The sequence below is a fragment of the Streptomyces hundungensis genome (assembly GCF_003627815.1).
Lineage (GTDB): Bacteria > Actinomycetota > Actinomycetes > Streptomycetales > Streptomycetaceae > Streptomyces > Streptomyces hundungensis_A.
Genome location: NZ_CP032698.1, coordinates 6,913,982 through 6,970,107, shown reverse-complemented (window position 1 = coordinate 6,970,107; position 56,126 = coordinate 6,913,982). Strand labels below are relative to the sequence as shown.

Genomic DNA, 56,126 nt, shown 5'->3' with positions numbered 1-56,126 from the left:
CGACGGCGACCTGTTCCTCGTCCTGCCCGCCAATTCCCCGGCGGCGGGGGCGGCCGGGCGCGCCCAGGACGACGCGGTCCCGGCGGTCCTGGAGCTCACGGATGTGGCTCCGGTCTCCGTCCCCCACCGGATCCGCGGCCGGGCCTGGGTCTCCGGGCGGCTGACCCCGGTGCCCGGACAGGCGGGCCCCGGACAGGTCATGCTCCGCCTCGCGGTGGACGAGGCCTCCGTGGACGACCTGTGGGGCGCGGCCACGGTGGGCCGCGGGGACTTCGCGCGGGCCGCGCCCGATCCGCTGGTGCGATACGAGACCGAACTCCTCCAGCACCTCGCCTCCGCCCACGGGGAGCAACTCGGGCTGCTGTGCGGGCTCGTGGAGCGGGAGGGGGTGGCGCGGGTCACCCCACTGGCGCTCGACCGCTTCGGTCTTCGGGTGCGTTTCGGCCGGAGCGACGGCCACACCTTCGACGCCCGCTTCGACTTCCCCGAGCCGGTGGCCGACATCACGGCTCTGCGCCGAGCGATGCGCCGGCTCTTCGAGGCCGCGGACGGCTAGGCAGCGCCGCCCGGATCCCCGCAGAGAGGCCCGCATCCCCGCAGAGGGGTCAGTCCCCCTCCCGGCTCAGGCGCTCGCGCACCTTCTCCACCACGTCCGCGTACCGGGCCTCCGCGCCGTACCGGGTCGGCTCGTAGTAGCGCTTGTCCGCCACGGCGTCCGGCGCGTACTGCTGGGAGGCGATCGCGCCCGGCACGTCGTGCGGGTAGACATAGCCCTGCGCGTGGCCCAGCTTGGCCGCGCCCTTGTAGTGGCCGTCGCGCAGATGGGGCGGGACCGGGCCGGCCAGGCCCGCCCGGACGTCCGCCATCGCGGCGCCGATCGCGGTCGTCGCCGAGTTGGACTTCGGGGCCAGCGCCAGCGCGATCGTGGCGTGGCTCAGCGTCAGCGCCGCTTCCGGGAATCCGATGAGGGCGACGGCCTGCGCGGCCGCGACCGCCGTGGGCAGCGCCGTCGGGTCGGCCAGGCCGATGTCCTCGCTCGCGGAGATGATCAGGCGCCGGGCGATGAAACGCGGGTCCTCGCCCGCTTCGATCATGCGGGCCAGATAGTGCAGGGCCGCGTCCACGTCCGAGCCGCGGATCGACTTGATCAGCGCGCTCGCCACGTCGTAGTGCTGGTCGCCACCCTTGTCGTACGTCACCGCCGCCCGGTCGACGGTCTCCTCCAGGGTCTGGAGCGTGATCTCCTGCTCGGACTTGGCGAGCGCCGAACCGGCCGCCGCCTCCAGGGCGGTCAGGGCGCGCCGCGCGTCGCCGCCCGCGATGCGCAGCAGATGCGCCTCGGCGTCCTCGGGCAGGGTGACGGCGGATCCGAGACCCCGCTCCTCGGTGAGCGCCCGCCGGACCAGGGCCCGCAGGTCGTCGTCGGTGAGCGGTTCGAGGGTGAGCAGGAGGGAGCGCGAGAGCAGGGGGGAGATCACCGAGAAGTACGGGTTCTCGGTGGTCGCCGCGATCAGGGTGACCCAGCGGTTCTCGACGGCGGGAAGCAGCGAGTCCTGCTGGGCCTTGGAGAAGCGGTGGATCTCGTCCAGGAAGAGGACGGTCTCCTTGCCGAAGCCGCCGATGGCGCGGCGCGCTCCGTCGATGACCGCGCGGACCTCCTTGACGCCCGCGGTGATCGCCGAGAGCTCGACGAACCGCTTGTTGGTGGCCTTGGACACCACATAGGCGAGCGTCGTCTTGCCCGTGCCCGGCGGGCCCCACAGGATCACCGAGGACGGGCCGGCCGGCCCGCCGGCCCCCTCCCCCACCAGGCGCCGCAGGGGCGAGCCCTGCTTCAGGAGGTGCTGCTGGCCGACCACCTCGTCGAGGACGCGCGGGCGCATCCGTACGGCCAGAGGGCTGCCCGCCGGGTCTTTCTCCTGGCGGTCCTCTGCGGCTGCGGTAAACAGGTCGGGTTCCACGTCGTCGAGCCTAGGGCACGCCACTGACAACACGGCCCGGCCTGCGAGAACGCGGGCCGGGCCGGGCGGAGAAGGAGGGGTGCAGGGGACCGGTCAGCTGGTCCAGAAGTCCCACCAGCGGGTCAGGATCAGCATGCCGATGACCCCGATGTGCAGCACCGGCAGCACCCAGGTGAACTCGGACAGCAGGTTCTTGGCCCAGCGCGGCGCGGGCAGCAGCCCCTTGCGGAGGTTGAACGACGTCACGTACCAGAACATGAGGATGGTGGCGACCCACGCCAGGCAGCACCACAGACACAGCGAGTTGATCCGGTACAGCGACTCGAACTGGAGCCAGCTGACGAAGCCGACGCCGAACAGCGTGCCCGCGTTGAACGTCAGCCAGTACCAGCGGCGGAAGCGGGCGCCCGCCAGGATGCTCATGCCGACGCAGACGACGATGCCGTAGGCGACCAGACCGAGCATCGGGTTGGGGAAGCCGAAGGCCGCCGCCTGATCGCTCTTCATGATGTTGCCGCAGGACACCACGGGGTTGAGGCTGCACCCGGGCACGAAGTTCGGGTTTTCGAGCAGCTTGAACTTGTCGAGCGTGATGACCCACGCCGCCACCACACCGGCCGCCCCGGTGATCACGAGCAGCCAGGCGAAGGCGCGGCTGCCGCCGATGGCTCCCTTGCCGCTCACCTCGCGGTGGCCGGAGTCGGAGGAGACGTCGTCAAGTGTTGTGGTCATAGCTCCGGTCCGTCATCCCGTCATCGTGATCGACTGTGCTGCCGCCGCCTCATTCTGCCGCACGGGGAGCACTGTCCACCGTTCGATGGACATAAGGAGGTACGCACGGGGGTCCCCGAAGCGTCGGCTCCGCGCGAAGCTCTTGGCCATGACAGCACTGGCGGTTGATGTACGCGGGCTTCGCAAGCGGTACGGCGGGGTCACCGCGGTCGACGGAGTGGACCTCCGGATCCGGCACGGAGAGGTCTTCGGCATCCTCGGCCCGAACGGGGCCGGCAAGAGCACCACCGTGGAGATCCTCCAGGGCCATCGCGACCGGGACGGCGGCGAGGTGACCGTCCTCGGCGCCGACCCGGCGACCGCGGGGCGCGCCTGGCGCTCCCGGGTCGGCATCGTGTGGCAGGACGAGTCGGCCCCCGCCGAGCTCACGGTCCGCGAGACCGTGGACCACTTCGCCCGCTACTACCCGAACCCGCGCGACCCCGAAGAGGTCATCGCGCTCGTCGGCCTCGAAGGCAAGGCCTCGGCCCGGATCAAGGGGCTCTCGGGCGGCCAGCGGCGGCGCCTGGACGTGGCGCTCGGCGTGATCGGCGGCCCCGAACTGCTGCTCCTGGACGAGCCGACGACCGGCTTCGACCCGGCGGCCCGCCGCCAGTTCTGGGAGCTGATCCGGCGGCTCGCGACGGAGGGCACCACCATCGTGCTGACCACGCACTATCTGGAGGAGGCGGAGGCGCTGGCCGACCGGCTCGCGGTGATCGCGGGCGGCCGGGTCGTCGCCGAGGGCGAGCCCGCGGCGCTGCGCCAGAGCCTCGGCACCGGCGCCACCGTCGAGTGGGTCGAGCCCGACGGTGCGCCGCGCAGCGTACGCACCGAGACGCCGACCCGTACCGTCGCCGAGCTGATGCACCGCTTCGACGGCGAGATACCCGGCCTCAGGATCGGCCGCCCCACCCTCGAGGACGTCTATCTGCGGCTCACCGGCCGGCTGGACCCGCAGCAGGAGGAAGCACGATGACCACCGCCGACACCCTTGCCCCCACCCGCGCCGGCGGGCCCGAACTGCCCGGCGCCTGGTCCCTGGGGCTGCGGCGCGGAGCCCTGGAGATCCGGCAGTTCGTCCGTCAGCGGGACCAGGTGATCTTCACCTTCGCCTTCCCGGTCGTCTTCCTCGCCCTGTTCGCGTCGATCTTCAGCGGCCAGGTGGAGAACGCCGGGATCACCGCATCCCAGCTCTACGCCGCCGGCATGATCGCGGCGGGCATCATGTCGGTCAGCTTCCAGTCGCTCGGCATCTCCATCGCCATCGAACGGGACGAGAAGGTGCTGCGCCGGCTGCGCGGCACGCCGATGCCGCCGGCCGCGTACTTCCTCGGCAAGGTCTGGCTCGTGCTCGCCACCGGCGTCGCCGAGACGGGCGTACTGCTCCTGTTCGGCTCCACCCTGTTCGATCTCGACCTGCCGACCACCGCGGCCAAGTGGTTCGACTTCTCCTGGATCTTCGTTCTGGGCATCACCGGCTGCGCGCTGCTCGGGATCGCGATCAGCAGTCTGCCCAGGTCGGGCAAGAGCGCGAGCTCGGTGGTCGTGCTGCCGTTCCTGGTGCTCCAGTTCATCTCCGGCGTCTACATTCCCGTGGGCACCGTGCCCGACTGGCTGCTGAACATCAGCGCGTTCTTCCCGCTGAAGTGGATGTGCCAGGGCTTTCGCGGGGTGTTCCTGCCGGAGTCCGCCTCCGTGCTCGAACAGGCGGGGAGCTGGGAGTTCGGACGGATCGCGCTGGTGCTCGGCGCCTGGTGCATCGGAGGATTGGTGCTGTGTCTGGTGACCTTCAGGTGGAAGAGCCGTCGCGACGGCTGACCGAGTTCGCGGCCGCGGCGGGAGCGCGCGACACCCATGTGTGGGACCGCTCGTTCCTGCCGTGGGACGCCTACTTCGCGGTGGTGTGGCTGGCGACGGCGGTGTTCGTGCTCGGCGCCGACCTTCCCGCGCTGCGGTACCGGATCACGGCGGTGGCGCTGATGTCGCTGCTCATCCCCTGGTACCTGCGGGCCGGGCGGCCTGCCATGCTCGACGACGGCGCGGACGAGCGGCGCTCCCTGCGCTATGTGGTGGCCTCGGTGGTGATCTTCCTGCCGCCCGCGTTCCTGGTCGGCGAGACCCGGCTGATCACCTTCGCGCTCGCGCCGCCCTGCTTCATGCTGCTGCCGCTGCGCAGGGCGATGGTCACCATGGCGATCGTGAACGTGGTGCCCGTGGCGGGCTGGGCGCTGATCTGGCGCCCGCCGGCCCAGGCGGTCTTCTTCAACGCGGTCTTCGCGGTGGCCACCCTCGCCTTCTCCGGATTCTTCGGCGCGTGGGTCATCCGGATCATCGAGCAGAGCAAGGAACGGGCCTGTCTGATCGATGAGTTGGAGCGGAGCCGGGAGGAGGTGGCGCGGCTCTCGGCGGAGCGCGGCGCGCTCACCGAGCGGGAGCGGATGTCGAGGGAGATCCACGACACCCTCGCGCAGGGCTTCACCAGCGTGCTGATGCTGGTGCAGGCCGTCCAGTCGGAGCTGGACCACGATGTCGCGCTGGCCCGCCGCCATCTCGACCTCATGGAGTCCACCGCCCGCCAGAACCTCGCGGAGGCCCGGGCCCTGGTCGCCGGGGGCGCCCCCGCCGACCTGGACGGCGGCTCCCTGCCCGATGCGGTACGCCGCCTCGCCGCCCGGCACGAGCCGCCCGCCCGGCTCGAAGTGACGGGCCCCGTAAGGGAGTTGCCCGCTCCGCTCGAAGTGGTCGCGCTGCGCTCCTGCCAGGAGGCGCTGTCCAACGCACGCAAGCACGCGGGCCCCGGGGCGCCGGTGCGGCTCTCGCTCGCATACGGTGAGGCCGGGCTGACCGTGTCGATACGGGACGAGGGCGCCGGGTTCGACCTCTCGGCGCCGCGTACCGGCTACGGCCTGGCCGGCCTGCGGGCCCGGGCCGCCGAGGTGGGCGGCACCGCCGAGGTCCTGAGCGCGCCGGGCGCGGGCACCACGGTCGGCGTCCATCTGCCCGTCCCCGCCCCGCCCTTGAGGAGCCCTTCGTGATCCGCATCCTGCTCGCCGACGACCACCCGGTGGTACGGGAGGGCCTGCGCGGGATGCTCGCGGCCGAGCCCGACCTGGAGGTGGTGGCCGACGCCTCCAACGGCCCGCAGGCCGAGGCCCTGTGCGCGGAACTGGAACCGGACATCGTGCTGATGGACCTGCGGATGCCGGGCGGCGACGGGGTGGAGTCGATCGGGCGCCTCACCGCCTCGGGACTTCCGTGCCGGGTGATCGTCCTGACGACGTACGAAACGGACCGGGACATCCTGCGGGCCGTGGAGGCGGGGGCGGCGGGCTATCTGCTCAAGGACCTGGCCCGGGGCGAGCTCGCCCAGGCGGTGCGGGCCGCCGCGCGGGGCGAGACGGTCCTGGCGCCCTCGGTCGCGGCCCGGCTCGTCGACCAGCTCCGCGCCCGCCCGGAGCGGCCTCGCCTCTCCGACCGCGAGGTGTCGGTGCTGCGGCTGGTGGCCGAGGGGTGCACGAATGCCGAGATCGGGCGGCGGTTGTTCGTGGCGGAGTCGACGGTGAAGACGCATGTGGTGCGGATCTTCGGCAAACTGGGGGTGGACGACCGCACGGCCGCGGTGACCCGCGCGATGTCCCTGGGCCTGCTGTAGCCCTGGCCCCCCGGCGGGGGCTCCGCCCCCGCGCCGGGCGTTTCAGGGGCGCGGGGAACTGCGCGACCAGCCACGCACGGCCCGCAGACGAAGGCGGGGCCGCCTGGGGCTCCGCCCCAGACCCCGATCCGCGCCCGAAAGGCGCTCGTCCTCAAACGCCGGACGGGCTGGGTATGCCTGCGCTGGCCCGCACCGGGCGTTTAGGGGGCGCGAGGAACTGCGCGCCCAGCCACGCACGGCCCGCAGACGAAACCGGAGCGCCCTGGGGCTCCGCCCCAGACCCCGATCGCGCCCGAAAGGCGCTCGTCCTCAAACGCCGGACGGGCTGGGTATGCCTGCGCTGGCCCGCACCGAGCACTTAAGGGGCGCGAGGAACTGCGCGAGAAGCGACCACGGCCCGCAGGATCGAGACGGGTTAAGGGGCGCGGGGAACTGCGCAAAAGGCATCGGCCGCGCCCGGCCGAGGGGGCGGGGCCGCGGGGGCCGACCCCGCGGCCCCGGCCGTCAGGCCAGACGTTCGCGGACCGCGTCCACAACCCCGTCAAGACCCACCGGCACCTGCTCCCCGGACTCCATGTCCTTGAGCTGAGCCACCCCCTCCGCAAGATCCCGCTCGCCCGCGACCAGCGTGAACCGCGCCCCCGAACGGTTCGCGTTCTTCATCGCGCCCTTCAACCCCTTCGCCCCGAAGCCGAAGTCCGCCGCGATGCCGGCCCGGCGCAGCTCCATCACCTTGGCGAAGAGCACGCGCCGCGCCTCCTCGCCGAGCGGAACCGCGAACACGCTGGTCCTGGCGGGCAGTTCGAGCGTGACGCCTTCGGCCTCGAGCGCCAGGACCGTACGGTCGACGCCGAGGGCCCAGCCCACCGACGGCAGCGCGGGGCCGCCGATCATCTCGGAGAGGCCGTCGTAGCGGCCGCCGCCGCCGACCGCGGACTGCGAGCCCAGACCGTCGTGGACGAACTCGAACGTCGTGCGCGTGTAGTAGTCCAGGCCGCGCACGAGCCGCCCGTCGTCCTCGAAGGCCACGCCCTGCGCGGTCAGGAGGTCCCGGACCTCCTCGTGGTACGCCTTGCACGCGTCGCACAGGTAGTCGCGCAGCAGCGGCGCGCCCGCGAGCTGCTTCTGGACCGCCTCCCGCTTGTCGTCGAGCACCCGCAGCGGGTTGATCTCGGCCCGGCGCAGGGTGTCCTCGTCGAGGTCGAGCCCGCGCAGGAAGTCCTGGAGCGCGGCACGGTAGACCGGCCGGCACTCCTTGTCGCCCAGCGAGTTCAGCAGGATGCGGAAGTTCCGCAGGCCCAGCGAGCGGTACGCGTCGTTCGCCAGGACGATCAGCTCGGCGTCGAGCGCCGGGTCCTCCGCGCCGATCGCCTCGGCACCCACCTGCGAGAAGTGCCGGTAACGGCCCTTCTGGGGGCGCTCGTAGCGGTAGTACGAGCCGGAGTACCAGAGCTTGACGGGGAGGTTGCCCGCCTTGTGCAGGTTGGCCTCGAGGGCCGCGCGCAGCACGGAGGCGGTGCCCTCGGGGCGCAGCGCGAGCCTGTCGCCGCCCTTGGTCTCGAAGGCGTACATCTCCTTCGTCACGATGTCGGTGGACTCGCCGACTCCGCGCGCGAACAGCTCGACGTTCTCGAAGCCCGGGGTCTCGATGTAGCCGTAACCCGACCGCTTCAGCGGCGCCGCGATGGCCTCGCGCACGGCGAGGAAGCGGGCCGAATCCGGCGGGATCAGGTCGTAGGTGCCCTTGGGGGCCTGGAAGGTACTCATGGAAAGGCTTCTCGTCACATTCCTCGTCGGGGAGAGGCGGTGTGCTCTCCCTGGCCGGCGGCCACCTGCCGCAGATACGGGTTGGTGGCGCGCTCCTGGCCGATGGTCGTCTGGGAGCCGTGGCCGGACAGCACCACGGTCGAGTCGTCGAGCGGCAGGCACACACGGCCCAGCGACTCGAGGAGCTCGGCGTGGCTGCCGCCGGGCAGGTCGGTGCGTCCGACGGAGCCGGCGAAGAGCAGGTCGCCCGAGAACAGGATCGGAGGAATGTCCTCCGCCTCGGGCAGCCCGAACGTCACCGACCCCCTGGTATGGCCGGGCGCGTGCGACACGATGAGCTCCATGCCCGCGAGCGTCAGCTTGGCGCCGTCGGTCAGCTCCTTGACGTCGTCCGGCTCCCCCACCGTCAGGTCGCCCATGAGCTGGGCGCCGAAGGCGCGGCCGATGGCCTTCTCCGGGTCGCTCATCATGTAGCGGTCCTCGGGGTGGACCCAGGCGGGTACGTCGTGGGCTCCGCAGACCGGGACGACCGAGGCGCAGTGGTCGATGTGGCCGTGGGTGAGGACGACGGCGACGGGCTTGAGCCGATGCTTCTTCAGCGTTTCCTCGACGCCCTGGGTGGCCTGGTGGCCGGGGTCGATGATCACGCATTCCTCGCCTGCGGCGGGGGCGACCAAGTAGCAGTTGGTCCCCCAGGCCCCGGCGGGGAACCCGGCAATCAGCACGATCGTCCTCGATTTCTTGCGCAGCGGGTGATGACGGCTGTTCAGAGCCTACCGGCGCCGCTCCGGTCACAGCGAACCCATATACGGTACGGGTCACAGTCAGCTCGCAGGCACATACCAGCACCCCTCGAGCCCGTACAAGGAGACGACCGGTGGTCAGCAGCGAACAGCGTCGGCGCCAGCTCGCGCGCGAGAAGTTCGAGCGGCAGCAGCAGCGCCGGGAGGCAGCCCGGCGCAAGGCCAGGCGCCGCAACACGATCATCGCGGCCACCCTCGCGGTGGTCGTGGCGGCGGGCGGGGTGGCGTTCGCGACGGGCGCCTTCTCGGGTGACGGCAAGAAGTCGGACAGCGCCGCCGACCCCTCGTCCGAGCCGAAGATGACGGTGGACGCGAAGGCCAAGTACGCCATGGCCCTCAAGACCAACGCCGGTGACATCAAGATCACGATGGACGCCGCGAAGACGCCGCACACCGTGAACTCGTTCAAGTACCTCGCCGACAAGAAGTACTTCGACAACACCAAGTGCCACCGGCTGACCACGCAGAACATCTATGTGCTCCAGTGCGGCGACCCCAAGGGCACCGGTTCGGGCGGCCCGGGCTACACGATCCCGGACGAGGATCTGACCAGCCTCGGCAAGGCGGGCGCGGACAGCACGGTGACCTATCGGGCCGGCACCGTCGCGATGGCCAATACCGGCCAGCCGCACACCGGCGGCAGCCAGTTCTTCCTGGTCTACAAGGACACCAAGCTGCCGCCCAGCTACACGCCGTTCGGCACGATGGACGCGGCCGGCCTCAAGGCCGTGCAGGACGTCGCCAAGGAGGGCGTCGAGGGCGGTGCCACGGACGGGGCGCCCAAGAAGGCCGTCACCATCCAGAAGGCCGCCGTCACCAAAGAGTGACGCCACCGGGCGCCCGGCACCGAACGTGAAGCGCTGAATTCGGCCGCGCTGAGTGCGGACAGCCGGGCGGCCGGTCGCCTAGATTGGCGTTGTGCAGCGCGGGTTCGAACCGCGCTGTGGAGGGCGGGCGAGGCCCGCCGGGAAACTGTGGACGATGCCCCGGGGGACGAACCCCCCGCGCAGGCATCATGTGGAGGAGGCGCTGTGAGCAGCGACCCGTGGGGCCGCGTCGACGAGACGGGCACCGTGTATGTGCGGACAGCCGAGGGCGAAGTCGTCGTCGGATCGTGGCAGGCGGGCTCTCCCGAGGAGGCCCTGGCCTACTTCGAGCGCAAGTACGAGGGCCTGGTCGTCGAGATCGGCCTCCTCGAACGACGGGTGAGGACCACCGACCTGTCGGCGAAGGACGCGCAGGCCGCGATCGACCATCTGCGGGCGCAGGTGGACGAGCACCACGCGGTCGGCGACCTCGACGCGTTGCGGGGGCGCCTCGACAAGCTGGTCGCGACCGTCGAGTCGCGCCGCGAGGAGCGCAAGGTCCAGAAGGCCAAGCAGACCGACGAGGCCAAGCACGCCAAGGAGGCGCTGGTCGCCGAGGCCGAGGAGCTGGCGCAGAGCGAGCAGTGGCGCTCGGCGGGCGAGCGGCTGCGGGCCCTGGTGGACACCTGGAAGGGGCTGCCGCGTCTGGACCGCAAGTCCGACGACGAGCTGTGGCACCGCTTCTCGCACGCCCGCTCGGCGTTCTCCAAGCGCCGCCAGGCGCACTTCGCCTCGCTCGACGCGCAGCGCGAGGACGCCCGCAAGGTCAAGGAGAAGCTGGTCGTCGAGGCCGAGGCCCTGTCCGGGTCCACGGACTGGGGTACGACGGCGGCGCGCTACCGGGACCTGATGGCGGAGTGGAAGGCGGCGGGCCGCGCCCAGCGCGAGGCCGAGGACGAGCTGTGGAACCGCTTCCGCGGCGCCCAGGACGTCTTCTTCGCGGCGCGCAGCGAGGTCTTCGCGGAGCGCGACGCCGAGCAGACCGAGAACCTGAAGCTGAAGGAGGAGCTGGCCGTCGAGGCCGAGAAGATCCTCCCGGTGACCGATCTGAAGGCGGCCCGGGCCGCGTTCCGCGCGGTCAACGAGCGCTGGGAGGCCATCGGTCACGTACCGCGGGACGCCCGCCCCAAGGTCGAGGGCCGGATGCACGCCGTGGAGCGGGCGATCCAGGAGGCCGAGGAGACCGAGTGGCGTCGTACGAACCCGGAGGCGCGGGCCCGTGCGGCCGGCCTCACGGGGCAGCTCCAGGACGCCGTCGACAAGCTGCACCGGCAGATCGACGCGGCGCGGGCGGCGGGCAATGACAGCAAGGCGGACAAGCTGGCGCGTGAGCTGGAAGGCCGCCAGGCCCTCCTCGACCAGGCCCTCAAGGGCCTGGAGGAGTTCGGCGGCTGACCCCGCCCCCACCCCACGGCGAGGCCCCCGGCACCTTCCGGGACGCTGTTGGTTAATTCGGGGGTTGGTCCTACTTCGCCCCGCCGAGCATGAGCTCGGCGGGGCGAAGTGCTGCGAAGTAGCTGGTGCGGGTGCGGGCCCGGGGTGTGTCGGTGAGGTGGGCGTCGATGCGGGCGAGGTTGATCGCGGCGCCGGTGAGCTGGTGCTGGAGGCTGGTTTTCGCGAGGCCGCGGTAGCGGGATCTGCGCAGGCCGCAGCGCTGGACGGCCTGGGAGATGGTGCCCTCGACTCCGGCGCGGGTCTTGTAGCGGTCCTTCCAGGTGTCGGTGTCCTGCTCGGCGCGGGCCTGGCGGAGCGCTTGGTGTTCTTCGCGGGGCCGCAGGGTCAGGCGGCGGCCGGCGCTGGAGGTGGTGCACTGCTCACGGACCGGGCAGGGACGGCACTGGCCGCCGTTGAAACGGACCCGGATCACGGGGGTGCCTTCGGGCGAGCGGTCGGGATTCCAGCGGGTGGTGGTCTCCCCGCCGGGGCAGGTGACCTGCTCGTGGTCCCAGTCGATGGTGAAGTCGTCGCCGGTGAAGCCGCTGTTCGCGGTGGTCTGGTGGCTGACGACGCCAGCGACCGGCCCGGTGAGCGTGATGCCGTACTCGCGGCGGGCCTGCACGAGCAGATGTGCGTCGACGTATCCGGCGTCGACCAGATGCTCGCCGGGCAGGCGCCCGTCCTGGGCGAACTGGGCGTGCACGATATCGGTCATCGAGATGTCGGGAACCGTCGCCACGGTGGTGGCCACGTTCGTGATCAGGTTCGGGATGTCCGGCTCGCAGGTCTCGGTGAGGTGGACCTTGTATCCGTCCCACATGGTGTCGCGTTTGACGCTGCCGCGTGCTTCGGTGTCATAGGGCGTGACCAGGCGTGTCGCGCCCGGCGGCCGGTCTTTTGGGTCCCGCCGCCTCACCTCGCCCTCCACCTGCTGGAAGTGCTGGACCCAGACCTGGCGCAGGGTTTCCACCTGCTCCAGCGCGCGCGGCTCTCCGGGTGCCCCGGGTGAGAAGACGGCTTCGAGCAGTCGTGTCCCGTCCCGCCCGATTCGCAGGCCCAGCTCGTCTCGTTTGGCGCGGGACTTGGGGAAACGGGAGTCCTCGGCCCTGGTGGCGTAGTGCTTGAACCAGTCCGGTTCCGCCACGGTCAGCAGCCAGTCGGGGGCGGCCTGGGCAATCTCGTTGAGCGCCGCCCGCAGGGTCTCGGCGACCTGCTCCAGCCAGCACAGCTGACGGGCCGCGGACTGCACATGGGTGGAGTCGGTCCGTGCCCGGCCGGCGGTCTTCAGCAGCCCGCTTTCCCCGGCCGCGGCCAGGATGCTATCCAGTACCCGCCGCCCGGCCTCCGCTTTCACCAGGCGGTCCCGGAACTCCGACAGTACCGAGAAGTCGAACCCAGGATCGCTCAGTTCCAGCGCGAGCGCGTACTTGAAGTCGATCCGCGCCCTCACCGCCTCCGCTGCCTGCCGGTCGGTGAGTCCCTCCACGAACTGCAACACCAGCACGAGCGCCAACCGGCCTGGTGACCAGGCGGGCTTCCCCCGCGCAGGGAACAGATCCGCGAACTCCTCGTCACGAAACAGCGGCCCCAGCTCGTCCCGGACCCGGATCGCCAAACTCCCCTTCGGGAACGCGGCCCACGCCACCCGCACCGTTTCCGCCGGAATCTCCCCCGACTCCATCGGCTGCATCGACATCGACATCCACCCCACACAACAACGTCGGCCTTCAAGACCACAACCGGGTCTTGAAGGCCGACGTCACGCGAACCCCCGAATTAACCAACAGCGTCCCCAACGGTTCCGGGGGCCCTCGTCCTCAATCGCCGGACGGGCTGAGGTGCTGGCCAGCACCGAGCACTTAAGGGGCGCGAGGAACTGCGCGCCCAGCCACCCACGACCCGCAGCCGAAACCGGAGCCGCCTGGGGCTCCGCCCCAGACCCCGTTCGCGCCCGAAAGGCACTCGTCCTCAATCGCCGGCCAGGCTGAAGATGCCCCCGCACCGGGCAGGCAAGGGGCGCGGGGAACTGCGCGCCCAGCCACGCACAGCCCGCAGACGAAACCGGGGGGCGCCTGGGGCTCCGCCCCAGACCCCGATCGCGCCTAAAGGGCGCTCGTCCTCAAACGCCGGACAGGCTGAGGTGCTGGCCAGCACCGAGCACTTAAGGGCGCGAGGAACTGCGCGACCGGCCACGCGCGGCCCGCACCCGGGGAACGACGCCCCCGGCGCAGGCCACTAGGGCCGCCGCGCCGAAGTCACCCGGTACACGTCGTACACGCCCTCCACGCCACGGACGGCCTTCAGGACGTGCCCCAGATGCTTGGGATCGCCCATCTCGAAGGTGAACCGCGACGTCGCGACCCGGTCGCGGGACGTCTGCACCGCCGCCGACAGGATGTTGACGTGCTGGTCGGACAGGACGCGCGTCACGTCGGACAGGAGGCGCGAGCGGTCCAGCGCCTCGACCTGGATGGCGACCAGGAAGACCGAGGACTGGGTCGGCGCCCACTCGACCTCCAGGATCCGCTCGGGCTGCTGGGACAGCGAGTCCACGTTGACGCAGTCCGCGCGGTGCACGGAGACGCCGCTGCCGCGCGTGACGAAGCCGATGATCGGGTCGCCCGGCACCGGCGTACAGCAGCGGGCGAGCTTGACCCATACGTCGTCGACGCCCTTGACGACCACGCCCGGGTCGGCGTTCTTGCGGCGCTTGCTGCGGCCCCGCGAGGGCGGCGCCGACTCGGCGATGTCCTCGTTGGCGGCCTCCTCGCCGCCGAGCGCCTGCACCAGCTTCTGCACGACGCCCTGGGCGGCGACATGGCCCTCGCCGATCGCCGCGTACAGCGAGGAGATGTCGGGGTAGCGCATCTCGTGGGCGAGGGTGACCAGCGAGTCGCCGGTCAGGATCCGCTGGATCGGCAGGTTCTGCTTGCGCATGGCGCGCGCGATCGCGTCCTTGCCCTGCTCGATCGCCTCGTCGCGGCGCTCCTTGGAGAACCAGCCGCGGATCTTGTTGCGGGCGCGCGGTGACTTGACGAAGCCCAGCCAGTCCCGCGAGGGTCCGGCGCCGGCCGCCTTGGAGGTGAAGACCTCCACCAAGTCGCCGTTGTCCAGGGTGGATTCGAGCGGTACGAGCCGCCCGTTGACCCGCGCCCCTATCGTGCGGTGGCCGACCTCGGTGTGTACGGCGTACGAGAAGTCGACGGGCGTCGAGCCCGCCGGGAGCGCGATGACGTCTCCCTTGGGCGTGAAGACGAAGACCTCGTTGCGCGAGAGGTCGAAGCGCAGCGACTCCAGGAACTCGCTGGGGTCCTCGGTCTCCTTCTGCCAGTCGAGCAACTGGCGCAGCCACGCCATGTCGTTGAGGTGGTCGTCCTTGCCGGTCTTGCGCGGCACGTCGGTACGCACCTTGGAGGCGCCGGCGACGGCCTCCTGCTTGTACTTCCAGTGCGCGGCGATGCCGTACTCGGCGCGGCGGTGCATGTCGAAGGTGCGGATCTGGAGCTCGACCGGCTTGCCGTTGGGGCCGATCACCGTCGTGTGCAGCGACTGGTACATGTTGAACTTGGGCATCGCGATGTAGTCCTTGAACCGGCCGGGGACCGGGTTCCATCGCGCGTGGACGGTGCCGAGCGCCGCGTAGCAGTCGCGGACCGTGTCGACCAGGACGCGGATGCCCACCAGGTCGTAGATCTCCGCGAAGTCACGGCCGCGGACGATCATCTTCTGGTAGACGCTGTAGTAGTGCTTGGGCCGGCCGGTGACGGTCGCCTTGATGCGGGCCGCGCGCAGATCGGACTGGACCTCGTCGGTCACTATGGCCAGGTACTCGTCGCGCTTGGGGGCGCGCTCGGCGACCAGCCGCACGATCTCGTCGTACATCTTGGGGTAGAGGATCGCGAAGGCGAGGTCCTCCAGCTCCCACTTGATGGTGTTCATGCCCAGGCGGTGGGCGAGCGGCGCGTAGATCTCCAGGGTCTCGCGCGCCTTCTTCTCCTGCTTCTCGCGCTTGAGGTACCGCATGGTGCGCATGTTGTGCAGGCGGTCGGCGAGCTTGATGACCAGGACCCGGGGGTCCTTGGCCATGGCGACGACCATCTTGCGTACGGTCTCGGCCTGCGCGGCGTCGCCGAACTGCACCCGGTCGAGCTTGGTGACGCCGTCGACGAGCAGCGCCACCTGGTCGCCGAAGTCGCGGCGCAGGGTGTCCAGGCCGTACTCGGTGTCCTCGACGGTGTCGTGCAGCAGGCCCGCCATCAGCGTGGCCGGGTCCATGCCGAGCTCGGCGAGGATCGTCGTCACGGCCAGCGGGTGCGTGATGTACGGGTCGCCGCTCTTGCGCTTCTGGCCGCGGTGCCAGCGCTCGGCGACCTGATAGGCACGCTCGACCTGGCGCAGCGTGGCGGTCTCGATCTTGGGGTCGTTGCTGCGCACGATCCGCAGCAACGGCTCGAGCACCGGGTTGTACGCGGAGGAGCGCTGCACACCGAGACGGGCGAGGCGGGCGCGCACGCGGTTGGAGGAGCCGCCGGAACGGGACACCGAGCCGGCCGGCACCACCGGCTTGGCGACGGGCGCCGGAGCGGGCGCCTTGGCCGGGGTCTGACCGGACTCGGGCGCCGCGGGCTTCGGCTCGGGCGACGGCTCGGAGGGCGTGGCCGGGGGCTCGGAGGGCGTGGCCGGGGCCGCCGCGGCCTCTGCGGCCTGGGGGTCGGGCTGCGCGGCGGAGAGTGGCTGGGCCTCGTCTGGCAAGAGCGCTCCTCTGGGTCCCCCCGGACGGAGTCCGGGGGAGGGTCCGGGTTCCCCGGGCAGGCCCGGAAGTCCCCATGATATCGAGCCGGACGCCCCGGCTCTCCCCCGGCCGGTGTGACGCTCTGCCAGGAGAAACACCCGAGGCGGGCACCGGATTCCTCCGGGCCCGCCTCGGTGCTGTCGCGACCGCTCGGTCAGACGGTGATCAGGGCGTCCAGCGGGGCGCCCCGCAGGGCCGGCTCCAGGCGCTCCCGGCCGCCGAGGAAGCCGAGCTCCATCAGGACCGCGACTCCGGCGACCTCGGCCCCGGCCCGGCGGATCAGTTCGAGGCAGGCCCCGGCGGTGCCGCCGGTGGCCAGCACGTCGTCGATGACCAGGACGCGGTCGCCCGCGCCGAGGTCCTCGGCGTGCACCTCGATCTCCGCGGTGCCGTACTCCAGCTCGTACGCCTGCTTGAGCGTGGCTCCGGGGAGCTTGCCCGCCTTGCGTACGGGGATGAAGCCGATCCCGGCGCGCACCGACACGGGGGCCGCCAGGATGAAGCCGCGCGCCTCCAGGCCGACGATCTTCGTCGCCCCGTGCTGGACGCACAGCGCGGCGAGCGCGTCGGTGAGGGCCGTGAACGCCCGCGGGTCCGCGAGCAGCGGGGTGATGTCCTTGAACAGCACGCCCGGCTTCGGATAGTCCGGCACGTCACGGATGCGGCTGAGCAACAGCCCCACGGTCTCGGTGGAGACGCTGGTCATCGGCGCTTCCCCCGGTTGTTGCGGCTCGGCTGGCGGCGCTGGCCGACGACCGCGCCCGCGGTCTGCGGGTCGTCGTCCTCGTCGAGCGGGGAGTCGTCCTGCGGCTCCTCGGTCTCGCCCTTGGCGGCGGCCGCCGCGCGCTTGGCGAGCACCCGCTTCTTGAGGGCCTTCATCTCCGGCATGGTCTCCTTCAGGTCGGCGACCAGCGGAGTGGCGATGAAGATCGAGGAGTACGCGCCGGCGGCGAGGCCGACGAACAGCGAGAGCGAGATGTCGTTCAGCATGCCGGCGCCGAGGACGCCACCACCGATGAACAGCAGACCCGCGACCGGGAGCAGCGCCACGACCGTGGTGTTGATGGAGCGGACCAGGGTGCCGTTGAGGCTCTTGTTCGCCATCTCGCTGTAGGTGACCCGGGTCTGCTTGGTGATCCCCTTCTGGCCCTCCTTGAGTCCGTCGAAGACGACGACGGTGTCGTAGAGGGAGTAACCGAGGATGGTGAGCAGACCGATCACGGTGCCCGGGGTGACCTCGAAACCGACCAGGGCGTAGATGCCGACCGTGATCGTGAGGTCGTGGATCAGGGCGACCAGGGCCGCGAGCGCCATCCGCCACTCGAAGGCGATGGCCAGGTAGATCACCACGAGGATCATGAAGACGATCAGGCCCGTCCAGGCCTTCTTGGCGATCGTCTCGCCCCAACTCGGGCCCACCAGATCGGCGTTGATGGTGTTCGCGTCGACCTTGAGGTCCTTCGCGAGCTCCTTCTTGATCTGGTCGGACTTGCCGGTGTCGATGCCGCCGATGGTGATGCGGATCGTGCCGTCGCCGAGCTTCTGGGCGATCGCGTCGTGACCGGAGGCCGCTTCGGCCGCGCTCTCCGCCTGCGCGGCGGACATCGAGGTCTTGGGGGTGGTGAAGGCCGCGCCGCCCTCGAACTCGATGCCCATCGTCAGGCCGCGCACCGCCAGGCCCACGATGGCCGTGATGGTGATCAGGATCGAGATGCCGTACCAGATCTTCCGCTTGCCGACGAAGTCGTAACCGACCTCACCGCGGTACAGCCTGGCGCCGAGAGTGCCGAGCTTCGACATCTCACGCCTCCTTCGGGTTGTCGACGGGGGCGGAGGTGGTGCGGCGGGCCCGGCGCAGCGGCGGCTTGGCGCCGAGCCGCTTGGGGTCGAGGCCGGACCACGGGTGGCCGTTCGCGAAGAAGGGGCGGCGGGCCAGCAGGGTCATCACCGGCTTCGTGAAGAGGAAGACGACGACGACGTCGAGCAGGGTGGTCAGACCCAGCGTGAACGCGAAGCCCTGGACCTTGCCGACGGTCACCACGAAGAGCACGGCGGCGGCGAGGAACGACACGAAGTCGGAGACCAGGATGGTACGCCGGGCGCGCGGCCAGGCCCGCTCCACGGCGGGACGCAGGGTGCGGCCCTCGCGGATCTCGTCACGGATGCGTTCGAAGTACACGATGAACGAGTCCGCGGTGATGCCGATGGCGACGATGGCGCCGCAGACCGCGGGCAGGTTCAGCGCGAAGCTGATGGTGGGGCCGAGCAGCGTCATGATCGCGTAGGTCAGGATCGCCGAGACGACGAGGCTGAGGATGGCGATCGTGGCGAGGCCGCGGTAGTAGGCCACCAGGTAGATGATGACCAGCGCGAGGCCGATGGCGCCCGCGATCAGACCGGCGTGCAGCTGGTCGGCGCCGAGCGCCGCGGTCACGGTGGTGACGCCCTGCTCCTGGAAGGAGAGCGGCAGCGCACCGTAGGAGAGCACGTTGGCCAGGTCCTGGGCGGACGCCTGGGTGAAGTTGCCGGAGATCTCGGCGGAGCCGCTGAGCGTGGAGCTCACGGTGGGGGCCGAGACGACCTGGTTGTCCAGCGCGATGGCGAAGCGGTTGTTCGGGTACTGCTGCTGGGAGAGCTTGCCGGTGATCGCCGCGAACTTCTTCGAGCCGCCGCCGGTGAAGTCCATCTGAACGATCCACTGACCGTTCTGCTGGTTGATCACGGCCTGCGCCTTGGAGACGTCGGTGCCGTCGACCTCGGCCGGACCGAGGATGTACTTCTCCTGGCCGTCCTTGTCGCACGCCACGGTCGGCTCGGAGGACTTGGCGCCCTCGGCGGCCTTGGAGCGCGCTTCCTTGGTGGAGCAGTCGAGCGCCGCGAACTGGGCCTGGAGCTTGGCCGCGGCCGCCGAGTCGCCGGAGGCCGACGGGTTCGGCGCGGGCGTGCTCGGCTTGCTCGCGCCGGGCGTGGGCGTACCGGGGGCCTTGAGGGCGTCGGTGAGGGCGCGGCCCTGGGGCGTGCCGGCGGAGCTCGGCTTGCCCGCGCTCGGCGTGGCCTTGCCCGAGGCGTTCGGGCTCGCCTTGCCGGAGGGCGTGGGCGTGGCCTCGCCGGAGGGGCTCGGGGAAGCGCTCGGGGTGGGCGGGGCCGCCGTCGGCTGGGCGGTCAGGACCGGCCGGAAGTACAGCTTGGCGGTCTGGCCGACCTGCTGGCGGGCCTGCTCCGAGTTCGTACCCTTGGGGATGTTGACAATGATGTTGTCACTGCCCTGGGTCTGGACCTCGGCCTCGCTGACGCCAAGACCATTGACGCGGCGGTTCATGATCTGGACCGCGGTGTCCATGTTCTTCTTGTTGATCGCCGACTCCTGGCCGGGCTCCGCCTTGGCCTTGAGCGTGATGCTCGTGCCGCCGGCGAGGTCGATGCCCAGCCTCGGTGTGGTGGTGTGGGATAGGAACATCCCACCGGTGAGCGCGACCATGGCGATGAGGATGAAGGCCAGGGCACGGCCCGGCTTGCTCTGACCCCCCGCCGCCGGCCTTCGGCCCTTGTTCGGTGCTGCCACCTTGTCGTTTCTCCCTGTCCAACCGCCCTGCGCCGGGTGTGCGCGTGGGCGGCCACGAAGTGTTGTGGGGACGTCCCCCGGGGAAGTGGGCGCGCTCGGGGACCGCACGCGCCGGTCGGGCGCCGCGGTCCCGGTGCGTGACTACTTCGTGTCGGCCCCGCCGTCGGCCTTGCCGTCCTTGCCGTCCTTGGGCGCGGCGGCGTCCTCCGCCTCGTCCTTCTTGCCCAAATCGATCTTGGCGTCCTCGGCGACCGCGGCGTCGGCCTCGGCGGCCTCGGTGCTCTCCGTCAGCGAGGAGGCGTCGTCCGGCACCGCCGGGAGCTGCTCCTCGGTGTCACCGTGGACGATCCGGTTGTACTCCTCGTCGCTCAGGACCGCGCCGATGGCGTTCTTGGCGTAGACGGCGTGGACGCCGGGCGCCACCTCCAGGAGGACCGTCTCGTCGCCGATCTCCTTGACGGTGGCGTACATGCCCCCGATGGTGCGGACACCGGTGCCGGGCTGCATCTCGTTGCGCATGGCGGCAGCCGCCTGCTGCTTCTTCTTGGCGGACCGGGTCATCAGGAACATGGCCCCGATAAGCACAATGAAGGGGAGGAGAGTGATAGGGCTCACGGGACGGAACTTCCTTCGCATGACCGCACCGGGGGCGCGGCCTGATCTGGGGGTGGGTACGCCGGCCTGGAAGGGCGGCATCGGCGGAGTCTAAGCGAGTCCGCACAGATGGAACAACGCCCAGCATCCCACCGGGGTTCCTCGCCGTGCGACCCTCCGCGCCGTCACGCCCCGAACAGCCCCTGTTGTCCGCTTCCTGCCGCGCCACCGCCCTGCTGCGGCGGTACGAGGCCGAGGTGGGCCCAGGCGGCGGGCGTGGCCACCCGGCCGCGCGGGGTGCGGGCGAGCAGCCCCTCCCGGACCAGGAAGGGCTCGGCCACTTCCTCCACCGTCTCGCGCTCCTCCCCCACCGCGACCGCGAGCGTCGACAGGCCCACCGGGCCGCCGCCGAACAGTTTCAGGAGGGCTTGCAGGACGGCCCGGTCCAGCCGGTCGAGACCGCGGGCGTCCACCTCGTACACCCCGAGCGCGAGGGAGGCGATCTCGAGGGTGATGACGCCGTCCGCCTTGACCTGGGCGTAGTCGCGCACCCGGCGCAGGAGCCGGTTGGCGATGCGCGGGGTGCCCCGGGAGCGGCCCGCGATCTCGGCGGCGCCCGCCGGCTCGATCTCCACGTCGAGCAGCCGGGCCGAGCGGTGGATGACCCGCTCCAGCTCGGCGGGCTCGTAGAACTCCATGTGTCCGGTGAACCCGAACCGGTCGCGCAGCGGGGGCGGCAGCAGGCCGGCCCGGGTGGTGGCGCCGACCAGGGTGAAGGGCGGCAGCTCCAGCGGGATGGCGGTGGCGCCGGGGCCCTTGCCGACGATGACGTCGACCCGGAAGTCCTCCATCGCCATGTAGAGCATCTCCTCGGCGGGCCGCGACATCCGGTGGATCTCGTCGAGGAAGAGGACCTCGCCCTCCTGGAGGGAGGACAGGATCGCGGCGAGGTCGCCCGCGTGCTGGATGGCCGGGCCGCTGGTGATGCGGATCGGGGCGCCCATCTCGGCGGCAATGATCATCGAGAGGGTGGTCTTGCCGAGGCCCGGGGCGCCGGAGAGCAGGACGTGGTCGGCGGTGGCGCCACGGGCCCGGGCCGCGCGCAGGACCAGGTCGAGCTGCTCGCGGACCTTCTCCTGGCCGACGAACTCCTCCAGGTCCTTGGGGCGCAGGGCGGCCTCGACGGCGGTGTCCTCCCCGTCGGCGTCGGCCCCGACGAGGCGGTCGCCGGCCGTCGCGGACAGGTCCGCCGTGTCGGAGCCGTCTTCCCAGTTCATGACGTGTGCCTCGGATCGTGGTCGCGGTGGGCGGTGCGGGCGGTCGCGTTCAGCGGGCGCGGTTCAGGGTTTGCAGGGCGGCCTTGAGGAGGGCTCCGACGTTCGGCTTCTCCGAGGCCTCGGCCTGGGGCGCCACCGCCGAGACCGCCTCGTCCGCCTCGCGGGGCGCGTAGCCGAGCCCGACGAGGGCCGCGTGCAGCTGGTCGCGCCAGCCGGAGGCGGCCGGGGCGCCGGCCGACGGTGCGTTACCGACGGGCGCGCCGAGCCGGTCCTTCAACTCGATGAGCAGCTTCTGGGCGCCCTTCTTGCCGATGCCCGGGACCGCGGTGAGCGCCTTCTCGTCGCCACTGGCGAAGGCGCGGCGCAGCGCGTCCGGGGTGTGCACCGACAGGACCGCCTGGGCGAGCCGGGGGCCGACGCCGTTGGCGGTCTGGAGCAGTTCGAAGACCTGCTTCTCGTCGTCGTCGGCGAAGCCGTACAGGGTCAGCGAGTCCTCCCGCACGACCAGGGAGGTGGCGAGCTTGGCGTGCTGGCCGATGCGCAGTTCGGCCAGGGTGTTGGGCGTGCACTGGAGGGCCATGCCGATGCCGCCGACCTCGACCACCGCGGTGTCGGGTGCGAGGGCGGCGACCGGGCCGCTGACGAAGGCGATCATCGGGTGACCTTCCGTACGGAGTGCTGGGCGTGGGCCTGTTGGAGCCGGTTGAGCGCGGGGGCGCGCCAGATGTGGCAGATGGCGAGGGCCAGCGCGTCCGCCGCGTCGGCCGGTTTGGGCGGGGCGTCGAGCCGCAGCAGCCGGGTCACCATCGCGCCGACCTGTGCCTTGTCGGCCCGGCCGCTGCCGGTGACGGCGGCCTTGACCTCGCTGGGGGTGTGCAGGGCGACGGGGATGCCGCGCCGGGACGCGCACAGCATGGCGACCGCGCTCGCCTGGGCGGTGCCCATCACGGTGCGCACGTTGTGCTGGCTGAACACCCGCTCCACGGCGACGAATTCGGGCCGGTGGGCATCGAGCCACTCCTCGATGCCGCGCTCGATGGCGACGAGGCGATGGCCCAACTCCGCGTCCGCCGGGGTCCGTACGACGCCGACGCCGAGCATCGTCAGGGGCCGGCCCGCGAGCCCCTCGACCACGCCGACGCCACATCGCGTCAGACCCGGGTCCACCCCCAGTACGCGCACGGCGCCTCCCCTTGACGATCTCGGACCCTTGACGATCTTCGACTTCCTGCCAGGCTATCCGCTGCCACTGACAACGGCGGCGGGCCGATGGGACGTGTCCCATCGGCCCGCCGAAAACGCTCAGCCCGCGGCAGCGCTACGCGTCGACCTTCGCCATGACCTCGTCGGAGATGTCGAAGTTGGCGAAGACGTTCTGGACGTCGTCGCTGTCCTCCAGCGCGTCGATCAGCTTGAAGATCTTCCGCGCGCCCTCCTCGTCCAGCTCGACCTGCATGGTCGGGACGAAGTTGGAGTCGGCGGAGTCGTAGTCGAAGCCGGCCTCCTGGAGCGCGGTGCGCACCGCGACCAGGTCGGTCGCCTCGGAGATGATCTCGAAGGACTCACCGAGGTCGTTGACTTCCTCCGCGCCGGCGTCCAGAACCGCGTTCAGGACGTCGTCCTCGGAGAGTTCACCCTTGGGCAGCACGATGACGCCCTTGCGGTTGAACAGGTACGAGACGGACCCCGGGTCGGCCATCGAGCCGCCGTTGCGGGTCATCGCGACACGTACGTCGGAGGCGGCACGGTTGCGGTTGTCGGTGAGGCACTCGATGAGCACCGCGACACCGTTCGGGCCGTAACCCTCGTACATGATCGTCTCGTAGTCGGCACCGCCCGCCTCGAGACCGGCGCCGCGCTTGAGCGCGGAGTCGATGTTCTTGTTGGGCACCGACTGCTTCTTCGCCTTCTGTACGGCGTCGAAGAGGGTCGGGTTGCCGTCGATGTCGGCGCCCCCGGTGCGGGCCGCGACCTCGATGTTCTTGATCAGCTTCGCGAAGAGCTTGCCGCGCTTGGCATCGATCACGGCCTTCTTGTGCTTCGTCGTAGCCCATTTAGAGTGGCCGGACATCTGCCTGTCTCCTTCGCGTAACCCATTCTGCGTCGTTCGGCAGAGATCCTACCGGGACCCTGTCACCGGGCGGCGCGCACCATGTCCACGAACAGCTCGTGCATGCGGTGGTCGCCCGTGAGCTCGGGGTGGAACGAGGTCGCCAGCGCGTTCCCCTGGCGCACGGCCACGATGTGGCCGCCGTGCTCGGCCAGCACCTGGGTCGCGGCGCCCACGGACTCGACCCAGGGGGCGCGGATGAACACGCCTTCCACGGGGCCGACGCCCGCGACCTCGACGGTCGCCTCGAACGACTCGTTCTGGCGGCCGAAGGCGTTGCGGCGAACGATCATCTCGATGCCGCCGATGGTCTCCTGGCCCGAACGCGGGTCGAGGATCTTGTCGGCAAGCATGATCAGCCCGGCGCAGGTGCCGTACACGGGCATGCCCGCCCGCACCCGCTCGCGCAGCGGCTCCAGCATGCCGAACAGCGCGGCGAGCTTGGAGATGGTGGTGGACTCGCCGCCGGGGATGACCAGGCCGTCCACCTCGGCGAGCTCCTCGGGACGCCTGACCGGCCTGGCCACGGCGTCCGCCGAGGCCAGGGCGATGAGGTGCTCCCGTACGTCGCCCTGGAGGGCCAGGACACCGATCACGGGGGTGTTCGTCATGGTGGTGACTACCAACCGCGGTTGGCGTAGCGCTCGGTCTCGGGCAGCGTGTCGCAGTTGATGCCGACCATGGCCTCGCCCAGGTTGCGGGAGGCATCCGCGATGATCTTCGGGTCGTCGTAGAAGGTGGTGGCCTTCACGATAGCGGCGGCGCGCTTGGCCGGGTTGCCCGACTTGAAGATGCCGGAGCCGACGAAGACGCCCTCGGCGCCGAGCTGACGCATCAGGGCCGCGTCGGCCGGGGTGGCGACGCCACCGGCGGAGAACAGCACCACGGGGAGCTTGCCGAGCTCGGAGACTTCCTTGACCAGCTCGTACGGGGCGCGCAGCTCCTTGGCGGCGGCGTACAGCTCGTTGTTGTCGAAGCCGCGCAGCTTGGCGATCTCGTTCTTGATCTGGCGCAGGTGGCGGACGGCCTCGACGACGTTGCCGGTGCCGGCCTCGCCCTTGGAGCGGATCATGGCCGCGCCCTCGGCGATGCGGCGCAGGGCCTCGCCCAGGTTGGTGGCGCCACAGACGAACGGCGTGGTGAAGGCGAACTTGTCGCTGTGGTTGACCTCGTCGGCCGGGGTGAGGACCTCGGACTCGTCGATGTAGTCGACGCCGAGGGACTGGAGGACCTGGGCCTCGACGAAGTGGCCGATGCGGGACTTGGCCATCACCGGGATGGAGACCGCGGCGATGATCTCCTCGATCATGTTCGGGTCGGACATCCGGGCCACGCCGCCGTCCTTGCGGATGTCGGCCGGAACCCGCTCCAGGGCCATGACGGCGACGGCGCCCGCGTCCTCGGCGATCTTCGCCTGCTCGGCGTTGACCACGTCCATGATCACACCGCCCTTGAGCTGCTCGGCCATGCCGCGCTTGACGCGGGCGGTGCCGAGGGCGGGGCCGTCGGAGTGGGGGGTGCTGGAAGGGGTGCTGGACACGGAGCGCCTCACTGAGTGAAGAAGGGGATTCTGCTTCCCCGAGCCAACCCCGGCCGAGCAGTCCACATCAAGGGCCAATGCTCAGCCGGTGGATCGTTTTCGCCGGTGGGCCGGGGTGGCTTCAGGTGCCCGGGCGGTCGGCCAGTGCCGTCGGCGGCGCGTCGTCCATCTCGAACGCGAGCGGGAACGGCGCGTGTCCGGCGAGCCGCAGCCAGCGCACCGTGCGGTGCCTGCGCAGGGCGCGCGCCGCGCGCACCGCGTCATTGTGGAAGCGCCGGGCCATCGGCACCCTGCGCACCGCCTGCGCCAGTTCCTCGGCGGCCTCCACCCCGCCGGGCGCCTCGCGTACGGCGTCGACCTGCGCGGGCTCCCCGAAGACGGCGCGCAGCGCCTGGCTGAGCTCGCTCTCGGCGACCTCCCGGTGCTCCTCCTCCGCCTGGCGCGCGGCGTGCGCGGCCTCGTACAGCACGATGGAGGCGGCCGGGTCGAGCACCCCGCTGGTGGCGAGTTCCTGGGTGACCGAGGCGCGGCGCAGCAGTTGGGCGTCGAGGGAGGCGCGGGCCAGGTCGATGCGGGCGTGCAGCCGGTCGAGCCGGCCGGCGGTCCAGCTGAGGTAGAGGCCGATCGCGGCGAGGGCGACGACGATCCAGATGAGGGTTACGGTCACGGACCGCAAGGCTACCGGGCCGCCCGGGCCCGCCAGCCCGCTCGACTGCCCAGCGCTGGCCCACGCGGGCCCCCTCGGCACGCTCCGCTCTGCGCCGGCCCACGCGGGCCACCTCAACCCGCTCGGCCGCTCAGCCCTGGCCCATGCTGGCCCTCGCCCGCTCGGCTACTCAGTGCTGGCCCATGCGGGCAACCCCCGCCCGCTCAGCCCCGGCCCACGCGGGCAATCCCAGCCCGTCCGGCGTTTGAGGACGAGGGCCGTTCAGGCCCGAAACAGGGGCCGGGGCCAACCCCGGCACACCCCGCTTTCGGCTGCGGACCGTGCCCGCGTCTCGCGCAGTTCCCCGCGCCCCTGGCAGGACCGGCCCTCGGCAGGGCGACCTGGCGAGCCCCGCTCGGCCGCTCAACCCTGGCCCATGCTGGCCCTCGCCCGCTCGGCCGCTCAGTCCCGGCCCATGCGGGCAACCCCCGCCCGCTCAACCCCGGCCCACGCGGGCAAACCCAGCCCGTCCGGCGTTTGAGGACGAGGGCCGTTCAGGGCCGAGACGGGGGCCGGGCGGGGTTGGGAGGGGGACCGGCGCCCGGGGTCAGTCGCGCGCCAAGCCGAACCGCGCCCGGAACCCCGTGCGTTCGTCCGCCGCGACCACCGCGGCCCCGTGCGTCACCGTCTCGTACACCGCCAGGATGTCCGCCCCGACCGTCGCCCAGTCGAAGCGCCGCACATGGGCCGTGCCTCGCTCGCTGAGGCCCGCGCGGCGGGCCGGGTCGCCGAGCAGGCGTACCGCGGCCGAGGCCAGCGCGTCCGCGTCCTCGTTGGCGAAGAGGTCCCCGGCCGCGCCCTGGTCCAGGACCTGCGCGAAGGCGTCCAGATCGCTGGCGAGGACCGCGGCGCCCGCCGACAGCGCCTCGACCAGGATGATGCCGAAGCTCTCGCCCCCGGTGTTGGGGGCGACGTAGACGTCCACGCTGCGCAGCAGCCGCGCCTTGTCCTCGTCGCTCACCATGCCCAGGAACTCGACCCGGGAGCGCATCTCGGCCGGAAGCGAGGCCACCGCCTCCTCCTCGTCGCCGCGGCCCGCGACCAGCAGCCGCGTCTCGGGGCGCTCGGCGAGGATCTTGGGCAGCGCCCTCATCAGGACCGGCAGGCCCTTGCGGGGCTCGTCGATGCGGCCGATGAAGCCGAGGGTCCCGCCCTGCCACTCCTTCTTGGGCTCGGCCTTGGCGAAGAAGTCGACGTCGACGCCGTTGGGGATCACCACGGCGTCACCGCCCAGGTGTTCCACCAGCGTGCGCCGTGCGTACTCGCTGACCGCGATGCGCGCACTGATCTTCTCCAGGGCGGGCTGGAGGATCGGGTACGCCGCGATCATCGCGCGGGAGCGGGGGTTGGAGGTGTGGAAGGTCGCCACGATGGGCCCCTGCGCGGCCCAGCAGGACAGCAGGCCGAGCGAGGGCGAGGCCGGCTCGTGGATGTGGATGACGTCGAAGGTGCCGTCGTGCAGCCAGCGCCGCACCCGGGCGGCCGACAGGAACCCGAAGTTGAGCCGCGCCACCGAGCCGTTGTACGGCACCGGGACGGCCCGGCCGGCCGACACGACGTACGGGGGCAGCGGAGTCTCGTCGTCGGCCGGGGCCAGGACGGACACGTCGTGGCCCAGGCGGATCAGGTGGTCCGCCAGGTCCCTGATGTGGAACTGGACGCCACCGGGGACGTCCCACGAGTACGGACAGACGATGCCGATCTTCACGGCCGTCGCTCCTCCAGGTCCGCGAGCCACAGGCGTTGCAGCATGTGCCAGTCCTCGGGGTGGTCGGCGATTCCGGTGGCGAAGGCGTCTGCCATCGCCTGTGTCATGGAGGACGTCCTGGAGGCCCGGTCACCTGTCTCGGGCACCTCGATGGGCGCGTGCACCCGGCCCTTCATGACGGGCGTCTCGTCGTACCAGAGCGTCACCGGCAGGAGCACCGCGCCGGTCTGCTGGGCCAGCATGGCGGGCCCGGCCGGCATCCGGGCCGTCTCGCCGAAGAACTTGACCTCGACGCCGGAGGCCGACAGGTCGCGGTCGGCGACCAGGCAGACCAGGCCGCCCGCGCGCAGCCGGCGGGCGAGTATGCCGAAGGCGGCGCCGCCGGTGTGCGGCAGCACCTCCATGCCGAGGCCCTCGCGGTAGGCGACGAAGCGGTCGAAGAGGGTCTCGGGCTTGAGGCGCTCGGCGACCGTGGTGAAGGCGATGTCCAGCTTGGTGGTGACCCAGGCGCCGGCGAGGTCGTAGTTGCCCATGTGGGGCAGCGCGGCGACGACACCGCGCCCGGAGGCCAGCGCGTCGTTCAGGTGGTGGACGTCCTCGGGCACGAAGCCGTTCCTCATCCGGTCCCTGCTCCACGCGGGCAGCCGGAAGGACTCCATCCAGTACCGCATGTACGAGCGCATCCCGGCCCGGGAGAGTTCGGCGAGCCGGGCCGGGGCGGCGTCGGGCACGACGCGCGCCAGGTTGGACTCCAGGCGCAGCACGCTCGTGCCGCGCCGCTTCCACACCTGGTCCGCGATGCGCCGTCCCAACCCGTTGGCAACGGGTTCCGGCAGCTTCTTCACGGTGGCCCAGCCCAGGCCGTAGAGCGCGTCGGTCAGTTGGTCCTTCACGCGTCCGCCCCGTCGGCCGTCCGGGCCGCGGCCGCGTCGGCCTCCTCGGATTCCCGGCGCACGGTCACCACGCGCTGGATCAGCGTGATCAGGCTGCCCACGGCGACGATCCACAGCGCGATGGGGAGCAGCACCTGGATGCCCGGCACCCCGAACGCGTGGAGTCCGGCGAGGCCCGCGGCGACCAGCGAGATGACGAGCCGTTCGGCGCGCTCGACCAGGCCGTTGACCGCGACCGGCAGGCCGATCGCCTCGCCGCGCGCCTTGGTGTACGACACCACCTGGCCGCTGGCCAGGCAGAAGATGGCCACCGCGCACAGGACGTCGTTGTCGCCCCGCCCGGCGTACCAGAGGGCGAAGCCGCCGAAGATCGCGCCGTCGGCGACCCGGTCGAGCGTGGAGTCGAGGAAGGCCCCCCAGCGGCTGGAGATCCCGGCCTGGCGGGCCATGTTGCCGTCGACCAGGTCGGAGAAGACGAAGAGGGTGATGACGATCGTGCCCCAGAAGAGCTCTCCGCGGGGGAAGAAGACCAGCGCACCCGCCATCACTCCGGCCGTGCCGATGAGGGTCACCGCGTCGGGGCTGACTCCGCGGCGGAGCAGAAATGCGGCGAACGGCGTGAGGACACGCGTGAAGAATGCACGCGCGTACTTGTTCAGCATGGCCTTCCCGAGGGGTCGGTGTGGCCGCGCGGCCCCTGCTGGCCACCGGCCGACCCATCGTAGCCACGACTGCGCTGCCGTACCGCCGGGCACCCGCCGGGGGCCCCTCGACCCGCCGACGTGGCGCGATCGCGTACGACGTATGGACGCACCGTGAGCGGAGTGGAAAGCTCGAATTATCGCGGGCGTCGCAGATGCCGCCTCCGCACGCGGAGTCCGCGTGTCCGCGCCCCTCACGACCTCACCGCGCACGAAACCGGGAGGAACGGACATGGGCGACAGGGCGAACGCACACCCCGGGGCCGCCGGCAGGGCCCCAACGGCCGACCACCCCGCATTTCTGCGGAATGTGGTGCTGGTCGGCCACAGCGGATCCGGCAAGACCACACTGGTGGAGGCGCTCGCGCTGGCGGCGGGGGCCGTCACCCGCGCGGGCCGGGTCGAGGACGGCGCCACCGTCTCCGACTACGACGAGATCGAGCACCGGCAGCAGCGTTCCGTACAGCTGTCGCTGGTGCCGGTCGAATGGGGCGGCTTCAAGATCAACCTCTTGGACACCCCCGGATACGCCGACTTCGTCGGGGAGCTCAGGGCCGGTCTGCGCGCGGCGGACGCGGCCCTCTTCGTGGTCTCGGCCGCGGACGGCGTGGACGGTTCGACCCGGATGGTCTGGGACGAGTGCGCGGCCGTCGGGATGCCACGGGCCATCGTGATCACGCATCTGGAGGCGGCCCGCGCCGACTTCGACGCCATGACCGCGATCTGCGCCGAGGCGTTCGGCGGCGACGACCCCGACGCGGTGCTCCCGCTGTACCTGCCCGTGCACGGCGCGCCGGGCTCGGACGGTCACGCCCCGGTGACCGGTCTGATCGGGCTGCTCTCGCAGCGGGTCTTCGACTACGAGTCCGGCGAACGCAAGGAGACCCAGCCCGACGCGGCCCAGCTCCCCCTGATCGAGGAGGCCCGCAACCGGCTCATCGAGGGGATCATCGCGGAGAGCGAGGACGAGACGCTGATGGACCGCTATCTGGGCGGCGGGGAGATCGACTTCTCGTCCCTCGTGGCGGACCTGGAGCGAGCGGTCGCACGCGGCACCTTCCATCCCGTGCTCGCCGCCGCTCCGGCCGCCGAGGGCGCCCGGCAGGGCATCGGCACGGTCGAACTGCTCGAACTCGTCACCGGCGGCTTCCCCTCTCCCCTGGAGCGGGTGGCGCCCGAGCTCACCACCCCCGAGGGCAAGCCGCGCCCGGCCCCCGCCTGCGCGGTCGACGGGCCCCTGGTGGCCGAGGTGATCAAGACGTCCTCCGACCCGTATGTGGGCCGGATCAGCCTGGTGCGGGTCTTCTCCGGCACGCTGCGTCCGGACGAGACGGTGCACGTGTCCGGCCACGGCATGGCGGACCGGGGTCACCAGGACCACGACGTGGACGAACGCGTCGGCTCCCTGTCGTCGCCGTTCGGCAAACAGCAGCGCCCGCTCACCCGGTGCGTCGCGGGAGACCTGGCGTGCGTGGCGAAGCTGTCCAGGGCCGAGACCGGCGACACCCTGTCCGCGAAGGACGACCCGCTCCTGATGTCCCCCTGGGACATGCCCGACCCGCTGCTGCCGCTGGCCATCGAGGCCCACAGCAAGGCCGACGAGGACAAGCTCTCCCAGGGGCTGGCCCGACTGGTGGCCGAGGACCCCACGATGCGGCTCGAACAGAACCCGGCCACCCACCAGCTGGTCCTGTGGTGCCTGGGCGAGGCCCACAAGGAGGTGGCCCTGGAGCGGCTGCGCGGCCGGTACGGCGTCCAGGTCGACGTCGTCCCGCACAAGGTGTCGCTGCGCGAGACCTTCGGAGCGAAGGCGGCCGGGCGCGGCCGGCACGTCAAACAGTCGGGCGGGCACGGGCAGTTCGCGATCTGTGAGATCGACGTGGAGCCGCTGCCGCCGGGCAGCGGCATCGAGTTCGTGGACAAGGTGGTGGGCGGCTCCGTGCCGCGCCAGTTCATCCCCTCGGTCGAGAAGGGCGTACGGTCCCAGGCGGCCAAGGGGGTGGCAGCGGGCCATCCGCTCGTCGACGTGCGCGTCACCCTGGTGGACGGCAAGGCCCACTCGGTGGACTCCTCCGACGCCGCGTTCCAGACCGCGGGCGCGCTGGCGCTGCGCGAGGCGGCCGCCGAGGCCCGCATCGACCTGCTGGAACCGGTCGCCGAGGTCCAGGTGCTGGTCGCCGACGACTACGTGGGCCCCGTGATGAGCGATCTGTCCGGGCGCCGGGGCCGGGTGGTCGGCACCGAGCAGGCCGGCGGGGGGCGCACTCTGGTGCGCGCCGAGGTGCCGGAGATCGAGATCGGCCGGTACGCCCTCGACCTCAGGTCGCTCTCGCACGGCACCGGCCGCTTCGGCCGCCGGTACGTGCGGCACGAGGCGATGCCGCCCCAGCTCGCCGACAAAATGCGCGAACAGGCCGAAGAGGGGCGGTAATTGACAGGTCCTCAGAAATCCGTCCGCCGCGCGTGCCGTGCGGCGGACGGCATTGCGATGTCCCCTGACGGGCGAGCCCCGTCCCCGATACGCTGTGGTGCCGGTTCAGCAGGTGTGCGGGGCACGGTAGTCGGGAACAGGCCGCAGAGCGACGGTGTGCGGCGATGGGGGCGGCAGTGACGACGGAAGAGCCATTCTTCGACTTCTTGCCCAGGCCGCAGGTGCCGCTCCAGGGCGGCGCGGGCCAGACGGCGGCGACCCAGGCGCTCGCCTCGGCCGCGTACCGGGACAGCCCGGTGCAGGACATACTCAAGGCCAACAGCGAGTGGCACGAGTCCACGGTCACCAAGGGCAGGCTCTCGCTGCTCGAACCCAACCTCGGCGAGGCGTTCGCACGCGCCGTGCAGTCCCGGATGCTCGGCGCCACCCGCAAGGGCATCATCCAGTCCTTCGGCACCGAGCCGGGCACCATCGTCGAGCACTGCCTGGCCTCGATCCGCATCCGTAAGGAGCGGGACACCAAACTCACCCTGGTGATGGCCGTGTTCGGGCTGCTCTTCCTGCCGGGGATGCTGCTGTGGCTCGCGGTGTTCCAGTTGCGCCGCACCCTGGCGGGGGCCAAGGACCGGCGGGCCGGCGCGCTCGGCACGGTCCTGCTCGGCGCGGCCGGGGTGCTCGCCGTGCTCTTCCTGATCAAGCTGCCCTTCACCGGCCTTCTCGGGCTCTATCTGCGCGCCATGATCGTGGCCCCGATCATCGGCTGGTACTGGGCGAAGGTCATCTGCGAGAAGACCGCGCGCGATCTGCGCTCCCGCTGGGACAGCCTGCTCGGCGGCGGGGGCGTCGGCGCCAAGATCCCTGAGGCGGTGCCCAAGAGCGCGGCGGCCGGATCCGCGGAACAACTGCGCCAGTCGCTGGTCAAGCTGGCCGCGGAGGACCAGAGCAACATCGTCTTCTACGCGGGCCCCAAGGGCATACTCGGCATGGGCACCCGCTGGGGAAGCTGGCAGCTCGCGGAGGAGCTGGAGCCCAAGGAGGCCGGCAAGGAGATCCACGGCTTCCGCAGCTGGGACGTCATACGCGCCATCCAGGACCGCCTCCAGCTCCTGGAGCGCGGCCCCCTGCACACCGGCGGCTTCCCCACCCCCTCAATCAGGAATTGGGTGGTCTCGCCGATCGGCGAGGGCGCCAAGGAGGTGTCACGGCCCAGCGGCCAGGACATCGACAACTTCCAGGTGCGCCAGCACGAGATACAGCGCATCTGCAACGAGCAGCAGTTCTCCAGCGGCAACCGCCACTACCTCGGCGTCCAATTCACGCTCTGGGACGGCCAGTTGGTCATCACCATGATGGTCACCGTCACCGTGCTGCACGAGACGCTGAGGATCGAGGTGACCGGGCACGCCCTCGGCCCGGTGCACGCCCTGTTCACCACCAAGCCCGCGCCCAAGACGAAGGAGGTCGACAAGGCCTTCAAGTTCTGGGAGAAGAAGACGGTCCAGTTGCCCCTGGTGGACGCCTCCGAGGTGGTGCGCCTGGCCGCACGCGCCCCGCTGACCTGGTTTCCGCCCGTGCTCGACCACCTGGGCGGCCGGATAGCGCTGCCCGAGCCGTTCGGGCTGCGGCACGCCTGGGCGGACAAGCCCTGGCGTCACCGCTTCATGGCCGACGACGCGATGCGCGCCGCGACGCCGGTGCTGCGGGTGGTGCACTCCGCCGCCATGAAGGTGCTGGACGAGCACGGAGTGAACACCGACCGCTTCACCAACCGCTCGATGATCCTCAGCGGCATGGTGCAGGACCCGGCGCCGCGGAAGGCGGACGTGTACGACGCGTGAGGGCTAGCGCGGCCAGGCGTCGGCCAGCATCGCGCGGGTGTCCGCGAGGAGTTGGGGCAGCACCTTGGTGTGGCCGACGACCGGCATGAAGTTGGTGTCGCCGCCCCAGCGCGGCACGATGTGCTGGTGCAGATGGGCGGCGATCCCGGCGCCGGCCACCGAGCCCTGGTTCATCCCGATGTTGAACCCGTGCGCCCCGGAGGCGGCCCGCAGCGCGGTCATCGCCTGCTTGGTGAGCTCGGCGAGCTCCAGCGTCTCGGCCGCGTCCAGCTCCGTGTAGTCGGCGACGTGGCGGTAGGGCACGACCATCAGGTGCCCGCCGTTGTACGGGTAGAGGTTGAGCACCGCGTACACGTGCTCGCCCCGCTTGATGATCAGCCCGTCCTCGTCCGACTTCGCGGGAAGCGAGCAGAACGGACATCCGTCGCCGGACTCCGGCCCCGTCGGCTTGTTCTCGCCCTGGATGTAGGCCATCCGGTGGGGCGTCCACAGGCGCTGGAACGCGTCCTGCGTCCCCACTCCGATCTGCTGCTCCGGCTCAGTCGTCATGATGTGCAGCATATGACTTCGACCGCCCCGGGCGTCGCCCGGGTGGCCGATGCCGCGACGCACGAGGTCCCCGGGAAGACGGGCTTCCCGGGGACCTCAAAGCTCGCGCGGGCGGGGAGGGCTCAGACCTGCACGCGACGCTCCACCACGTCCACGAGCTTGGCCAGCGCCTCGTCGCGCGGGATGCCGTTCTCCTGCGAGCCGTCGCGGTAGCGGAAGGAGACGGTGCCCGCGGCCATGTCCTCGTCACCGACGATGATCATGAAGGGGACCTTCTGCTTCTGCTGGTTGCGGATCTTCTTCTGCATCCGGTCCGAGGACGCGTCCACGTCGACCCGCAGCCCCTTCTTCTTCGCCTCGGCGGCGAACTCCCGCAGGTAGGGGATGTGGGCGTCGCCGATCGGGATGCCGACCGCCTGGACCGGGGCCAGCCACGCCGGGAAGGCGCCCGCGTAGTGCTCCAGGAGCACCGCGAAGAACCGCTCGATGGAACCGAACAGGGCGCGGTGGATCATGACCGGCTGCTGCTTGGTGCCGTCCGAACCGGTGTATTCGAGGCCGAAGCGCTCGGGCTGGTTGAAGTCGACCTGGATGGTCGACATCTGCCAGGACCGCCCGATGGCGTCCTTGGCCTGCACCGAGATCTTCGGCCCGTAGAACGCGGCGCCGCCCGGGTCCGGGACGAGCGGCAGGTTCTGCTTCTCGGCCGCCAGGCGCAGCGCCTCGGTGGCCTCCTCCCAGGCCTCGTCGGTGCCGATGAACTTGTCCGACTCCGGGTCGCGGGTGGACAGTTCGAGCTCGAAGTCGTTCAGGCCGTAGTCGCGCAGCAGGTCGAGCACGAAGGTCAGGAGCGAGTCGAGCTCCTGCGGCATCTGCTCCTTGGTGCAGTAGATGTGCGAGTCGTCCTGGGTGAAGCCGCGCGCGCGGGTCAGGCCGTGCACCACGCCGGACTTCTCGTAGCGGTAGACCGTGCCGAACTCGAAGAGCCGCAGCGGGAGTTCGCGGTAGGAGCGGCCGCGCGCCTTGAAGATCAGGTTGTGCATGGGGCAGTTCATCGCCTTGAGGCGGTAGTTCTGCCCGTCGAACTCGACCGGCGGGAACATGCCGTCGCCGTAGTGCGGCAGGTGCCCCGAGGTGACGAAGAGCTCTTCCTTGGAGATGTGCGGGGTGTTCACGAACTCGTAGTCGGCGTCCTCGTGCTTCTGGCGCGAGTACGCCTCCATCTCCCGCCGGACGATGCCGCCCTTGGGGTGGAAGACCGCGAGGCCGGAGCCCAGCTCCTCGGGGATGGAGAAGAGGTCGAGCTCGGCGCCGAGCTTGCGGTGGTCGCGCTTCTCGGCCTCGGCGAGGAACTCCAGGTGCGCCTTGAGCTCTTCCTTGGTCGGCCAGGCGGTGCCGTAGATGCGCTGGAGCATCGGGTTCTTCTCGCTGCCGCGCCAGTAGGCGCCGCCCGAGCGCATCAGCTTGAACGCCGGGATGTTCCGGGTGGTCGGCAGGTGGGGGCCGCGGCAGAGGTCCTTCCAGCACAGCTCGCCGGTCTTGGCGTCGAGGTTGTCGTAGATGGTGAGCTCGCCGGAGCCGACCTCCGCGTCCGCGCCGTCGGCGGCCTGGGCCGCGTTGCCCTTCAGGCCGATGAGCTCCAGCTTGTACGGCTCGTCGGCGAGCTCGACGCGGGCCGCCTCGTCGGTGGTGACGCGGCGCGAGAAGCGCTGGCCGCGCTTCTGGATCTCCTGCATCTTCTTCTCGATGGCCTTGAGGTCCTCGGGCGTGAACGGCTTCTCGACATCGAAGTCGTAGTAGAAGCCGTCACGGACCGGCGGGCCGATGCCGAGCTTGGCCTCGGGGTGGAGCTCCTGGACCGCCTGGGCCATGACGTGCGCGGTGGAGTGGCGCAGGATGTTCAGGCCGTCCTCGGAGGAGATCTCGACGGGCTCGACCTCCTCGCCGTCCCGCACCTCGTACGCGAGGTCCTTCAGCTCGCCGGCCACGCGGGCCGCGACGACGGTGCGCTCACCGGCGAAGAGCTCGGCCGCCGTCGTGCCCGTCGTCACCACGCGCTCTTCCCGCTCGGAATCGCGTTGGATGATCACACGGACGTCTGACACCGGACTTCTCCTGCCGTAGGGGGGCGCGCAGCGCGTGTCGCGTACGCGGGACGATCCTACCGAGCCGGTGGGCCGTGCCGCGAAACGGATACGGGCCGCTCAGCCGTCCGCCGGGTCCGGTTCCGCTCCGCAGGCCTCCTCGAAGAAGTCGAGGTTCTCCTGGAGCGACTTCATCAGCCGGTCCCGCTCGGCGTCGTCGACCTGGACGGGGGTGACCTCGCCCGCGCCGGACAGCCGCCGGAACCCGCCCCGGCTCTCCAGGCGCCCCACGACCCGGACCGGCAACCCGACCAGATGGGCGTGGCCGGCGATCCGGTACGCCTCCTCGTCCAGCTCCACCCGTACGTACGGGACCTCCGCGCCCGCCAGCACCCGCAGCCGTACGACTCCGGGGCCGCGCGGCGCCGAGCGGCGCAGCCGCACCACGGCGCCGGTGATCCGCACCGGAAGGGAGGGCTCGTCGCCCAGGTAGCGGGCGCCGGCGGCGCGCAGGGCGGGCAAGTCGCCGGGTGAGAAGTCGACGGGTTCAGGCCGGGCCGCACACCCGGGGGGCGCGCCGGCCGCGGGCGCCCAGGCGAGGGCGATCCGTACGCCTTCGGTGCCGTGCACCAGGGCGACCACGGCCTCGGTCAGCTCCCGGCTCACACCGGCCCGCACGGCCGCGTCGAAGGCCTCCATGCCTCCGGTGGTGCGCTGGTAGTCGACGGCGTCGCGCACCGCGTTGAGGCCTGCGTAGAGCCGCACCACCGCGGGCCGCCCGGTGGCCGTCGGCACGAAGGCGGTGAGCCCGCCGCCGCTTCCCGGCTCGACGAGGACGCCTTCGAGGGAGGCGAGGGCCTGTCCGCGATGGCGCGCCCCGTGGTACCCGGCGGGTCCGCGCACCGCGAGCGCGCCGGCGAGCAGCATCCGGTGGGCCGCGCCGCGCAGGCGTTCCTGCTCGCTCCAGGAGGCGGTGCCGGCCGGTCCTTCGGGCACCTCGCGCCACCAGCGCACCTCGTCGCTGGGGACCGCGAGCGAGACCAGCACCTCGCGGGCGGAGGGCGCGGCGCTGCGGGCGAGGGCGGTGAGGGCCTCGCCGAGCAGGTCGTCGCTGTCGGGATAGGCCCGGCTCTCGGGGACCAGCAGGCTCGTGCCGGATCCGGCCGGGCCGGGCGGCGTCCAGCGGGCGTAGCGGCCGGCTGCTCCCCCGCGCCGGCGCCAGCCGTGCCGGTGCAGCAGCGCCCCGAGCACCGCGGGGTCGACCGGGCCGGGCAGCGGCGGGTTCCCGCCGGGTTCGTCGTCGAGCCGACGCATCAGGGCCTCCCTCCCACCCCGACCCGCGTCATGATCTCGCAGAGCGCGCGGTCGTCGAAGATCCGCGTGGTCGGTATGCGCACCGTGGTCCTGCGCCGGCCGGTCACCGGGTGCCCGGCCAGATTGATCCAGTAGCAGCAGTGCCGAAGGGCCAGTCGGTCGTGGCCCGCGCGCAGCCACTCGTCCCGGCTCCTGGGCGCCACCATCACGACCAGGATCTTGTGCACCGACACGGGTGTGCGGGCCAGCTTCACCAGGTGGTCGTTGTCCAGCGTGAAGGAGAAGGTCCCGCCCGGCGGATGCGGCGGGATCTGGTAGGTGCACTTGAGCTGCACCTTGATCGTCACTTCGTCGTCGACGGTGTGGCCGGGGGCGCTGTGGCTCACGTGCCAGTCGATCCCGTTGTCCGGGAACGGCTGCGACAGCGAACACCCCGCTGCCGCCGCCACCGCGTGCAGGTAGCCCACCTGAAGGGTCTCCATGCAGGCGGTGGTGGCGAGCGAGCCGCGCAGCGGTGCGATCCGCTCGGGCAGCAGACCGTGCCCGGGCGCGGCCGGATCGGGCTGCGCGAGCGCCATGGCTGTCGTATGCCTTCCGGAACCGTGCCGAACTTTTTCCATGACGGTCCGTCACATCCCGTGCCCGTCATCTGTGTTGTCTCCGAACTCGGCACCCCGCAAACGGCGTATGCCGCAAACGGCCCGGGTATCACGGAATCGGGCAGGGGATGCACGCCATCTGCCGGAAGTGCGCGAGGAGTTGAGTAGACATGACGTGCTGGTACGAGGGTCCCCTGGCGGCGTTCGACACGGAGACGACCGGGGTGGACGTGGAGGGCGACCGGATCGTGTCGGCCGCGCTGGTGGTCCAGGACGGGGCGGGGGCGCGGCCCCGCTCGACGCGCTGGCTGGTGAATCCGGGGGTGCCCGTCCCGGCGGGTGCGACCGCCGTCCACGGGCTGACCGACGGGCACCTCCAGTTGAACGGCCGCTGGCCGGCTCCCGTGATGGACGAGATAGCCAAGGGCCTGGCCGAGCAGTGCATGGCGGGACGGCCGCTGGTGATCATGAACGCGCCGTTCGATCTGACGCTCCTGGACCGGGAGTTGAAGCGCCATCGCGCCGCCCCGCTCGCCCACTACCTGGGCCAGAACCCGCTGCGCGTGCTCGACCCCCGGGTCCTGGACAAGCACCTGGACCGCTATCGCAAGGGCCGCCGCACCCTCGCCGACCTGTGCGAGCACTACGGCGTGACGCTGGAGGGCGCCCACGACGCGTCCGCCGACGCCCTGGCCGCCCTGGAGGTCGTACGGGCGGTGGGGCGCAGGTTCGCGGCCCGCCTGGAGCGGCTCACGCCGACCGAGTTGCACACCCTCCAGGCGACCTGGCACGCGGCGCAGGCGCGCGGCCTCCAGGCGTGGTTCACCCGGCAGGGCACGCCGGAAGTGGTGGACACGGCGTGGCCGCTGCGGCCCGAACTCCCGGCGGCCGCCTGAGCGTTGACGGCGAAGTCGACAGCAAAAAGGCCGGCCCGTCGATGACGGACCGGCCTTTCCCGGTGGGCGATACTGGGTTCGAACCAGTGACCTCTTCGGTGTGAACGAAGCGCTCTCCCACTGAGCTAATCGCCCGGGAACGCACCGAACAATACAGGCCCCCGGGCCCAGCTTTCAAACCGCCCGCCGGTCATCCGAACCGGCGCTCTTCGACGGCGCGCCCGGTACGGCTTCCTTCGTCGAGCCGGCGCCGCAGCCCGCGCCGCCCGGAGCTCATCATCAGGGCGTGGTTGGCGCGGAACACCGGCCGGCCGGGCACCGCGAGCCGTCGCATGAGGGGCTTGCGCACCTCGACGGCCTGTTCGTAGACGGCCCGTGTCCCGCCGCGGTGCCCGAACAGCGTCCAGCGCGCCCAGCCTTCGAGGTCACCGCTCAGCGCCGCCTCCAGGACGAGCCCGGCGGGGTCGCGCCGGCTCTCGCGGGCGGTGACGCACAGGTCGTACGGGACGAGGGAGCGCAAGCGGGTGGTGGCGGTGCGCTCGTCGACGGAGGTCACCTCGCGGACCTGGCGCCACCAGCCCGGGTACTCCTCGACGCGCTCCAGGACGGCGTACACGGCGTCGGGCGGCGCCGTCAGGTCCCAGACGCTGCGGAAGCGGTAGCGGCACCAGTCCATGCCCCCAGTCTGCGCGCCAGGGCCCGCGGCGAAACGGGTGCCGCCAGGGAACGCCGAAGGCCCCGGAGATCGAAATGATCTCCGGGGCCTTCGGTCCGGGTGGGCGATACTGGGTTCGAACCAGTGACCTCTTCGGTGTGAACGAAGCGCTCTCCCACTGAGCTAATCGCCCGGGCGCACCGCAAACATTACCGCATGTCAGCGGGGCCTTTGACCAGGTGCGGACAGGCGCCGGTCACTCGCCGGTCACTCGTTGATCTTCCACGGCATCACGAAGCCGAACTTCCAGACGTAGATCCCGGCGAGCACGGCGACGATCACCAGGCCGACCGTGGTCAGGATGATGTTGCGGCGCCGGACCTCGGGGTCGAGCGCCTTCTGCGCGGCCTCCGTGACCTTGCGCTTGGTCCAGCGCAGCACGAGCTGGGCCCAGACGAATTCGGTCGCCCAGATCGCCATGCCGCCGAAGATCACCAGCCAGCCGGGGCCCGGCAGCGGCAGCATCACGACTCCCGCGGCCACGACCGCGAGACCCACCACGAAAACCCCGACCTGCCAGCTCAGATGCAGCGGCCTGGACGCCTTGATGAACTTCGGCGCACGCGAGCCGAGAGCCACGTCGCCCTGTTCGTCACTCCCCGTATCCATGCGTCCCAACCTACCGGACGGGTGTCTCGAAAGGGCTTCACCGAAATGGACCTATAACCCAAAGTAATAGTCCGCCGTACGAGCTACGTGAACCCCTGCAAAACGGTCAGAGGGGTTTACAACGGCACCGTAGGTGGCATGTCGATTTCGCCGACGTGCGAATCCCCGAGCGCACACTGAGCGAAAGGCCCTGGCGCTTATGAACACCACGGTCAGCTGCGAGCTGCACCTGCGCCTCGTTGTGTCGAGCGAGTCCTCACTGCCTGTACCCGCGGGCCTGCGGTATGACACGGCCGATCCCTATGCCGTGCACGCCACCTTCCACACCGGAGCCGAGGAGACGGTCGAGTGGGTATTCGCCCGCGACCTCCTCGCCGAGGGCCTGCACCGGCCCACCGGAACCGGCGACGTCAGAGTCTGGCCGTCACGCAGCCACGGCCAGGGCGTCGTCTGTATCGCCCTGAGCTCGCCGGAAGGAGAAGCCCTGCTCGAAGCCCCGGCGCGGGCCCTGGAGTCGTTCCTGAAGCGGACCGACGCCGCGGTACCGCCCGGCACCGAGCACCGTCACTTCGATCTCGACACGGAACTCTCACACATCCTGGCCGAGAACAACTGAGGCCAGGCGGAGAGCCGCCCGGCGCCGTCCGACTCGGGGCGACGGCGCCGCGCGGACAACCACATAGCGGCACGCACCGGTGCCGTCCCCCACGAAAGCCGTCGTGGGGGACGGCACCGGTGCGTGCCGGGCGCGAGCCGCTAAAGTCGGCCAGCACCGACGGGCGCCCGCCCGCGGCAGGCCAGGGAGCGAATCGTGCTGATCCCTCACGACACCCGGATCGCCCTCGACATGGTGGTCGATCTGGTGAACACGGCGCCGGAGAGCGAGGCGACCGACCGGCTCGCGGACGTGGACGCGCTCTACGGATTCGTCCAGGACCACAGCGTCAGCGGTGTGGAGCGGCTCTCCGCCGGTGACCTGCTGGGCGTCCAGGGCGTGCGGAGCAGGTTCGCCGAGATCTTCGCGGCGCCCGACGCCCGCAGCGCCGCCCAGCTCGTCAACCAGCTGGTCGCGGCCGCCGGCACCACCCCGCAGCTGACCGACCACGACGGCTACGACTGGCATGTGCACTACTTCGCGCCGGGCGCCTCGGTCGCCGACCACCTGGCCGCCGACGGCGGCATGGCGCTCGCGTTCATCGTGGTCACCGGCGAGCAGGAACGCCTGCGCCGGTGCGAGGCCCCGGACTGCGGGCGGGCCTTCGTGGACCTCTCCCGCAACCGCTCCCGCCGCTACTGCTCCAGCCGCACCTGCGGAAACCGCCTGCACGTGGCGGCGTACCGGGCCCGACGCAAGGAAGCAGCGGGCTGAGCACGGCCGCTCCCCCGCGGCCGGGCCGGTCAGAGCAGGAACAGGTCGTGCACGGCCGCCATGAGGAGCAAGCACCCGATCACCCCCAGGAAGATCATCAGGGGCGGCTGGGAGAGCGCGAAGAGACAGCCCCGCGCCTGCGGGTCGGGCGCGCTCGGCTTGTCGGTCGGTGCAGGGGTGGAGCCCTGGGAAGTGTCCAGCATCTCCGAGCGATGATGACCCAGCCGCACCGCATGGGTATACCAACACGCCCATAAGCAGAGGGAGTTCGCCCGAAGTCGTAGCGCGTACGGGGAGGGACGCGCTAGATTTTCGCGCCGCTCCTACGCCCCCGCTCCCCAGCGCCCCTGCCCGTGCCCTTGCCCGCACCCGGGCAGGAGGCGAAGGGCGGGCGCGGATGGGCGGGCGCCGTGGGCTGGCGCGGATGGGCAGGCGCGGTCCTCAGATGCCGTGCTTCTTCAGGATGGCCTCGATGTCGCTGAAGTCGTCGCTCGCGGCGGGCTTGGTCCCCGCCGTCGGCCGCGCGGCCGGTGCCCGCCGCTCGCCGAGCGAGGGGGCCGAGGCCGTCGGGGCCACCGCACCCCGCTGCGCGGCCGCCGCGGCGGCCTTGCGCTCCTTGCGGGTGCCACCGCCGCGCCGCTCGACGGCCCGGGTCGTCAGGAACAGCAGCCATGCGACCCCGAGCAGGCCGAAGCCCAGCCACACGCTCGGTTTGAAGACGATGCCCGACACCCACGCCACGACCCCGGTCATGACGAGGCCGACCGGGACCAGCGCATAGGCGGCGATGCGCGTGGCCGCGAGGAAGCGCCGGCGGTACGCCGTGACGGCAGCGATGCCCAGCCCGGCCGCGGACACGGCGGAGCAGACGGTCTCGGCTAGCATCCGGTTCCTCCAGGCATGGGGGGTATGGCTTCTTCCATCCTGCACCGGAACCCCTCCCTCGGGCCACGCTCGGCGGCGACCTCAGGGAGATCTCCGGGGCGGCATCCTCCCCAGGTCCCGGTTGCTGGGAGACTGGCCCCATGAGCGACACCACCCCCTCCAGCACCTCAGGTCCCGTCGTCCTCGACGTGTGGTGCGAGTTGCAGTGCCCCGACTGCCGTACCGCCCTCGACGACATCCGCGCCCTGCGCGCCCGCTTCGGCGACCGGATGGACATCCGGCTGCGGCACTTCCCGCTGGAGAAGCACCAGCACGCCTTCGCCGCGGCCCAGGCCTCGGAAGAGGCCTTCGAGCAGGGTCAGGGCTGGCCGTACGTCGAGGCGGTGCTCGCCGACACCGAGCGCCTGGCCACCCGGGGCGAGTCCTTCCTGGTGGAGGTAGCGGCCGAACTCGGCCTGGACGCCGAGGAGTTCGAGACCGCGCTCATCGACGGCCGGCACATCCTGATCGTCGACGCCGACCAGGCCGAGGGCAAGGCGATCGGCGTGACCGGGACGCCGACGTATGTCATCGGCGACGAGCGCCTGGACGGCGGCAAGAGCCAGGAGGGCCTGCGCGAGCGCATCGAGCAGATCGCGGAGCGCCTGCTCGCCCCGTAGCTCAGAGCAGGGGTTTGTACTGGTGGAAGAGGGTGGGCCGGTACCCGAGCGACTCGTACAGGCGCAGCGCCGGGGTGTTGTCCGCGAACACATGCAGGCCCATCGTGTCCATCCCGTCGGCCAGCGCCGCCCGTTCCGCGAGCAGCATCAGCGAGCGGCCGTGGCCCCGGCCCCGGTGCTCCTCGGCGACGTTGACGTCGTAGATGTATGCGCCGTCCCCGGGGGCCGGCGCCTTGGCCACCCATACGGTGCCGACGGCGCTCCCGCCCTCTTCGAGGACCAAGAAGCGCGTGCCCGCGGTGGCGAGCCCTTCCGGCATCAACGCGCGGTGCTCCGCGGCGGAGCGCTCCCGGGCCCGCTCCTCGGGCACGCCCCGCTCGATCCAGCTGCGCGCGTAGCTCTCCACCTCCGCGCGCTCCCAGCCCTCGAACTCCTCCGCGGTCATCGGCCGCCCGGTCACCGTGGGCGCCAACTCGGGCGCAGTGGACGGGAGTTGCTTGAGCATGGTGCGGCTGCCCTCCAGATAGCCGAGGGCACGCGCCATCCGCAGCGCCGCGTCCGCGTCGGCCGGGATCGACAGGCGGACCTGGTCGCAGCCCCAGCCGCGCAGCACCTCCTCGGCGGCGAGCGCGGCGACGGTGCCGCGCCCGCGGCCGCGGTCGGCCGGGTCGATGTGGAGCTCCTCGATCCGGCCCATGGCGGCCCCGAACCACCCATCGGTGGTGATCGTGATCCGTCCGACGCGTCGGCTGTTCACACACACGTCGTACACACGCGACTTGGCGCCGTCGGCGCCCTGCTGAAGCGGCTCGGTCGGCCGAATGGTGGTGGTCATCAAGGCCGTTGTACCTGCCACGGCGCCGTCCGTCACCAGCTTTACGGGTCGAGATCCGATCCGGCCCGCTCGTCGAAGATCCGCATGACCTTGGCCGTGACGGGCCCGGGCGCGGAGGCCAACTGCCGTCCGTCCACGCGGTGTACGGCCTGGACGTCGCGCAGCGTGGAGGTCAGGAAGATCTCCTCGGCGCTCTCCAGGACGTCGAGCGGCAGCTCGCTCTCGTGCGCGCCGGTCCATTCGACGGTCAGGGCGCGGGTGATCCCGCCGAGGCAGCCGGAGGCGAGCGACGGGGTGTGCAGACGGCCGTCGACGACCACGAAGACATTGGTGCCGGTGCCCTCGCAGAGCTGCCCCGCGGTGTTGGCGAACAGGGCCTCCGTGGCACCCGCGCCGTGCGCCTTGGCGAGGGCGACGACGTTCTCGGCGTACGACGTGGTCTTCAGGCCCGCGACCGCGCTGTGCTCGTTGCGGGTCCACGGGACGGTGATCACGGCGGTGGTGTCGGGCCGGCGCGTGGTCTCGCCGATCGCGACGACCAGCGTGGGGCCCGTGTCCCCCCGCTCGGAGCCGAGCGGTGAGAGCCCGCCGGTGTAGGTGATCCGCAGCCGGCCGAGCGGCATGGGGTTGGCCTCGACGACGGCCGCGCAGGCGCGCCGGACCTCGTCGAGGTCCGGGTCGGCGAGGCCCAGCCCGCGGGCCGAGCGGGTCAGCCGGTCCAGATGGCGGGTGAGCGCGAACAGCCTCCCGCCGGTCGCCTTGACCGTCTCGAAGACTCCGTCGCCCACGGTGAGCCCGTGGTCGAGGACGGACACCCGCGCGGCGTCGGCGTCGCGCAGAGCGCCATTGACCCAGATCTGCATTTACCCGGTCCTTCCACTGTGCCCGCTGTGGGCACCCGCGCCCGACGCTACCGTCAGCAGGCGCGAGGCCTTCAGCTCGGTCTCCTCCCACTCCCGCTCCGGGTCCGAACCCCAGGTGATGCCCGCCCCGGTGCCGAAGCAGAGCGCCCCGCGCGGCCGGTCCACCCAGAAGGTGCGTATGCCGACGGCGAGCTCGGCGGTGCCCCGGTCGGCGTCGACCCAGCCGATGCCTCCGCAGTAGGGGCCGCGGGGCGCGGTCTCCAGGGCCTCGATGATCCGCAGGGCGCTGGACTTCGGCGCCCCGGTGACGGAGCCGGGCGGGAAGGTGGCCTTCAGCAGCTCGCGCCAGCCCGCGCCCGCGCGCAGCTCACCGCGCACGGTGGAGACCAGGTGGACCAGGCCGGGGTGCTCCTCGACGGCGCACAGCTCGGGCACGGTCACCGAGCCGGTGGCGCAGACCCGCCCCATGTCGTTGCGGACGAGGTCCACGATCATCACGTTCTCGGCGCGGTCCTTCTCCAGGAGGTCCTGGGCGGTCCGCCCGGTCCCCTTGACGGGCCCCGACTCCACCACCCGCCCGGTACGCCGCAGAAAGAGCTCGGGCGAGGCGGTGGCGATCTCGACCCCGTGCGCGGGCAGCCGAATCGTTCCGGCATAGGGCGCCGGGTTGCCGCGGGCCAGCAGCGCGGTGAGCGCGTCGACATCGGCCGCCGCCGGGTCGGGCAGCGGCGCGGTCAGCACCCGGCAGAGGTTCGCCTGGTACACCTCGCCGGCCGCGATGTGCTCGCGGATGCGGCGCACCCCGGCCGTGTAGGCGGCGCGGTCGAGGGAGGACGTCCAGTCCTCGGTGGCGGGCCCGCGCCAGGCTCCGGGCACGGGCTCGGGGACCGGTCGCGTACGGACGTCCCCGAAGCGGGCGCAGACGAGACGGCCCTCGAAATCGGCGGAGACGGCCCAGAAGCCGGTGGAGTCGAGGGCGTCGGGATCGCTGGTGACATCACGCAGGTCCGAGGCGACGAGGTGGCCGAAGCGGGCCAGCGGAGCGAGGTCGTGCACGCAGCCGAGTCTAGGGCCGGTGCAGGTGGGGTGCCCCTGAGTGGCCCGGAGGCGAACAGTTGCCCACCCCCTGACCGGGGCGCGGACCAGGCACAGGGCAGCACGCTGCACAAACGCGTTTTTGTGCTGGCCCGGGAATCCGCTAGAGTTCAACACGTCGCCGGGACGCGCAAGCGAAACGGAAACGACAAGCGGACGTGGCTCAGTTGGTAGAGCATCACCTTGCCAAGGTGAGGGTCGCGAGTTCGAATCTCGTCGTCCGCTCGATGTGGGGGATCTTCCCGAACCCCATATGCACTCCTGGTGGAGTGGCCGAGAGGCGAGGCAACGGCCTGCAAAGCCGTCTACACGGGTTCAAATCCCGTCTCCACCTCCAAGCGCGATTAGCTCAGCGGGAGAGCGCTTCCCTGACACGGAAGAGGTCACTGGTTCAATCCCAGTATCGCGCACGCAGTAACACGAAGTAACCGGCCCCGGTGATGTTGGGGGCCGTCCCGCGCGATTAGCTCAGCGGGAGAGCGCTTCCCTGACACGGAAGAGGTCACTGGTTCAATCCCAGTATCGCGCACGCAGTAACACGAAGTAACCGGTCCCAGTGGTGTTGGGGGCCGTCCCGCGCGATTAGCTCAGCGGGAGAGCGCTTCCCTGACACGGAAGAGGTCACTGGTTCAATCCCAGTATCGCGCACCACCCGGAACCCCCGGCCTTCTCCAAGGCCGGGGGTTCCGTCGTTCAACGCGCTTGCCGCGACGGTCGGTTGAGGGCCGGGAGGGCCGGCGGTCAGCGGGCGAAGGAGAGCCGGCGGGCGGGAAGCGGGTGGGTACGCAAAAAGGCGTTGCCCGATCGGCTCCCCAGCCGATCGGGCAACGCCTTCTACTGCCGTCCGCCGCACCCCCGTCCCCACGGGGCTGAAAAGAGGCCGGATGTCCCGACCCGGTCCGCTCTACCGGGTCCGGAGCGCCGCTCAGCGCCCCAACATCACGCCCACGGACGACGCCTGTGTGACCACCGCGTCCCAGCCGCCGAAGACGACGACGAGCAGGGCGGCCAGGGGAAGGACCATGGCCGTCGCCACCAAGGGGTGGCGCGGGCCGGAGCTGCGGGCACCGAACGCCGCGCTGTACGCCCTGCGTCCCCGCGTGCGGATGATCGTCCGCGCAGCCGTGTCCGCCATGGTCCTCTCCTGTTCGCTCATCGGTCTGTTCGTCGCTCACGCCGGTGCACCGGCGACGCCGCCGGTGAGGCCGGTGAGGCTGGTGCACCGTTCGCGCGGGTTCGGCGAGTGCGCTGGTCTGTCGATCGAAGGTGTGCAGCGGCGGGCGTCTGACCTCGGGGGACGAGTGCATCACCCGCCGCTTGACTTCAACACTAGGGATCCTCGCGGCGCCGGACGTCATGCCCTCGTACCGATCCCCGGGCCTCCCAGGGGATGAGCCGTCACCCCGCGCCTACTCCCCAGGGTGGAGACGGACCCCCTACGCCTTGGGGTCTTCCCGGAGGGGACGCCCCTGTGTCCGGGCCTCGACCTCCCCCGTGTCCTCCCTCGGGACGGGCTGCTCCACCAGGGCCAGCACCCGGGTGGCCATGAAGCGGGCGGTGCGCACGACGGTGCCGCTACGGGTGACTTCGCTCACTTCCACCACCCCGCGCCGGACCGCCGTCTCCACCCTGCGACCCGCCCGGCTTGCCACCACTTCGTACGTCCGGGTCGTGTCTCCCGCGTCCACCACTATCTCCACGCGGTCACCCTTCATAGATCCAAACCCCCTTCTGCGACGGACCGTTGAGATCTCGCACGGGGCAGCGGCCATGGATCCGCGGCCTGCTGACCACTCCTCAAGTTTCCCACCGGGCACTGACAATCGCTCGGGCCGTGAGGGCGCGGCCTATGAGCACACCGGGCGACGGGTACGTAAGCTGTGCCCGTCAACAGGACTGGCAGCGGGGATGAAAATGGCGATGATGCGGCTCCGGCGCGAGGACCCGCGTGTCGTCGGCTCGTTCAGGCTTCACCGACGGCTCGGCGCGGGCGGCATGGGGGTCGTGTACCTCGGATCCGACCGGCGCGGGCAGCGCGTGGCCCTGAAGGTGATCCGGCCCGATCTCGCCGAGGACCAGGAGTTCCGGTCCCGGTTCGCCCGTGAGGTCTCGGCCGCGCGGCGGATCCGGGGAGGGTGCACGGCCCGGCTCGTCGCGGCCGACCTCGAGGCCGAGCGGCCCTGGTTCGCCACGCAGTACGTCCCCGGGCCCTCCCTCCACGACAAGGTCGCGGAGGAGGGGCCGCTGGCGGCCGCCGACGCCGCGGCGATCGGGGCGGCGCTGTCGGAGGGGCTCGTGGCCGTGCACGAGGCCGGTGTCGTCCACCGCGACCTCAAGCCGTCCAACATCCTGCTGTCCCCGAAGGGGCCCAGGATCATCGACTTCGGCATCGCGTGGGCCACCGGAGCCTCGACGCTGACCCATGTGGGCACTGCGGTCGGCTCCCCCGGCTTCCTCGCCCCCGAGCAGGTGCGCGGGGCCGCCGTCACCCCGGCCACCGACGTCTTCTCGCTGGGCGCGACGCTGGCGTACGCGGCGATGGGCGACTCGCCCTTCGGGCACGGCAGTTCCGAGGTGATGCTGTACCGCGTGGTGCACGAGGAGGCGCAGCTGCGCGGCGTGCCGGACGCGCTGGCCCCGCTGGTGCGGGCCTGTCTGGCGAAGGACCCCGAGGAGCGTCCCAGCACGCTTCAGCTCTCGATGCGGCTCAAGGAGATCGCCGCGCGGGAGGCCCAGGGCGGTCTGCACGGGCAGGGGGCGGAGGGGCGCGCGCCGGCTCAGCGTGAGCGGGTTGAGGTTGAGCGGGCTGAGCGGGTCGATCGGGTTGAGCGGTCTACGGGGCGGCTTGATGACCGTACGCAGCGCTATACGGAGGCGGGCGGTCGGGGCACCGGGGCGTCGGCCTCCCGGCCGGGGGGCGGGGGGGATCCGCTTCCCGTGCGGGTGGGGCGCGTACGGGGGGTTCGCGTGCGGACGGGTCGCGTACGGGGTCGCGTACGGGTGGGGCGCGGGGCACCGCCTCCCGTTCCGGGCGGCCGGGTACCCGGACCGGGGCGCGCACCTCGGGCGGTGGGCTGCGGCCCGCCAACCCTCGGCTGCTTCGGCAGCGGCTTACCGTGTTCGTTCTGGTGACGTTGATTGTTTTGTTGGGGATTGCCGCGGTCAAGCAGTTCTGAGGGTTCTGCCTGGTCGCTGTGCGGTGGTGGGGGTCTGGGGTCGGCTTTTCGTCTGCGGACCGTACGTGGCTGGGCGCGCAGTTCCCCGCGCCCCTAGGAGCTGTCCGGTCGATCACAGAGCTCCTCAAGGGGATGGACCTGCCATGCGAGGGGTGTCATGATCACGCTGGCGTCGGGCGTGGGCCCGACCCTGCAGGGAGCGACCGTGAAGCTGTACCTCGCCATACCTCTTGTGCTGATGGCGTTGCTCATCGCTGCCTCCGGCATTGCTGCCGTTTCCCGTGGATGGGTGCTCCCCATGAACCGGCGCCATGTCCGTGCTCCCCAGCTCTACGGCTGGGGGCAGCTCGTGGTGGCCTTCGCGCTGTGCTGGCAGCTGGTGTTCGGACTGGTGATCAGCGACTCCGGCACGCGACCGACAGGGACGCTGATCGGTGGCGTGATTCTCCTGGTTGGCCTCGTAGTCATGATGGTTGGCCAGCTCGCCGGTGGGAACGGCAAGGGCAGGAACACGCCGTAGGTCTCGCCCGGGCACTCATGTTCGGAGCCAGATGACGAGGGCTGCTGCGGTTGCGGTTCCGAGGAAGACGTAGCCGCGCTTGTCGTAGCGGGTGGCCACGGCTCTGGCGTGCTTGAGCCGGTTGATCGCCCGTTCGACGGTGTTGCGTTTCTTGTACCGTTCTTCATCGAAGCCAGGTGGCCGTCCGCCGCATGACCCTTTGCGCAGGCGGGCGGCCTGGCTGTCGGTCTTCTCCGGAATCGTGTGCCGGATGCCCCGGCGCCGCAGGTACTCGCGGCACGGGCCGTTGCTGTAACCCTTGTCCGCCGCGAGGCTGTCAGGCTTCCTGCGCGGCCTGCCCGACCCGATCCGCGGGACGCGAATCTTCTCCAACACGGGCTTGAACTGCGTGCAGTCCGCCCGCTGTCCCGGTGTGACGATGAGGGAAAGCGGGCGGCAGCGGCCGTCTGCGCTCAGGTGGAGCTTGGTGGTGAACCCGCCCCGCGAGCGGCCCAGGCCCTCACCTCCTGCACCACCTCCACCAGGCGGGCGACGAGGCTCTGCCACGGCGTTTCGCCCTGGTGTTCTGCCGCTGCGTCCCCCTTTGAGGCGGGAGCCGGCGGTGGTTCGGTGCGGGCGCCAGCGGCGTGCTGATGCGCCCGCACGATGGTGGAGTCAACCGAGATGTCCCAGTCGATCTCTCCGACCGCATCGGCCTCGGCCTGGACCTGCTGGAGCAGGCGTTCCCAGGTTCCGTCGGCCGACCACATGCGGTGGCGTTCATAGACCGTCTTCCACGGGCCGAACCGTTCAGGCAGGTCACGCCACTGAACGCCGGTCCGCACCCGGTGCAGAATCCCGTCGATCACCTGCCGATGGTCCCGCCACCTGCCACAACGCCTGTTGCTGACCGGAAGGAACGGTCGCAGCCGTTCCCACTCGGCATCCGTCAAATCGCCCCGCCCCATGTCCACATCAACGACACAGGCGCGGAGTAGTCACATGATCGACCGGACAGCTCCTAGGAGGTGCCGGCCGCCCAGGGCCCGGAGGCTCGGCTCTGCTTTCCCTCTGGGGTGGATGGGCGGGTGCGGGTTGTACGTGGCTGGGCGCGCAGTTCCCCGCGCCCCTAGGGGGTGCCGGCCGCCCAGGGCCCGGAGGCTTGGCTCTGCTCCCCTTGGGGTGGGTGGGCGAGTGCGGGCCGTCGTTGGCTGGGCGCGCAGTTCCCCGCGCCCCCAGCCGGGGCGTTCGGAGGCTCGGTCAGGGGGTTGGGGTGCCTGTTGCTACTGCGTAGAAGGCGACTGCCGCTGCCGCTCCCACGTTCAGGGAGTCGACTCCGTGGGCCATCGGGATGCGGACCCACTCGTCGGCCGCCACCAGTGCCTGGGTGGAGAGGCCGTCGCCCTCGGCGCCCAGCATCAGGGCCACCTTGTCCAGCTGGTGGGGGGCCGCCTCCTCGATGCTGGAGGCCTTTTCGTCGGGGGTCAGGGCGAGCAGGCGGTACCCGGCGCCGCGGACCGTCTCCAGGCCCTTGGGCCACGATTCCAGGCGGGCGTACGGGACGGAGAAGACCGCGCCCATCGACACCTTCACCGAACGCCGGTACAGCGGGTCCGCGCAGTCCGGCGAGAGCAGGACCGCGTCCATGCCGAGGGCCGCGGCGCTGCGGAAGATCGCGCCGATGTTGGTGTGGTCGTTGACCGCCTCCATGACCACCACCCGGCGGGCGGCGGCGAGGAGTTCGTCCGAGGTCGGAAGCGGCTTGCGCTGCATCGAGGCGAGGGCGCCCCGGTGCACGTGGTAGCCGGTGACGCGTTCGGCCAGCTCCGGGCTGACCGCGTACACCGGCGCCGGGAGCTCGTCGATGACGTCCCTCATGACGTCGACCCACTTGGCCGACAGCAGCATCGAGCGCATCTCGTAGCCGGCGTCCTTGGCCCGTCTGATGACCTTCTCGCCCTCGGCGATGAAGAGGCCCTCGGCGGGCTCGCGGCGGCGCCGCAGCTCCACGTCGGTCAGGCCCGTGTAGTCGCGCAGTCGCGGGTCGTCGGGGTCGTCGACGGTGATGAGATCGGCCACAGGGTGATACTGCCTTGTCCTGGGTGGGGTGCCAACGGCTGGGACGGAGATCCGGCGCCGGTGGTCATGGGTGGGGATGCCCACCCATGGGTGCTCATGGGTGGGTGTACGCCGGGGCTACGGGCGGGGGTTCACCGTGACGACGTCGCCGATCACGATGACCGCCGGGGGCTTGACCGCCTCGGTCCTGACGACCTCGCCGACCGTTCCCAGCGTGGCGTCCACGCGGCGCTGGGAGGCGGTGGTGCCCTCCTGGACGAGTGCGACCGGGGTGGTCGGGTTCTTTCCGTGGGCGACGAGGGCCCGGGCGATCGCGCCGATCTTGTCGACGCCCATGAGGATCACCAGGGTGCCGCGCAGTTGGGCCAGCGACTTCCAGTCGACGAGCGAGCGCTCGTCGTCCGGTGCCACATGGCCGCTGACCACGGTGAACTCGTGCGCCACGCCCCGATGGGTGACCGGAATGCCGGCCGCGCCCGGCACCGAGATGGAGCTGGAGATGCCGGGCACCACCGTGCAGGCGATGCCGGCCTCGGCGAGCGCCTGGAGTTCCTCCATGCCGCGCCCGAAGACGTACGGGTCGCCGCCCTTGAGCCGCACGACCGCCTTGCCCGCCTTGGCGTGTTCGATCAGCGCGTTGTTGATGGCCTCCTGCGCCATGAACCGTCCGTACGGGATCTTCGCGGCGTCGATGACCTCGACGTGCGGGGGGAGTTCGTCGAGGAGGTCGCGGGGGCCGAGCCGGTCGGCGATGACGACGTCCGCCTCGGCGAGCAGCCTGCGGCCGCGCACGGTGATCAGGTCCGGGTCGCCGGGGCCGCCGCCGACCAGCGCGACGCCGGGGGTGCGGGTGCGCTGCTGCGGGGCGACCAGGGTGCCGTCGCGCAGGCCCTCGACGACGGCGTCGCGGATGGCGGCGGAGCGGCGCGGGTCGGGGGTGTCCGTGGTGAGCACGGCGACGGTGACGCCCTCGGAGCGGCCGGTGGCCGGGGTCCAGGCGGTGGCGGCGGTCGCGTCGTCGGAGCGTACGCACCAGACGCGGAAGCGCTCGGCCTCGGCGGAGATGCGCGCGTTGGCCTCGGCGTCGGCGGTGGCGACCAGGGCGTACCAGGCGTCCGCCAGGTCGCCGTCGGCGAAGCGGCGGCGCTCCCAGCGGATCTCGCCGGCGTCCGCCATCGCCTCGACGGAGGGGGTGGCGCTCGGGGAGACCAGGGTGACGTCGGCTCCGGCGGCGACGAGGGCCGGCAGTCGGCGCTGGGCGACCTGGCCGCCGCCGACGACGACGACGCGGCGGCCGGTGAGGCGAAGGCCTACGGGGTACGCGGGGTGTTCGACCATGGCGGCGGGTGCTCCTCGGGCGGAGTGACGTGCGGTGGGCCGCTGCGGCGGTGAAGCGGCTGGTGGGAGGGGGTACGCGTTCCCGCGGACAGCCTAAGGGGCGGGCGGGTGGTGCGGCACGAGTGGGGGCCGGGGTCAGCGACCCCGGCCCCCCGCTCATGCGTACGGGCTACTTCTCGGTGACGCCCGCCGAGTCGAACGTGGCGACCTCGTGCATCGCGCGGGCCACGCTCTGCACCACCGGCAGGGCGAGCAGCGCGCCGGTGCCCTCGCCGAGGCGGAGGTCGAGGTCGACCAGGGGGCGCAGGCCCAGCTTGTTGAGGGCGGCGGCGTGGCCGGGTTCGGCGCTGCGGTGGCCGGCGATGCAGGCCGAGAGGACCTCGGGGGCGATCGCCCGGGCGACCAGGGCGGCGGCTCCGGTGCTGACGCCGTCCAGGATCACCGGCGTACGCAGCGAGGCGCCGCCGAGCAGGAAGCCGACCAGGGCCGCGTGCTCCAGGCCGCCGACCGCGGCGAGCACGCCGATGGGGTCGGCCGGGTCCGGCTGGTGCAGTTCGAGGGCGCGGCGTACGACATCGACCTTGCGGGCGTGCGTCTCGTCGTTGATGCCGGTGCCCCGGCCGGTGACCTCCGCCGGGTCGACGCCGGTGTACAGGGAGATCAGGATGGCCGACACCGTGGTGTTGGCGATGCCCATCTCACCCGTCAGAAGCGCCTTGTTGCCGGCCGCCACCAGATCGCGGGCGGTCTCGATGCCGACCTCGATGGCGGCGATCGCCTCCTCGCGGGTCATCGCGGGGCCGGTTGTCATGTCGGCCGTGCCCGAGCGCACCTTGCGGGGCAACAGGCCGGGGGTGGCGGGGAGTTCGGAGGCGACGCCCACGTCGATGACGCAGACCTCGGCGCCCACCTGGTTGGCGAAGGCGTTGCAGACCGCGCCGCCGCCGAGGAAGTTGGCGACCATCTGGCCGGTGACCTCCTGGGGCCAGGGGGTGACGCCCTGGGCGTGCACACCGTGGTCGCCCGCGAAGATCGCGACGGCCGCGGGCTCCGGGATCGGCGGCGGACACTTGCGGGAAAGCCCGCTGAGCTGCGCGGAGATGATCTCCAGCATGCCGAGCGCACCGGCCGGCTTGGTCATCCGCTTCTGCCGCTCCCAGGCCTCGCCGAGCGCCTTGGCGTCCAGCGGGCGGATGCCGGCGACGGTCTCCTGGAGCAGGTCGTGCGGGTCCTCGCCGGGCAGCGCGCGGCGCCCGTACGTCTCCTCGTGGACGACCCAGGACAGCGGGCGGCGCTTGGACCAGCCCGCCTGCATCAGCTCGGGCTCCTCGGGGAACTCGTCGACGTATCCGACGCAGAGGTAGGCCACGACTTCGAGGTGCTCGGGCAGGCCGAGGGCGCGCACCATCTCGCGCTCGTCGAAGAAGGAGACCCAGCCGACGCCGAGGCCCTCCGCGCGGGCGGCGAGCCACAGGTTCTCGACGGCGAGCGCCGAGGAGTACGGGGCCATCTGCGGCTGGGTGTAACGGCCCAGGGTGTGCCGGCCGCCCCGGGTCGGGTCCGCGGTGACGACGATGTTGACCGGGGTGTCGAGGATGGCCTCGATCTTCAGTTCCTTGAACTGCTTGGCCCGGCCCTTGGGCAGCGACTTGGCGTACGCCTCGCGCTGGCGCTGGGCGAGTTCGTGCATGGTGCGGCGGGTCTCGGCGGACCGGATGACCACGAAGTCCCAGGGCTGCGAGTGCCCGACGGAGGGCGCGGTGTGGGCCGCCTCCAGGACGCGGAGCAGCACTTCGTGCGGGATCGGGTCGCCGCGGAAGCCGTTGCGGATGTCGCGGCGCTCCCGCATGACCCGGAGCACGGCCTCGCGCTCGGCGTCGTCGTAGGCGGGGGCGGCGGGCGCCTGTTCCGGCACCTCGACGGGCTCGGCGACCTGCTCGGCGGCGGGCGCCTCCGGCCCGGCCGAGGGGGCGCCGGACTCGGGCCCCGCGGCGGCGAGCGGCTGGGGCGCGACGACCACGTCGAGGGGCTCTTCCGGTACGGACGCCTCCTCGGAGATCGCCTCGGAGACGGCGGGGGCGGGCGCCGGAGCCTCTTCGGGGGCCGGTGCCACCGCCGGTACGGCGACGGGCTGCCCGGGGTGTTCCTGCTGCTCCTGCTGCTCCTGCTGGGGTACGAGCGCGGGCTCGGGCGCCTGGACGGGCTCGGCGACGGGCGCCTGCGCCGTCTCGGCCGTCGGCGCTTCGGGGGCGGGCTCGGCCGCGTTCGGCTGCTGCGTCGCCTGCTCGGCCACCGCGGCCTGCGGGACGTGCAGGGCCACATGCGTGGTGGCCTGACCGTGCGGCTCGGGGACCGGCTGCTCGGCGGCGGGCTCGACCGCCACGGGCGGCTGCGGGAGCGGCGCCTCGACGAGGGGCTCGGCCGCGGCCTGCGCGGTGGGCTCCACCGTGACGGCCTCGGGCGCGGCGACCCCGGCGGGGGCGGCCTCGGCCCGGGCCGGCTCGGCGACGATCGGCTCGGCGGACGCCGCTTCGCCGGCGACCGGCGCTGCCGGGGCGGGCTGCTCCGCCACGGGTTCGGCGACGGCCTGGTCCGCCACGGCCTGCGCGGGCGCCGGGGCCTCGGGCGTGGCGGGTTCGGGCTTCGCGGGTTCGGCGGCGGCCCGAGCGACGGGCTCGGCGGGCGCGGCCTGCTCCGGCTGCGCGGCCGGGGCCACGGGCTCGGCGGCCTGCTGCGGCACGTCCTGCGCGACGGGCTCCTGATGGACGTCCTGTACGGGCGCGGCCGGGGCCGGGGCGAGATGGGGGCCGGTCGGAACCGAGCCCTCCACGGGCACGAACTGGCCGACGGGCTGCGGCTGTTCGGGCTGCTGCGCCGACTGCTGGGCCGCCTGCCGCGGTGCCTGCTGGGCGACGAGCTGGTCCACGAGGAGGGCGGGCGGGGCGGGCGGCCCTGCCTGCGTCCGCACCGCGTGTTCCGCGCCCTGGTGCTGCGGGCCGGAAGCTGCGGCCTGCGCCGCGAACTCCTCCGGGACGACCGTTTCTGCAACAGGCATGGCGATGTTGAGCGAGGCGTCCGGCGCCGATCGCTGCTGAGGCGTCCATGCCATTCCGGGCTGCGGCGGGAGGTCACCGAAGTGCGGGCCGGGCA

52 protein-coding genes and 7 tRNA genes (2 of these 59 running past the window's edge) are annotated in these 56,126 nt (G+C 71.6%); 20 read left to right on the top strand and 39 right to left on the bottom strand.

Features of this window, described 5'->3' with window-relative positions:
• On the top strand, positions 1-556 hold the 3' portion of the coding sequence (locus tag DWB77_RS30970; RefSeq protein ID WP_120725191.1) for a DUF2470 domain-containing protein. 125 nt of this gene lie to the left of the window's left edge; 556 of the gene's 681 nt are visible here — the last part of the coding sequence; its start codon lies off the left edge, out of view; its stop codon occupies positions 554-556.
• Between the two features lie 49 nt (positions 557-605).
• Here DWB77_RS30970 and DWB77_RS30965 read toward each other — a convergent pair whose 3' ends face one another.
• Together DWB77_RS30965 and DWB77_RS30960 are read right to left on the bottom strand one after the other, a co-directional pair.
• Positions 606-1,961 carry a replication-associated recombination protein A gene (locus DWB77_RS30965; RefSeq protein WP_120725189.1) on the bottom strand — a complete coding sequence of 452 codons (1,356 nt, stop codon included), beginning with the start codon at positions 1,959-1,961 and terminating at the stop codon, positions 606-608.
• A 93-nt stretch (positions 1,962-2,054) separates the two neighbouring features.
• A complete protein-coding gene (locus DWB77_RS30960) occupies positions 2,055-2,693 on the bottom strand; it encodes a vitamin K epoxide reductase family protein (RefSeq protein ID WP_120725187.1) in 639 nt (212 codons plus the stop codon).
• 148 nt (positions 2,694-2,841) lie between these two features.
• Here DWB77_RS30960 and DWB77_RS30955 point away from each other — a divergent pair, with 148 nt between their 5' ends.
• Genes DWB77_RS30955 through DWB77_RS30940 form a run of 4 tightly spaced genes read left to right on the top strand, consistent with a single transcriptional unit; the run spans position 2,842 to position 6,387 of the window.
• The gene (locus DWB77_RS30955; RefSeq protein WP_120725186.1) at positions 2,842-3,711 is read left to right on the top strand and encodes an ABC transporter ATP-binding protein; all 870 of its coding nucleotides are present in this window, start codon (positions 2,842-2,844) and stop codon (positions 3,709-3,711) included.
• Complete coding sequence (locus DWB77_RS30950) at positions 3,708-4,553, top strand: ABC transporter permease (RefSeq protein ID WP_120725184.1); 846 nt, start codon at positions 3,708-3,710, stop codon at positions 4,551-4,553. The genes DWB77_RS30955 and DWB77_RS30950 overlap by 4 nt, the downstream gene beginning before the upstream one ends.
• Positions 4,511-5,770: a sensor histidine kinase gene (locus DWB77_RS30945; protein WP_120725182.1), complete on the top strand. Its 1,260-nt coding sequence runs from the start codon at positions 4,511-4,513 to the stop codon at positions 5,768-5,770. The genes DWB77_RS30950 and DWB77_RS30945 overlap by 43 nt, the downstream gene beginning before the upstream one ends.
• Positions 5,767-6,387, top strand: a complete 621-nt coding sequence (locus DWB77_RS30940; RefSeq protein WP_120725181.1) for a response regulator — start codon at positions 5,767-5,769, stop codon at positions 6,385-6,387. Before DWB77_RS30945 ends, DWB77_RS30940 begins: the two co-directional genes overlap by 4 nt.
• Before the next feature lie 504 nt (positions 6,388-6,891).
• On the opposite strand, the gene hisS is transcribed toward DWB77_RS30940, so the two are convergent.
• Complete coding sequence (hisS, locus tag DWB77_RS30935; protein ID WP_120725179.1) at positions 6,892-8,154, bottom strand: histidine--tRNA ligase; 1,263 nt, start codon at positions 8,152-8,154, stop codon at positions 6,892-6,894.
• A 14-nt stretch (positions 8,155-8,168) separates the two neighbouring features.
• Positions 8,169-8,879 (bottom strand): MBL fold metallo-hydrolase, encoded by a 711-nt coding sequence (locus DWB77_RS30930; RefSeq protein ID WP_120725177.1) that lies wholly within the window; start codon positions 8,877-8,879, stop codon positions 8,169-8,171.
• 152 nt (positions 8,880-9,031) lie between these two features.
• Here DWB77_RS30930 and DWB77_RS30925 point away from each other — a divergent pair, with 152 nt between their 5' ends.
• Positions 9,032-9,784, top strand: a complete 753-nt coding sequence (locus DWB77_RS30925; RefSeq protein WP_120725175.1) for a peptidylprolyl isomerase — start codon at positions 9,032-9,034, stop codon at positions 9,782-9,784.
• Between the two features lie 204 nt (positions 9,785-9,988).
• Positions 9,989-11,218: a DUF349 domain-containing protein gene (locus DWB77_RS30920; RefSeq protein ID WP_120725174.1), complete on the top strand. Its 1,230-nt coding sequence runs from the start codon at positions 9,989-9,991 to the stop codon at positions 11,216-11,218.
• A 70-nt stretch (positions 11,219-11,288) separates the two neighbouring features.
• On the opposite strand, the gene DWB77_RS30915 is transcribed toward DWB77_RS30920, so the two are convergent.
• The 16 genes from DWB77_RS30915 to pgsA form a co-directional block, all read right to left on the bottom strand.
• Complete coding sequence (locus tag DWB77_RS30915; protein WP_120728030.1) at positions 11,289-12,956, bottom strand: IS1182 family transposase; 1,668 nt, start codon at positions 12,954-12,956, stop codon at positions 11,289-11,291.
• Between the two features lie 539 nt (positions 12,957-13,495).
• Entirely contained in the window at positions 13,496-16,012 is a 2,517-nt protein-coding gene (locus tag DWB77_RS30910) for a RelA/SpoT family protein (RefSeq protein WP_120725172.1), read from the bottom strand.
• 194 nt (positions 16,013-16,206) lie between these two features.
• Positions 16,207-16,758 carry an adenine phosphoribosyltransferase gene (locus DWB77_RS30905; protein ID WP_120725170.1) on the bottom strand — a complete coding sequence of 184 codons (552 nt, stop codon included), beginning with the start codon at positions 16,756-16,758 and terminating at the stop codon, positions 16,207-16,209.
• Positions 16,755-17,852, bottom strand: coding sequence for a protein translocase subunit SecF (gene secF / locus DWB77_RS30900; protein WP_120725168.1), 1,098 nt, complete (start codon positions 17,850-17,852; stop codon positions 16,755-16,757). The genes DWB77_RS30905 and secF overlap by 4 nt, the downstream gene beginning before the upstream one ends.
• Before the next feature lies 1 nt (position 17,853).
• The gene (secD, locus tag DWB77_RS30895; RefSeq protein WP_120725166.1) at positions 17,854-19,614 is read right to left on the bottom strand and encodes a protein translocase subunit SecD; all 1,761 of its coding nucleotides are present in this window, start codon (positions 19,612-19,614) and stop codon (positions 17,854-17,856) included.
• A 141-nt stretch (positions 19,615-19,755) separates the two neighbouring features.
• Positions 19,756-20,229 (bottom strand): preprotein translocase subunit YajC, encoded by a 474-nt coding sequence (yajC, locus tag DWB77_RS30890; RefSeq protein WP_120725164.1) that lies wholly within the window; start codon positions 20,227-20,229, stop codon positions 19,756-19,758.
• Between the two features lie 164 nt (positions 20,230-20,393).
• Complete coding sequence (gene ruvB / locus DWB77_RS30885) at positions 20,394-21,485, bottom strand: Holliday junction branch migration DNA helicase RuvB (protein ID WP_120725162.1); 1,092 nt, start codon at positions 21,483-21,485, stop codon at positions 20,394-20,396.
• A 49-nt stretch (positions 21,486-21,534) separates the two neighbouring features.
• Positions 21,535-22,140, bottom strand: a complete 606-nt coding sequence (gene ruvA, locus DWB77_RS30880; RefSeq protein ID WP_120725160.1) for a Holliday junction branch migration protein RuvA — start codon at positions 22,138-22,140, stop codon at positions 21,535-21,537.
• Complete coding sequence (gene ruvC, locus DWB77_RS30875) at positions 22,137-22,667, bottom strand: crossover junction endodeoxyribonuclease RuvC (protein WP_120725158.1); 531 nt, start codon at positions 22,665-22,667, stop codon at positions 22,137-22,139. The genes ruvA and ruvC overlap by 4 nt, the downstream gene beginning before the upstream one ends.
• A gap of 136 nt (positions 22,668-22,803) precedes the next feature.
• Positions 22,804-23,556, bottom strand: coding sequence for a YebC/PmpR family DNA-binding transcriptional regulator (locus DWB77_RS30870; protein ID WP_120725156.1), 753 nt, complete (start codon positions 23,554-23,556; stop codon positions 22,804-22,806).
• A gap of 62 nt (positions 23,557-23,618) precedes the next feature.
• The gene (pdxT, locus tag DWB77_RS30865) at positions 23,619-24,206 is read right to left on the bottom strand and encodes a pyridoxal 5'-phosphate synthase glutaminase subunit PdxT (protein WP_120725154.1); all 588 of its coding nucleotides are present in this window, start codon (positions 24,204-24,206) and stop codon (positions 23,619-23,621) included.
• A gap of 8 nt (positions 24,207-24,214) precedes the next feature.
• Positions 24,215-25,135 carry a pyridoxal 5'-phosphate synthase lyase subunit PdxS gene (gene pdxS / locus DWB77_RS30860; protein ID WP_120725152.1) on the bottom strand — a complete coding sequence of 307 codons (921 nt, stop codon included), beginning with the start codon at positions 25,133-25,135 and terminating at the stop codon, positions 24,215-24,217.
• Positions 25,136-25,256: 121 nt separating this feature from the next.
• Positions 25,257-25,802, bottom strand: a complete 546-nt coding sequence (locus DWB77_RS30855; RefSeq protein WP_120725150.1) for a hypothetical protein — start codon at positions 25,800-25,802, stop codon at positions 25,257-25,259.
• Between the two features lie 586 nt (positions 25,803-26,388).
• Positions 26,389-27,549 carry a glycosyltransferase family 4 protein gene (locus DWB77_RS30850; RefSeq protein ID WP_120725148.1) on the bottom strand — a complete coding sequence of 387 codons (1,161 nt, stop codon included), beginning with the start codon at positions 27,547-27,549 and terminating at the stop codon, positions 26,389-26,391.
• A complete protein-coding gene (locus tag DWB77_RS30845; protein ID WP_120725146.1) occupies positions 27,546-28,442 on the bottom strand; it encodes a phosphatidylinositol mannoside acyltransferase in 897 nt (298 codons plus the stop codon). Before DWB77_RS30845 ends, DWB77_RS30850 begins: the two co-directional genes overlap by 4 nt.
• Positions 28,439-29,104 carry a phosphatidylinositol phosphate synthase gene (gene pgsA / locus DWB77_RS30840; RefSeq protein ID WP_120725144.1) on the bottom strand — a complete coding sequence of 222 codons (666 nt, stop codon included), beginning with the start codon at positions 29,102-29,104 and terminating at the stop codon, positions 28,439-28,441. The genes DWB77_RS30845 and pgsA overlap by 4 nt, the downstream gene beginning before the upstream one ends.
• Before the next feature lie 271 nt (positions 29,105-29,375).
• Here pgsA and DWB77_RS30835 point away from each other — a divergent pair, with 271 nt between their 5' ends.
• Positions 29,376-31,574 (top strand): elongation factor G-like protein EF-G2, encoded by a 2,199-nt coding sequence (locus tag DWB77_RS30835; protein ID WP_120725143.1) that lies wholly within the window; start codon positions 29,376-29,378, stop codon positions 31,572-31,574.
• 164 nt (positions 31,575-31,738) lie between these two features.
• Positions 31,739-33,412, top strand: coding sequence for a hypothetical protein (locus DWB77_RS30830; protein WP_174248652.1), 1,674 nt, complete (start codon positions 31,739-31,741; stop codon positions 33,410-33,412).
• A 3-nt stretch (positions 33,413-33,415) separates the two neighbouring features.
• On the opposite strand, the gene DWB77_RS30825 is transcribed toward DWB77_RS30830, so the two are convergent.
• From DWB77_RS30825 to DWB77_RS30810, 4 genes are all read right to left on the bottom strand, one after another.
• Positions 33,416-33,973 (bottom strand): HIT family protein, encoded by a 558-nt coding sequence (locus tag DWB77_RS30825; RefSeq protein ID WP_120725141.1) that lies wholly within the window; start codon positions 33,971-33,973, stop codon positions 33,416-33,418.
• Between the two features lie 110 nt (positions 33,974-34,083).
• The gene (gene thrS, locus DWB77_RS30820; RefSeq protein WP_120725139.1) at positions 34,084-36,066 is read right to left on the bottom strand and encodes a threonine--tRNA ligase; all 1,983 of its coding nucleotides are present in this window, start codon (positions 36,064-36,066) and stop codon (positions 34,084-34,086) included.
• A gap of 99 nt (positions 36,067-36,165) precedes the next feature.
• Positions 36,166-37,359 carry a hypothetical protein gene (locus DWB77_RS30815; protein ID WP_246033687.1) on the bottom strand — a complete coding sequence of 398 codons (1,194 nt, stop codon included), beginning with the start codon at positions 37,357-37,359 and terminating at the stop codon, positions 36,166-36,168.
• Complete coding sequence (locus DWB77_RS30810; protein WP_120725137.1) at positions 37,359-37,937, bottom strand: DUF4365 domain-containing protein; 579 nt, start codon at positions 37,935-37,937, stop codon at positions 37,359-37,361. The genes DWB77_RS30815 and DWB77_RS30810 overlap by 1 nt, the downstream gene beginning before the upstream one ends.
• A gap of 191 nt (positions 37,938-38,128) precedes the next feature.
• Between DWB77_RS30810 and DWB77_RS30805 the strand changes: the two genes are divergently transcribed.
• Entirely contained in the window at positions 38,129-38,854 is a 726-nt protein-coding gene (locus DWB77_RS30805; RefSeq protein WP_120725135.1) for a 3'-5' exonuclease, read from the top strand.
• 63 nt (positions 38,855-38,917) lie between these two features.
• Here the strand turns inward: DWB77_RS30805 and DWB77_RS30800 are convergent.
• From DWB77_RS30800 to DWB77_RS30785, 4 genes are all read right to left on the bottom strand, one after another.
• Positions 38,918-38,989: transfer RNA gene (locus DWB77_RS30800), tRNA-Val, on the bottom strand.
• 55 nt (positions 38,990-39,044) lie between these two features.
• Positions 39,045-39,530: an SRPBCC family protein gene (locus DWB77_RS30795; RefSeq protein WP_120725133.1), complete on the bottom strand. Its 486-nt coding sequence runs from the start codon at positions 39,528-39,530 to the stop codon at positions 39,045-39,047.
• A gap of 100 nt (positions 39,531-39,630) precedes the next feature.
• A tRNA-Val gene (locus tag DWB77_RS30790) sits at positions 39,631-39,702 on the bottom strand.
• Between the two features lie 74 nt (positions 39,703-39,776).
• On the bottom strand, positions 39,777-40,178 hold the full coding sequence (locus DWB77_RS30785; RefSeq protein ID WP_120725131.1) for a TIGR02611 family protein: 402 nt from the start codon (positions 40,176-40,178) through the stop codon (positions 39,777-39,779).
• Positions 40,179-40,377: 199 nt separating this feature from the next.
• On the opposite strand from DWB77_RS30785, the gene DWB77_RS30780 reads away from it, so the two are divergent.
• Both DWB77_RS30780 and DWB77_RS30775 read left to right on the top strand, forming a co-directional pair.
• Positions 40,378-40,794, top strand: coding sequence for an SsgA family sporulation/cell division regulator (locus DWB77_RS30780; RefSeq protein WP_053723613.1), 417 nt, complete (start codon positions 40,378-40,380; stop codon positions 40,792-40,794).
• Between the two features lie 195 nt (positions 40,795-40,989).
• Positions 40,990-41,547, top strand: a complete 558-nt coding sequence (locus DWB77_RS30775; protein ID WP_120725129.1) for a CGNR zinc finger domain-containing protein — start codon at positions 40,990-40,992, stop codon at positions 41,545-41,547.
• Between the two features lie 29 nt (positions 41,548-41,576).
• Here DWB77_RS30775 and DWB77_RS38020 read toward each other — a convergent pair whose 3' ends face one another.
• Complete coding sequence (locus DWB77_RS38020) at positions 41,577-41,750, bottom strand: hypothetical protein (protein ID WP_162952646.1); 174 nt, start codon at positions 41,748-41,750, stop codon at positions 41,577-41,579.
• A 238-nt stretch (positions 41,751-41,988) separates the two neighbouring features.
• Positions 41,989-42,432 carry a hypothetical protein gene (locus DWB77_RS30770; protein ID WP_120725127.1) on the bottom strand — a complete coding sequence of 148 codons (444 nt, stop codon included), beginning with the start codon at positions 42,430-42,432 and terminating at the stop codon, positions 41,989-41,991.
• Positions 42,433-42,572: 140 nt separating this feature from the next.
• Here DWB77_RS30770 and DWB77_RS30765 point away from each other — a divergent pair, with 140 nt between their 5' ends.
• On the top strand, positions 42,573-43,091 hold the full coding sequence (locus DWB77_RS30765; RefSeq protein ID WP_120725125.1) for a DsbA family protein: 519 nt from the start codon (positions 42,573-42,575) through the stop codon (positions 43,089-43,091).
• A gap of 1 nt (position 43,092) precedes the next feature.
• Here the strand turns inward: DWB77_RS30765 and DWB77_RS30760 are convergent, their stop codons facing one another.
• The 3 genes from DWB77_RS30760 to DWB77_RS30750 are packed head-to-tail and all read right to left on the bottom strand — an operon-like array spanning position 43,093 to position 45,845.
• On the bottom strand, positions 43,093-43,926 hold the full coding sequence (locus tag DWB77_RS30760; RefSeq protein WP_120725123.1) for a GNAT family N-acetyltransferase: 834 nt from the start codon (positions 43,924-43,926) through the stop codon (positions 43,093-43,095).
• 41 nt (positions 43,927-43,967) lie between these two features.
• Positions 43,968-44,789 (bottom strand): aminotransferase class IV, encoded by an 822-nt coding sequence (locus tag DWB77_RS30755; RefSeq protein WP_120725121.1) that lies wholly within the window; start codon positions 44,787-44,789, stop codon positions 43,968-43,970.
• Positions 44,790-45,845, bottom strand: a complete 1,056-nt coding sequence (locus tag DWB77_RS30750; protein ID WP_162952645.1) for a chorismate-binding protein — start codon at positions 45,843-45,845, stop codon at positions 44,790-44,792.
• A gap of 191 nt (positions 45,846-46,036) precedes the next feature.
• Here DWB77_RS30750 and DWB77_RS30745 point away from each other — a divergent pair.
• From DWB77_RS30745 to DWB77_RS30725, 5 genes are all read left to right on the top strand, one after another.
• Positions 46,037-46,109, top strand: a tRNA-Gly gene (locus DWB77_RS30745).
• 38 nt (positions 46,110-46,147) lie between these two features.
• Positions 46,148-46,221: transfer RNA gene (locus tag DWB77_RS30740), tRNA-Cys, on the top strand.
• Position 46,222: 1 nt separating this feature from the next.
• Positions 46,223-46,294: transfer RNA gene (locus DWB77_RS30735), tRNA-Val, on the top strand.
• Positions 46,295-46,341: 47 nt separating this feature from the next.
• Positions 46,342-46,413 (top strand) — tRNA-Val (locus tag DWB77_RS30730).
• Between the two features lie 47 nt (positions 46,414-46,460).
• Positions 46,461-46,535: transfer RNA gene (locus DWB77_RS30725), tRNA-Val, on the top strand.
• Between the two features lie 274 nt (positions 46,536-46,809).
• On the opposite strand, the gene DWB77_RS30720 is transcribed toward DWB77_RS30725, so the two are convergent.
• Entirely contained in the window at positions 46,810-47,019 is a 210-nt protein-coding gene (locus DWB77_RS30720; RefSeq protein WP_120728447.1) for a hypothetical protein, read from the bottom strand.
• 301 nt (positions 47,020-47,320) lie between these two features.
• Positions 47,321-47,599: a hypothetical protein gene (locus tag DWB77_RS30715; RefSeq protein ID WP_120725117.1), complete on the bottom strand. Its 279-nt coding sequence runs from the start codon at positions 47,597-47,599 to the stop codon at positions 47,321-47,323.
• A gap of 193 nt (positions 47,600-47,792) precedes the next feature.
• Between DWB77_RS30715 and DWB77_RS30710 the strand changes: the two genes are divergently transcribed.
• Positions 47,793-49,016, top strand: coding sequence for a serine/threonine-protein kinase (locus tag DWB77_RS30710; protein WP_120725115.1), 1,224 nt, complete (start codon positions 47,793-47,795; stop codon positions 49,014-49,016).
• A gap of 201 nt (positions 49,017-49,217) precedes the next feature.
• Complete coding sequence (locus DWB77_RS30705; protein WP_246033332.1) at positions 49,218-49,580, top strand: hypothetical protein; 363 nt, start codon at positions 49,218-49,220, stop codon at positions 49,578-49,580.
• Between the two features lie 15 nt (positions 49,581-49,595).
• On the opposite strand, the gene DWB77_RS30700 is transcribed toward DWB77_RS30705, so the two are convergent.
• The 4 genes from DWB77_RS30700 to cobT all read right to left on the bottom strand — a co-directional run.
• Positions 49,596-50,527 (bottom strand): IS5 family transposase gene (locus DWB77_RS30700; RefSeq protein WP_428985093.1). Its coding sequence is split into 2 segments (ribosomal slippage): positions 49,596-50,147 and positions 50,150-50,527, totalling 930 coding nucleotides; the frame shifts between segments, so codons are not numbered across the junction.
• Positions 50,528-50,819: 292 nt separating this feature from the next.
• Positions 50,820-51,638, bottom strand: coding sequence for a TrmH family RNA methyltransferase (locus DWB77_RS30695; RefSeq protein ID WP_120725113.1), 819 nt, complete (start codon positions 51,636-51,638; stop codon positions 50,820-50,822).
• 117 nt (positions 51,639-51,755) lie between these two features.
• Positions 51,756-52,976 carry a uroporphyrinogen-III C-methyltransferase gene (cobA, locus tag DWB77_RS30690; protein ID WP_120725111.1) on the bottom strand — a complete coding sequence of 407 codons (1,221 nt, stop codon included), beginning with the start codon at positions 52,974-52,976 and terminating at the stop codon, positions 51,756-51,758.
• Between the two features lie 169 nt (positions 52,977-53,145).
• On the bottom strand, positions 53,146-56,126 hold the 3' portion of the coding sequence (cobT, locus tag DWB77_RS30685; RefSeq protein ID WP_120725109.1) for a nicotinate-nucleotide--dimethylbenzimidazole phosphoribosyltransferase. Its footprint extends 526 nt past the window's final position; only the last 2,981 of its 3,507 coding nucleotides appear in the window; its start codon lies beyond the right edge, outside the window — the gene reads right to left on this strand; its stop codon occupies positions 53,146-53,148.

Excerpts from the sequence above, each read along its gene's own strand:
- DWB77_RS30755 (WP_120725121.1), bottom strand. The coding sequence starts at position 44,789 with ATGCAGATCTGGGTCAATGGCGCTCTGCGCGACGCCGACGCCGCGCGG.
- DWB77_RS30710 (WP_120725115.1), top strand. The coding sequence starts at position 47,793 with ATGAAAATGGCGATGATGCGGCTCCGGCGCGAGGACCCGCGTGTCGTC.
- DWB77_RS30810 (WP_120725137.1), bottom strand. The coding sequence starts at position 37,937 with ATGGCGCTCGCGCAGCCCGATCCGGCCGCGCCCGGGCACGGTCTGCTG.
- DWB77_RS30955 (WP_120725186.1), top strand. The coding sequence starts at position 2,842 with ATGACAGCACTGGCGGTTGATGTACGCGGGCTTCGCAAGCGGTACGGC.
- secF (WP_120725168.1), bottom strand. The coding sequence starts at position 17,852 with ATGTCGAAGCTCGGCACTCTCGGCGCCAGGCTGTACCGCGGTGAGGTC.
- DWB77_RS30905 (WP_120725170.1), bottom strand. The coding sequence starts at position 16,758 with ATGACCAGCGTCTCCACCGAGACCGTGGGGCTGTTGCTCAGCCGCATC.
- ruvA (WP_120725160.1), bottom strand. The coding sequence starts at position 22,140 with ATGATCGCCTTCGTCAGCGGCCCGGTCGCCGCCCTCGCACCCGACACC.
- DWB77_RS30950 (WP_120725184.1), top strand. The coding sequence starts at position 3,708 with ATGACCACCGCCGACACCCTTGCCCCCACCCGCGCCGGCGGGCCCGAA.
- DWB77_RS30815 (WP_246033687.1), bottom strand. The coding sequence starts at position 37,359 with ATGCGTCGGCTCGACGACGAACCCGGCGGGAACCCGCCGCTGCCCGGC.
- DWB77_RS30915 (WP_120728030.1), bottom strand. The coding sequence starts at position 12,956 with ATGTCGATGCAGCCGATGGAGTCGGGGGAGATTCCGGCGGAAACGGTG.
- DWB77_RS30960 (WP_120725187.1), bottom strand. The coding sequence starts at position 2,693 with ATGACCACAACACTTGACGACGTCTCCTCCGACTCCGGCCACCGCGAG.
- DWB77_RS30785 (WP_120725131.1), bottom strand. The coding sequence starts at position 40,178 with ATGGATACGGGGAGTGACGAACAGGGCGACGTGGCTCTCGGCTCGCGT.
- pgsA (WP_120725144.1), bottom strand. The coding sequence starts at position 29,104 with ATGCTGAACAAGTACGCGCGTGCATTCTTCACGCGTGTCCTCACGCCG.
- cobA (WP_120725111.1), bottom strand. The coding sequence starts at position 52,976 with ATGGTCGAACACCCCGCGTACCCCGTAGGCCTTCGCCTCACCGGCCGC.
- DWB77_RS30795 (WP_120725133.1), bottom strand. The coding sequence starts at position 39,530 with ATGGACTGGTGCCGCTACCGCTTCCGCAGCGTCTGGGACCTGACGGCG.
- DWB77_RS30825 (WP_120725141.1), bottom strand. The coding sequence starts at position 33,973 with ATGCTGCACATCATGACGACTGAGCCGGAGCAGCAGATCGGAGTGGGG.
- DWB77_RS38020 (WP_162952646.1), bottom strand. The coding sequence starts at position 41,750 with ATGCTGGACACTTCCCAGGGCTCCACCCCTGCACCGACCGACAAGCCG.
- DWB77_RS30835 (WP_120725143.1), top strand. The coding sequence starts at position 29,376 with ATGGGCGACAGGGCGAACGCACACCCCGGGGCCGCCGGCAGGGCCCCA.
- DWB77_RS30765 (WP_120725125.1), top strand. The coding sequence starts at position 42,573 with ATGAGCGACACCACCCCCTCCAGCACCTCAGGTCCCGTCGTCCTCGAC.
- DWB77_RS30720 (WP_120728447.1), bottom strand. The coding sequence starts at position 47,019 with ATGGCGGACACGGCTGCGCGGACGATCATCCGCACGCGGGGACGCAGG.
- pdxT (WP_120725154.1), bottom strand. The coding sequence starts at position 24,206 with ATGACGAACACCCCCGTGATCGGTGTCCTGGCCCTCCAGGGCGACGTA.
- hisS (WP_120725179.1), bottom strand. The coding sequence starts at position 8,154 with ATGAGTACCTTCCAGGCCCCCAAGGGCACCTACGACCTGATCCCGCCG.
- DWB77_RS30805 (WP_120725135.1), top strand. The coding sequence starts at position 38,129 with ATGACGTGCTGGTACGAGGGTCCCCTGGCGGCGTTCGACACGGAGACG.
- DWB77_RS30830 (WP_174248652.1), top strand. The coding sequence starts at position 31,739 with ATGGGGGCGGCAGTGACGACGGAAGAGCCATTCTTCGACTTCTTGCCC.
- DWB77_RS30760 (WP_120725123.1), bottom strand. The coding sequence starts at position 43,926 with ATGACCACCACCATTCGGCCGACCGAGCCGCTTCAGCAGGGCGCCGAC.
- ruvB (WP_120725162.1), bottom strand. The coding sequence starts at position 21,485 with ATGAACTGGGAAGACGGCTCCGACACGGCGGACCTGTCCGCGACGGCC.
- DWB77_RS30705 (WP_246033332.1), top strand. The coding sequence starts at position 49,218 with ATGATCACGCTGGCGTCGGGCGTGGGCCCGACCCTGCAGGGAGCGACC.
- DWB77_RS30770 (WP_120725127.1), bottom strand. The coding sequence starts at position 42,432 with ATGCTAGCCGAGACCGTCTGCTCCGCCGTGTCCGCGGCCGGGCTGGGC.
- DWB77_RS30715 (WP_120725117.1), bottom strand. The coding sequence starts at position 47,599 with ATGAAGGGTGACCGCGTGGAGATAGTGGTGGACGCGGGAGACACGACC.
- DWB77_RS30870 (WP_120725156.1), bottom strand. The coding sequence starts at position 23,556 with ATGTCCGGCCACTCTAAATGGGCTACGACGAAGCACAAGAAGGCCGTG.
- DWB77_RS30780 (WP_053723613.1), top strand. The coding sequence starts at position 40,378 with ATGAACACCACGGTCAGCTGCGAGCTGCACCTGCGCCTCGTTGTGTCG.